A 52711-nucleotide genomic window follows, 5' to 3' on the forward strand; every position below is an offset into this window, starting at 1 on the left:
CAATCCCTCGAAACCTGATCGACTACCATGTCTCGGTCACAGAGAAGAGCATCGAAAGCTACAAAGTCGTTCGGGCCGGTGACTTTATTATCAGCCTCAGATCGTTCCAAGGTGGCATCGAGTATTCGCGGTATCACGGCATCTGTAGCCCGGCCTATGTCATTCTCAGGAGTCGCCATAAAGGTGCCGCTGAATACTTCAGGCACTACTTTAAGACAGAGAGGTTCATCCGTATCCTCACAAAGAATCTGGAAGGATTGCGCGACGGCAAGATGATCAGCTACGCGCAGTTTTCAGAGCTTCTCATTTCCGTTCCGTCGCTCCCCGAACAACAAAGAATCGCCGAGTGTCTGAGTTCGGCGGACGATCTGATCGCCGCGCAAAAACGGAAACTAGATGCGCTCAAGACCCATAAAAAAGGACTGATGCAGGAGCTTTTCCCCCGAGAAGGTGAAACCCAACCCCGCCGTCGTTTCCCAGAATTCCAAAACGCCGGGGAGTGGAATACACATCCATTTGAGGACTTTGTAGTCAAGTCTTTCTACGGGACATCGAGTTCAACCTCACCGACAGGTAAGTATCCAGTCCTACGCATGGGAAACATGTCCGACGGCGGGCTAGATTTCACAAACTTAGTCTATATCGACCTGGATCCAAATTCGTTCAAATCCTTCCGATTGGAGGACGGAGACATTCTGCTCAATAGAACCAATAGCCCTGCCTTAGTGGGAAAGATTTCGCTCTTCCGGCTCAAATCAGAGTGCATAACAGCCTCATATATCGTCACGTATCGTCTGAACAAAAAGCGAATCGATCCTTCGTTCTGTAACTTCATGCTGAACACTCCGCTGTATCAGGCACGAATTAAGAAACTCGCCAAGCCGAGCATCAGTCAGGCGAACATCAATCCGACCACATTTAAGAAAGAGATAATAGTTTCTGTTCCTGCAGTCCCTGAACAACAACGCATCGCCGACTGCCTCACCACCCTAGACGACCTTATCGCCGCACAAACCCAAAATCTCGAAACCCTCAAGACTCACAAGAAAGGACTAATGCAGCAGCTTTTCCCAGCCCCTGCGGAGGTGGAGGCATGAGCGGTATTCGCATTTACCAAAGTTTGCGCACGCTGGTGACACGGCTGCGCGACGACTTGAATAACCCGACGAAGCCCACAGAGCTTGTCCTTCTTTACGCCTACAACCGCACCGGCAAGACTCGGCTCTCCATGGAGTTCAAGGATGCGGGCAAACGCAAGAATAACGGCACGGCAGACACCCTTTATTTCAATGCCTACACTGAGGATCTGTTCACTTGGGAAAATGATCTCGTTGGCGATGCTGCCCGGCACCTTCGGCTCAACCCTGCCTCCACTTTCTTCAACGGCCTGAGAGACCTTGCACTCGACGAGACCATTGCGGGCTACCTCAGCCGCTATGCTGATTTTGACTTCGATATTGATTACGGGACATGGAAAGTCACTTTCCGCAAAGGCGAAGCGGAGGACATCAAGATATCCCGAGGCGAGCAGAATATCTTCATTTGGTGCCTCTTCATGGCCATTTGCGAGCGGATGCTTGATGGACACGTTTCCTATCAGTCGAAAAAATATCTATACATCGATGATCCCATCTCCTCGCTAGATGACAACAATGCCATCGCTGTGGCCTGTGATCTCGCAAAGCTCCTGCGCCGTGTTGCGAGCCGCACAGGCCCGAATGGCATTCCCGCTCCCATTAAGGTGGTTTTCTCCTCCCACCACGCACTCTTTTTCAATGTGATGTGCAATGAGATCGGCAGAGCTAAAGAAGGGGAGCCAAAAGTGTCCCACAAGCGTTACTTTCTACACCGCCCCAATGGTGCGGGGGCCTTTTCCCTCCGAGCTACCGAGGACACGCCGTTTTTCCATCATGTCGCGACCCTCGCCGAACTAAAAGCGGCCGCTGACCCCGTTTCCGGCAAACTCTACACATTTCACTTCAATGCGCTGCGCAGCATTATGGAAAAAACGGCTTCGTTCTTTGGACACGCGGACATTTCGTTCTGTCTTAAAGCACTTGCTAATGAAGAAGACACAGCACTCTACAACCGTGCACTCAACCTCTTGAGCCATGGTAAATACGCTATCCATGAGCCTACCGAAATGGGCGAGGACAACAAAGACCTGTTCCGCCGCATTCTCAGAGACTTCATCACCACATTTAAATTCGCCCTGCCTGACTTATTGGACGCGAAACCAGCCACAGCGGCTGCCGCACCGATCCCAGCGCCCACAACCGAAGCCACCACATGAACGACACCAATAGAAAACAACTTGGCCAAACCCTTTGGACCATAGCCGATCAACTTCGCGGGGCGATGAATGCGGACGACTTTCGCGACTACATGTTGTCCTTCCTCTTCCTGCGGTATCTGTCAGACAACTATGAGATAGCGGCAAAGAAAGAGCTTGGGAAAGACTATCCAGAGTTGCCCACTGACGTTTTGCAAAAAACAGGGGCGTCGACCCCTCTGCAAGTCTGGTATGAAGAGAACGAAGCTGACATCCCGGCATTCGAGAAACAGATGCGCCGTAAAGTGCATTACGTCATTGAGCCGGCACATCTCTGGAACAGCATCGCCAACATGGCCCGCACCCAGAACGGTGAGCTGCTCAGCACATTGCAGGCAGGCTTCAAATACATCGAAAACGAATCATTTGAGAGTACCTTTCAGGGGCTCTTCTCCGAGATCAATCTCGGCTCAGACAAACTGGGCAGAACTTATGCCGACCGCAACGCCAAGCTCTGCACCATCATTCAGAAAATCGCTGAGGGCCTAGCAGAGTTCTCCACAGATATTGATGCTTTGGGCGATGCCTATGAATACCTCATAGGCCAGTTTGCAGCTGGCTCAGGCAAAAAGGCAGGCGAGTTTTACACACCTCAGCAGATTTCCGACATTCTTTCCGCCATCGTCACCCTCGACAGCCAAGACCCGAAAACCGGCCCCAAAAAACGCCTGGAAAACGTACTGGACTTCGCCTGCGGCTCTGGTTCGCTGCTGCTGAATGTGCGCAAGCGCATGGGCCCACATGGTATTGGCAAGATTTATGGCCAGGAAAAAAACATCACCACCTACAACTTGGCCCGCATGAACATGCTACTGCATGGGGTGAAGGACACAGAGTTCGAGATTTATCACGGTGATACCTTGAGCAACGACTGGGACTTTCTGCGTGAGCTAAACCCCGCTAAAAAACCCGTGTTTGATGCCATTGTCGCCAACCCGCCCTTCAGCTACCGCTGGGACTCAACAGAAGCCATGGCTGACGACGTGCGCTTCAAAAACCATGGTCTGGCCCCGAAATCCGCTGCCGACTTTGCCTTTCTGCTGCACGGCTTTCATTTTTTGAAAGACGATGGTGTGATGGCCATCATCCTGCCCCATGGCGTGCTGTTCCGTGGAGGTGCCGAGGAGCGTATCCGCACCAAGCTGCTAAAAGACGGCCATATCGACACCGTAATCGGCTTGCCATCCAATCTGTTTTATTCAACAGGTATCCCTGTGTGCATTCTTGTGCTCAAGAAGTGCAAGCAACCGGACGACGTGTTGTTTATCAACGCAGCTGAGCATTTCATCAAGGGTAAGCGCCAGAACCAGCTAACGGACGATAACATCGCTAAGATCATCAAGACCTACCAGACCCGTGAGCCAGAGTCCCGCTATGCGCGCAGGGTGGAGATGAAGGAGATCGAAAAGAACGGCTACAACCTGAATATTTCCCGCTACATCAGCACGGCGAACGCAGAGGCAGATATTGACCTACAAGCCGTAAATACCCAACTGATCACACTGGAAAAAACCATCAAGGCAGCACAGGACAACCACAATATGTTCCTAAGAGAGCTGGGGCTGCCACTATTAGTGTGAGCCGCAAAGCGACTCAACGAGTTAGCATTAAAGGCACTGAACAGACAGCAATACTTTGTTATGAAAAATGAAAAGGGGCCCGTCTATTTATATGGCAAACCGGGCCGCTTTTGGCTAATCGCGCTCTGTAATAAGGCAGCATCCTTGCCCGTTCGGGTCATGCCATGACTCCGATCAATTCTCCGGACACATCATATCGGACGCAGCGCGCGAGCCATTAGATCCAATATACGATTGCTGGAGTTTTCCGCGTGTCGATGAACGCGTGCAAATGCCACAAATTTGCCACACTCACCCCGCTAACCCGGGCAAAAACCCGCTAACCTCCGCTAACACAACCCATTGATTCCCCAGCTAATCCCCGCTAACGTATTGATTCTAAACGTCGACTTTTAGGACTCCGAAGGCAGGGGTCGTGGGTTCGAATCCCGCCGGGTGCACCAGCTTCAACGAGAAAGCCCCAGGTCTGATGACCTGGGGCTTTTTTGTTTCCGAAAGCCGGCGTTGCCGGCAGCAGCCTCATTCACTCCCTGATCCAGGACGACGGCTCGCGACTGGAGGCTGTCCCGGTGGAGCGCGACTTGCTACATTCCCAGCCCCCCCGGACAGGAGGTCCCGATGCTGCGCCATCCCCTGCTCAACCATCCCTTCGAGCCAGACATTCGTGACTGGGTCAGCTGTTTCATGGGCTATGACATGCCCCCGGAGCGGGATGCCGAACTGAGCCGCTACAACCCCAATGATTCCCAGGACCGCGAATACCTGATCCGTCATTACGCGTTGCGGCGCGACTACCCCCAGCAGAACTTCCGTCATCGGCAACGGCTGGTGGAGGTTCTGCAAGCCGCACTGGACGATCCGGACTATGACTTCGACAACATCTGGGAGCCTGCTGAAGATGACGACGAATACGCGCAATGGCCCAGCACTTGGCCGGCGGTGCTCGACGACAGCCGGGACTTCTTCCAGCGCCTGCTGATCGCGGCCCGGGAGCGGTGGCACGAGGACCTGATCCGCGCCCGCTTGCCTTCTCTGCAGGCATGCAGGGCGATTGCGCAGCGGGATCGGGGCACCCGCGACTGGCTGTTCAACATCGACAACAGCGAAACCTGGAGAGCGGTCTTCAATGAGGCGGCCACGCCCTATGACTTCAATACCCCGGGCCCGGTGTTTCAAGGCGAGCAACTGAGCCTGCAGCTGTATGGCGATCTGGGACGGCTGTCCGTGCCTTGCACCTGGCCGGTAAGCCAGGCCCCAACCCACTGCCGCTTGCTGCTTCAGGTCCAGGGCATTAGCGAACTGGCGGTCAGCGGTACGCGCTTCGACGGGCGCCTGCGTACCCAGCTCACCCGCCTCAACCCCGGTTATCACCTGCACCTGGAAATCGGTTTTGACTGCGTGATCGAATGCGTGGCGCTGTCCGTGAACATCACCGACGTCGAAGGAATGCGCGATGAAAAGCAACTTTGAAGTGGCCCTGGAACGTCAGGAAATGCCCCAGTTCTTTCGCGGCCAGGGCCAGTACCTGACCCGGGATGGCGATTGGGACGAGCACCTGTACTGCATCAACTGGCCAGGGATCTTCGCTTATCTGCGGGACCACGCCGATGGCGCACAGCAACTGAGCAGCGCCTTCGAGCTTTACGTCTACAGCGTTGGGGAAACCATCGAGGATTGCTTCGGCCTGCGGGAAAACCTGTTCGGCTACTACTCGACCCGGACCCGCTGGGCGCCCGAGAGCGTCGATCTGCTGGCACAGCTGCCGGAGCCCTGCCGGCGGCGCATCGTGCAGCGTTTGAGCTGGTATCGCTGGCAGGTGGAAAATCACGCCCGGCTGCTGCCGGAACGGGCCCGGCGCATGAGCGCGGACGGTGCCTGCGCCGAGTTCATCGACCTGCCCGCCTTGCCCTACAGCTGAACCCGACGGCCGCCGGGATTATTCATCCTCGGCGGCTTCGGCGTCCTGCTGCGCTTGTTCGGCTTCGTCCTGCGCCTCGGGATCGGCGCCCTCTTCAGCCTCTTCCAGGCCAAAGTCCTTGCGACTCTCCTTGATGGCCTGACGGATATCCGCGCCCTTGATCGGGCAGTTCAACATTGCCGCTATACGGTCGATGCGGGGTGCCATGACCGGCCTCTCACTTTCTGGAAACTGCGCAGATAGTGCGCGCTTTCCCTGGCGACAGCCAACCCCCGCACCTTATTGACGACGCAAGGCTTGCAGGCGCGCGTCCAGATCCTCCTGTGGATACTGTTCATGCAGCTGCAGCAGCAGCTCGGCCGCCTCGCGACTCTGGCCGCCTTCCCACAGGCGCAAGACCGCCTGAAGCTGCTTATCCAACCGCTTGAGGGTCCGCGGCTCGGCCGGGGCCGACATGCGTTGGGCCAACTTGCTCGACTCAGCCCTGGGCTTGGCCATCGCTGGTGGCGCTGCGTCACTCAGCGCTTCGAGCTCTGGCGCCGCGGCAAAACTGCCCACAGGGGCTGCCGCAGTCATGGGCTCAGGGACACTCAAAGCCCCGGCCAGCTCGGCGGAGCGTGGCGCCGCCTGACGCGCCATGGGCGCCGCTGGGGTTGGAGCGGGCGCGGGCGCGGGAACAAAGGCCTGCTCTTGTGGATAGTGCTCCGGGGAAGGCCGCAGCAAGCCAATGACCAGGGCCACGCCAAACAGGCTGGCAAAGGCCAGTTGATAGCGCGGCCGCTGGCAGGCGCGCATCCAGCGCTGCCAAAGACTCGGCTTGGGCGCAGGGGCTTCGCGGCGCGCAGTGGCCAGGATCAGGGCATCCAGATGGGCCGGTGGCTCCTGGGCGCTGTGTTGGCGGATGTGCGCCAGCATCTGCTCTTCAGGGGACGGGGTCTGTCGGGCGTCAGTCATGTGAGTACCTCCTCGGCCAGGAGCCGACGCAATTTTTTCAGCGCATAACGGAAACGGCTTTTCACCGTTTCCAGGGGCGCCTGGGTCAGGCTGGCGATCTCTGGCAGTTCCAGGTCGCCGTGGGCCCGCAGCAGGAACACTTCGCGCTGGTCTTCGGGCAAGTCCTGCAAGGCGGCTTCGATACGCTGCTGGTCGCGGCACAGGCTCAGTTGCTGTTCGGGGCCGGGAGCCTGGTCGGTTTCGCCGTGCAGTTGTTCGTCGTAGCTGTCGTGCAGCGGGTTGCGCTGGCCGTGCTTGCGCCAGTGGTCGATCAGGCGGTTGCGCGCGATCTGATACAGCCAGGTACGAAAGCTGGCCCGACCCTGGGGTTGGCTGGCGCTGCGGATCAGGCTGAGCCAGGTGTCCTGGTAGACCTCTTCCGCCAGCTCGGCCTTGCCGCACAGGCCCAGCACAAAGCCATACAGGCCCTGGCGGTGGCGCTGGTACAGCACCTCGAAAGCCGTCGGATCTCCGGCGCGATAACGCGCCAGCAGCGCTTCATCGCTGCTGGCATCGGTGGACATTTGAGGAGCAGACATGGGGCGGATGAACTCCTGTTCACTGCTCGTGATGTGGCTATTCAAGGCGGCTCTGCACCTGGCTCATGTCCACGGGCTGCGCCTCGGCCTGGGGCGCATCTCCCGCCTGGGTTTTCGGCGCCTGAGTTTGCAGGCTTTGCGCCAGCTCTACCAGTTGTACGAACTCGCCGCGCAGTCCGTAAGGATCTTCGCCCTTGGCGCCCCGGGCCAGCTTGGCGGTGTCGGTCAGGCTGAAGTTGCCGGTGTAGCGGCCGTCCTTGAGCTGCTGGGAGAACGCCGCCACCGCAGCGGCGAAGCGCAGGTCGGGGCTGGCCTCAGTCAGTTTAGCCGGCTGCTGCGCGCTGATCGGCCGTTCGATCAAACGGCTACTGCCACCTTCCGGCGCCTTGTAGCGCACCCGCAGCATCGCCAGTTCACCATTCTTGCCACCCTGCTGCGGCGCCTTGGCCTGTGCATAACGCAGGGGCTCCAGCCAGCCCTTCTCGCCCGCCGGGACGATTTCATACAACGCGGTCACCGTATGCCCAGCGCCGATTTCCCCTGCGTCCACTTTGTCGTTGCTGAAGTCTTCACGCTTGAGGGCACGGTTCTCATAACCCAGCAGACGGTATTCGCTGACTTGGGCCGGGTTGAACTCCACTTGCAGCTTCACGTCCTTGGCCACCACCGCCAGGGTCGAACTGAGCTGGTCCACCAGTACCTTGCGCGCTTCGCGCAGGTTATCGATGTAGGCGTAGTTGCCGTCACCGGCATCGGCCAGTTGCTCCATCAGGTGCTCGTTGTAGTTATCCACACCGAAACCCAGGGTGGTCAGGGAGACACCGCTCTTGCGCTTCTCGGCGGCCATGGCCTTGAGGCTGTCGAAGTCGCTGATGCCGACGTTGAAGTCACCGTCGGTGGCCAACAGGATGCGGTTGATGCCCTTGTGGATAAAACCCTGCTGGGCCATCTGGTAGGCCAGCTGGATGCCCGAGGCGCCAGCCGTGGAACCGCCGGCGCTGAGCTGGTCGATGGCGCTGCGAATCTTCGCCTTGTCGCGTCCGGAGGTGGGCTCCAGCACCACTCGCGATTCGCCGGCGTAGACCACCAGCGACACCCGGTCCTGATCCCGCAGTTGATCCACCAGCAGCTTGAGGGTGCTTTGCACCAGGGGCAGGCCTTCGCGGCGGTCCATGGAACCGGAGACGTCCACCAAAAACACCAGATTGGCCGGGGCCAACTCCGCCACCGCGCGATCCGATGCCTTGATGCCGATGCGCAGCAAACGGGTGTGCGCGTTCCACGGCGAGGGCGCCAGCTCGGTGGTCACGCCGAAGGGCGAGCCATCGCTGGGCAGGGCGTAATCGTAGGGGAAATAGTTGACCAGCTCCTCCAGGCGCACCGCGCCTTCCGGCGGCAGGCTGCCCTGGTTGAGCAAGCGGCGGACATTGGCATAGGCGCCGGTGTCGACGTCGGCGCTGAAGGTCGAGACCGGTGCTTGGGCAACGCTGTGGATCGGGTTGTCCGGCAACTTCTGGTACTGCTCACGGGCCTCGTCGCGGTAACCGGCCATGATCGAATCACGGGCGGCGATGGGCGCCGGCATCGGTGCCGACAACCTCATGGGATGCGCCACGCGCTTGGTCATGGCGGCATCGGCGTGTTGCGCCTCGTACTGCGCTTCAGGCGCAGCCTGCAATGCTCCCTGGGTTGACGACCCGGCGGCGGATTCGGGCTTGGACGACACACCACAGCCGGCAACCGCCAGCAACAGACCGGCGGCGAAACCCTGGGCGACCGGACGAAGGAAATGCACGGGAAGGGACATGGGGGCTGACCTCGGGAAGAAATGATCCATTCCCCCCTTCAGACGAAGCCCCTGAGCCATTCGGGTTAAGCCACGGAAAAAAATTCACTCAGCGAGAGTAGCGGCGCACCACACTGCTATTGCGCAACACGTGGCCGTTGATCTTCTCCAGCAACTGAGCCCGGGTCAGCCCGGCAGGCAGGGCATCCGGCGCCAGATCCAGGGCGTAGATCTGGATGATGTAGTGGTGCGCGCTGTCACCCACCGGCGGGCATGGGCCCATGTAGGAAGTACCGTTGCGGCTGTTGAGGCCGCCCACACCTTCCAGAGTCGGCTTGGTGCCCGCTCCGGCGGGAATCTGCCGAGTGCTGGACTTGATGCCGTAATGCACCCAGTGATCCACACCCTGGCCCTTGGCGCCGTCCGGGTCGTGCATGACGATGGCGTAGCTCAAGGTGCCGGTGGGGCCTGCGGTCCAGTTCAGGGCCGGGGAGTTGTTGTGCCCGCCACAGCCCTTGGCATCACTGGCATTGCCGGTGGTAAACAGCCGGTCATCCGAGACCCCAGGGATGTTCAGGGTAAAACGCTCCTGGGCCTGCACGGGAAACTGCAGGCACAGCAGCACGGCACCAGCGGCCAGCCAAGTATTGCGTGAGGCAAAGCGAGACATACGAAAGCACCTTTTGCAGATGAGATCAGGAGGCCAGAGGACTATAGCCTGCACAAAAGAGCGCGCTCCTTCGTGCACGGCGCGGGGAGATTGAGCTTGAGGACAGGGGTAGTTGTAAATGGATATTTCAGAGTCCGACCGCGATCGCGAGCACAGTTCGCGGCCGGCCAGACACTGCGCCCGACATGACGCGGCAGGCCCTCAGCCTCGATGGGCCTGCATGTACTGACGCAGCAGTTGGTTGATCCGCGTCTGATAACCCGCGCCCTGGCCCTTGAACCACTCCAGCACATCGGCGTCCAGGCGAATGGTCACGGCCTTCTTGCCCGGCAGGTGCACCTCGGCGCGGCGAAAGAAATCGTCATCCAGCTCGGGAATATCTGACGTATCGATGCTCTGGTCATCGGCTTTCGCCAGGCGATCCCAATCCGTTTTCGATCCGTCAGTTTTCGATCCGTTGGACATAATATTTAGCCTCCCGTTTAGTGGCTTTTCGCGCCGAGATAATGCGCACCGCATGACCCCGCCGCTCGGTATGGACCACCACGCCCACCAGGGTCCTGATCCAACCGAGGCTGACCCAGCGCTCCTCGCCGTAGTCCAGGCGCTCATCGCGCAAGGACAGCACCGGACGCTGGAACATCAGCACGGCATCGTTGAAATCGATGCCGTGCTTGAGCAGGTTGGCGTGGTTCTTGGCCTCGTCCCATTCAAAGTACATGAGTAATTCAGTATTTACAAATGTACATACAGGCTAGCCGACCGTTCGCCAAAAGCGGTCTGGGTAAACACCTGGAAATACAGTCGACTCGGTGCTCATGCCAGTCGCAGTCAACGACACTGTTGTCAACAATCCGTACTCTATCCACCCCCGGGCGGCTTCCCGGCCGCCCGCTTTTCATAAGGAAATGCCATGCATAAACCCGCAACAGAACTCCCCCAGCGCCAGATCCGCGCGCTCTACGACTCCGACACCATCCGCGTCTACCAGGCCTACTCCGACAGCATCGCCGACGCCGCCCTGGCCCACGGCACCTTCGTCTCCCCGCCCTTCAAGATGGAGCGCATGACCTGGATAAAGCCGTCTTTCCTATGGATGATGTACCGCGCCGGCTGGGGCTACAAAGACGCCGGACAGGCCCGCATCCTGGCCATCGACATCAGCCGCGAAGGCTTCGAATGGGCCCTGGCCAACGGCTGCCTGAGTCATGCCGACGAGTCCATGAGCAAAGAAGAGTGGTTGAAGTTGAAAGACCAGTCACCGGTGCGCATTCAATGGGACCCGGAGCGTGACCTGTACCTGCGGCCCCAGGAACACCGCGCGATCCAGATCGGCCTGAGCAAGGAGGCTGTGCAGTTGTATGTGAACCAATGGATCAAGCGCATCACCGATGTCACCCCCCTGGCTCACGAGATTCATCGGCTTATTCAGCTAGGTGATTTGGACGGCGCCCACAGTCTGATTCCGCAAGAACAGGAATATCCCACTCCCCGCGAGTACAGATGAGTCGCTCTTGGCGCCAGCTCAACCATCAGCGACGCCTGCCCTACCTCCTCAGGACTGAGGCGCAAACACTGCATGACGACCACTCTCCGGACAGCAAAACGCCCGGGCTGTTGAACAGCGCCGGGCGTTGGGCTTCGCGGTCGGAGGGCGCCAGAGACGCCCCCACTTAGGGCTTACTGCAGGGTGCCAGCACCGCCCATTTTGCTCATGACAAAACCCACGAACTGCTCGACGGTCATCTTCTGGCCGTTGAAATTCACTTCGTTATTGGCGTAGTGCAGCGACGACACCACCGCATTGCCTTCCAGCTTGGCCAACTGGGTGGCCAGGGCCATGGCGCTGAGCATTTCCGCGGTGGCGGCGCTTTGCTCGGCGATTTGCTTGGCGTCGGTCTGGCCTTCGGCCTGGGCCTGCAAGGCGGCGACGTCGGCCAGCATCGGCTTGGACAGCGACAGCTTGGCGTCCAGCTGGCTGATCAGTTGCTTGCCCAGCTCAGCCGGCGGCAGTTCCAGGCTCTGCGGCTTGGCCAGGTCCAGGCTCAGGCTGAAGCGGCTTTCACCACCAGCGGTCTTGAATGCCAGGCTTTCCAGGGCGATCTGTGGTTTGGCTTCCAGGACCTTGTTCACCGCGGCACGTACCTTGACCTGCTCGGCGTCGCTCATTTGCAGTTCCGGTGCCGGTTCGCCCTCGGCAGTCGCCTCGTTGGTCGCCTGCTGATACGGCTGCAGCACGGTCTGATAGACCTGGACCAGATCGAGCATGCCCTGGCTGTCGAGGTTCTTCATGCTCCAGAGCATCTCGGCCGAACCCACGGTCTTGCCGTCGAAGGCGATTTCGCCCACTCGGTAATCCGCGCGGCCCGCTACCGTGCTGCCGGTTTCTTCGCTGGAGGTCTTCTGTTCGAAGTTCTTCAGGGTCAGCACCGACCGCTTGTCACCGAAGGTGGCCTTGGTGCTGGTGAGCTCCAGGGTGTTCTGCCCCAGGTAGTAGTCGAAGCTGCTCTTTTGCAGGTTGCTGGCCAGGGTCAGGCCGTTGATTTCCAGTTTGAGCGGTGCTTTATCCGGCGAGCTGAGGAACAGGCTCAGGCTGTCCATGTAGCCGTCGACCTTGGCTTTCTGGCGGTTTTCGCTGACGCTGAAGGTGGCGTTCAGACCGGAGAACTTGAGGTTGTTCAGCTCATCCCGGGCCAGCTCCATCGGGGCGAAATCCACAGTGCCCTCGGCGGACAGGTCATAACCAACATTGACCACGCCCTTGAACGGTGCAGCACCCTTGGTGGCGGCAAACCACTTGTCGGTCTGGGCATTATTTTCCAGTTGGAAATGACTGGACGCCATGACGGGCAGCCACTTGAGACGGATCAGGCGCGAGAAAGGCAGCGGGCCGTGTTCGATGTGGTCGGCGATCATCAGTTCCAGCCCACCGTTGAACACCTCGCCCTGGGTCTTGAGGCGGTAGCGGGCGTCGCTGCTGAACACGCCACGCTCCAGGGACACCAGTTCCAGGGTAGCGGTGGCGTCATAGCCGATCAGCGCCGCTTGCAGCTCCTTGTTGCTTTCAACCACCTGCTGCTGCAGAACCCCTTCCAGCTTGGTGCCGGTGTACCAGGCGCCGCCGGCACTGATGACACCTACCGCGACGACGATTCCTAACAGTACGCCTGCTGATTTATTCATGTCTGACCCGATCAATATCCGTTGTTTGAAGGTGTGCTCGTCTTCCCTGAACCCATGACGGGTTGCGGCTCGACTCCGCGCAAAACCGGCGCAGATTACCACTGGCGGCTAGCGCGAGCCCAACAAAAGCTAAAAAGCACCAAGCCTCAAGCGCCAAGCTGCAAGCTAAAGGCAGCAGGCGGCTTGAGGCTTGAGGCTTGAGGCTTGCAGCTCAGGAGTATTGGACTTCCAGGGCGTCGAGTTGATGGTCGAAGCTCTTGAGACGGGCGCTCCAGGTGTAGACCAGTACTTCGAAGTCACGATCGATCACCGGGCTGTTGCCACGGGATTCGCCGCGGGGATCACAGAAATCCAGCTGGTATCGCTCCCGCGCCATGGCGGTGGCGACATCCGACAGCTCCCGGGCATTGTTCAGCCAATGGCGTCCGTCATCGGCCTGTTTGTCCAGCAGGATGCACTGCTTTTTCAGAGCTTCCAGGCTCTTTTCCAGCGGGGTGCCGGTGAGTTCGCCCATGACTTCGGCGAAGGTCCGCCCCGGCTGCCAGTAGCTGCCCCAGAAGTAACGGTCGAATACGGTCTCAACCCGGCGCAGAGCCACCTTGGTGTCCCAGATCATCACCAGGGTCTTGCTCTGTTCGAGCTGTCTTTTCTTGATTTTCTGACTTTGCCACGAGGCCCAGGCCACCACACCGATGGCCAACACCGCGATCAGCGCGCTGGCGCTGTCGAGGAACACCATGGCCTTGTCGATCTGGTGGGCCAGCATGATGCCGTAGAAGTAGGTGGCAGACAGCAGCACCAGTGCACAGAGCGCACACCAGAAGCCCGGAGCATAAGGGTTTTTCATTATTGGAATCCCCATGACCATCACATGCTTTGATCGGCTGGAAAGTCCATTGCACGCGGGACTGTTCCAACTGATCAAAGCATAGCAACGGCCTCAGGGTTTCGCGGGTTGCGAGCCTTGCGTTCGTCCGCTTTCCCAACCGCCGCCCAGGGCCAGGAACAGATCGATCTGACTCATTGCCACCTGGGTGTTGGCCGCTGCCAATTGCGCGCGCATATCGGTGTAGGTGCGGGTGGCTTGCAGGTCGGCGAGGAAGGAAGCGCGCCCGGCCTGGAAGAAACGGTGAGTCTGGTCCGCCGCCAGTTGCGCCGACTGCTCGGCATCCGCCAGAGCATCGCGGCGTTGCAGCTGGGCGCTGTACTGGGCCAGGCCGGTCTGGGTTTCACGAATGGCGTTGAGCACGACTCCGTCGAAATGGGCCAGGGCGCCCTGGCTCGCCGCTTCGGCCTCATGAATGCGTTCACGGGCGCCGTTGGCCGGCACGCTCCAGCTGATCAGCGGGCCGAAGCCCCAGCGGTTGGTGGAGGGCTTGCCGAGGTTGTCGAGGATGCCCACGGTGCCGACCGTCGCGCCAATGCTGATGTCCGGGTACAGGGCCCCGGTGGCCACCCCGATGCGCGCGGTGGCGGCGGCCAGTTGACGCTCGGCCTGCCGTACATCGGGACGCCGCTTGAGCAGCGCCGCGCCATCGCCCACCGGCAACAGTTGGGCGATGTGCGGTAACTCGGCGCACGTGCCGGTGCCAGCGGGCAGTTGATCCAGCGGTTTGGCCAGCAGCATCGACAGGCGAAACAGCCCCGACTGGCGCGCGGCTTCATAGCGCGGCAACTCGGCGCGCAGGGATTTGAACTGGGTCTGGGAACGGGTGACCTGGGTTTCGTCGCCGCGCCCGGCATCGCGCAGGCGCTGGGTCAGTTCGGTGCTCTGGGCTTGCAGGCGCAGGGAGTGCTCGGCGATTTCCCGCTCCTCGTTGGCCGCGCAGACCTGGGTGTAGGCGCGCACCACATCCGCCACCAGGGTGATGCGGGCGGTGTCAGCCGCAGCCTGGGTCGCGTCGGCATTGGCCTGGGCCGCTTCGATGCCGCGTTGCAGGGTACCGAACAGGTCGAACTGGTAAGAGGTGCTGATGGACAGGTTGCCGACGTTGGCCACCGGCACTTTTTCCGGCAGCAGGAAGGCCTCGCCGGATTCCTGCAAACGTTCGACCCCGGCCTTGACCCCGCCGCTCCAGCCACCGGCTGCCTGGGCCTCATCCACCTGAGCCCGGGCCCGAGCCAGGTTGGCCGCGGCCACGCGCAAGTCGGTGTTGGAGGCCAGGGCCTGCTGCACCAACTGGTCCAGGCGCGGGTCCTGGTACAGGCGCCACCAGTCGGCGGGCACCGGCGCCGACACCACGTTGGCGCCCTGGGCGGCCAATTGGCCCTGCAGGTCCTGGCGTTGCAGCGCCGCGTCCTTGGGCAGACGGTAATCCGGCCCGACCATCTGACAGGCCGTGAGCAGCAGGCCGAGTCCGGCCAGGGCCAAACGTGCGCCGCTGTTCATTGGCCGGGCTCCCGCTTGGCCTGGTCGTCGAGGATCGACACCGTGGCGGTGCGCCCGGCGATCATGCGGAAGTCCGCCGGCACGTCATCAAAGGCGATCCGCACCGGAATCCGTTGCGCCAGGCGCACCCAGCTGAAGGCCGGGTTGACGTTGGGCAACAGGTTGGAACCGCTGCTGCGGTCACGGTCCTCGATCCCGGCGACGATACTTTCCACATGCCCGCGCAGCCGCGCGCGATCGCCGATCACACGGATGTCCACCGCCTGACCAACATGAATGCCATCGAGCTTGGTTTCTTCGAAGTAACCATCGATATGAAAGGAATTGCTGTCCACCACCGACAGCACCGGCCGGCCAGCGGTAACGAACTCCTGGGTCCGTGGCGCGCGGTCATTGACGTAGCCCTCCACCGGGCTGCGCACCACCGAGCGGTCGAGGTTGAGCTGGGCGCTGTCCACCGCCACCTGGGCCTCGGCCAGGGCCGACTGGGCACGGGCCTCGCGGGACTGGCTCTCTTCCAGTTGCTCGCGCGGCACCAGGTTGCCCAGGCCACGGTTGCGCCTGGCCTCGCGCTGGGCCTGGGCCAGGGTTTCCTGGCGGTCGGCCAGGGCCGCCTTGGCTTGGCGCAGGGCCAGCTTGAAGCGGTCCTGGTCGATGCTGAACAGCACCTGGCCGCGCTTGACCAGCTGGTTGTCGCGCACCTCCACCTGCTGGATCAACCCGGACACGTCCGGGGCGATCTGCACGATATCGGCGCGGATGTGCCCGTCCCGGGTCCAGGGCGCGAACATGTAGTACATCACCATGCGCCAGACCACCACGACCGCGAAGGTCACCACCAGTAACGTCAGGACCACACGGCCAACGGTCAATAAAGGTTTTTTCATGTCATCAGGTATCGACTCAGAGAGTCCACCGCGCCCAACAGCAGCGCGTAGAGACCCACGTTGAACAGCGCCCGGTGCCAGACCAGACGATAAAAGTGCAAGCGCGTCAGCACCCCGTGCACCAACAGGTACAAGCCATAGGTGATGCCCATCAGCACCAGCAGCGTGGGCAGGAACACCCCGCTGATATCCAGATCACCGATCACAAGGGCGCTCCATCAATGCCATGGGGAAGGGGTTGTTCAAGCTCGCCGGTGGCGACGAATTCCACCCCCGGCAGCAGCGCCAGGCGCAGGCCACTGAGGGCGTGCAGCAGGTGCAGGCGGGTTTCGTCGTCGCCTTGCAGGCCCTGGCTGTTGAGCGCTCGCCGAGTGCGATCCAGGGTCATCAGCAAGGCACTGGGTGCGGGCACGCGCTCACCGGCCTTGAGGCAGGCCTTGAAGTATTCGCCGACCTCCGCCACCACCCGGCGCAGCAGGGTCTGGGCCTGTCCTTGCACCCGTGGCGCGTAGGCCTGCAGGTCCAGGACATTGAGCGCCACGCGCAACTCCCGCAGGGCGGCGCCGGTGTCCTGGCCGGTCATGGCCAGGCGCGGCAGGTGCTGCATCAGCCGGTCGAGCATCTGCGCGCCCATGTGCCGGTGCTCGGCCAGGGTTGCCGGCTCGGAGAGGCTGACGATGTCGCGCCAGCTGAAGCGGGTCAGGCGCTTGGCCGCCAGCTCCGAGCCGAACGGCCGGGCGATGAGGGTCCAGACAAAGGCAAACAGCAGGCCCATGGGCCCGGCCAGGTTGGCGTTGGCAAAACTCAGGAAGTCCGCGTCGTAGGCGCCCTGGATGCTGATGAAGGACGAGGTGTTGACGATGGTCAGGAGCATGCCCAGGTAGAACCGCGGTTGTACCGTCAGGGTGCCGACGCAGATAAAGGGCGCGGCAAAGGCCAGCACCAGCATGGGGAAGTCATGCAGGTTGGGCAGGATCAGGAACAGGTAGAGGCTGGCGAACAGCACCGACATCGCGGTCCAGAAGAAGAACCGGTAGATCTGCGGCGCCGGGTCGTCCATGGAGGCGAAGAAGCTGCAGGCCACCGCCGCGAGGATCACCGCGCTGCCGCCGTCGGTCCAGCCCAGGAGTATCCACAGCACCGAGGCGACGATGATTGCGAGCACCGTAGAGCCCGCCGAATACAGCATCAGCCCGCGGTCGAGAAAGGGCGTCAGCCGGCCCAGGCGCCAATGCCGGTAGACCGCGCGCCAGGTGTCCTGGCTTTCGCACTGGATGGCGTGCTGCAGGCTGCGGCAGTCCTGCCACAAGTCGATCCACTCGCCGAGGCGGTACAGGGCATTGGAGAACAGCAATTGGCGTCGGTCATCCAAGGCTTCGGCGCTCGGCTGCAGGGCTTCGAGCTCACTGCGCAGGGCTTGCCAGTGTTGCACCGAGGCATCAAGGGCGGTGCCTTGCAGCCACGCTTGGGCCTTGGCCAGCAAGGGGGCAAATTGCGCCACCCGTTCCGGGGCGCGTCGTTCCAGGGCGTACAGGGCGTCATCCAAGGCATCCACCACCGGCAGCAGGTGGATCATCCGTCCGCGCAGTTCCTTGGTGTTGCGCACCGTCTGCGGCCGGGCGCCTTCGTGGGGCAACTGGCCGATCATCAACTCCAGGCTGTTGAAGGTGCCCACCATCGATGCACGCAGGGCGCTGATTTCTTCAGGCTGGACGTTGCGGGCCAGGAAGCGCTGGCTGTAGCGCGCGGCATCGGCGAACCACTGGCTGGTGGAATCGACGAACACCGGGGCCAGCCGCCGGGGCCAGAACAGGCTGCCGATGACCGCAGCGCAAATGATGCCGAGGAAGATTTCCTCGGTTCGTGCCTCGGCCACATCCCACACTGCCAGGGGGTTGTCCACCACCGGCAGGGCAATCAACGGCAAGGTGTAGCCGGCCAGCATCAGGGCGTAGTTGTTGGCAGTGCGCAAGTGCATGGACAGGAACAGCAAGATCCCGGTCCACAGGGCGATGATCAGCACCAGCACATAGGGACTCTGCACGAACATCGGCACCAGCAGCACCGCCGCCGCCGCACCAAGAAAGGTGCCGACCGCCCGATACAGCGCCTTGGAACTGGTGGGGCCGACAAAGGGGCTGGAGACGATGTACACCGTGGCCATGGCCCAATAGGGACGCGGCATCTGCATCAGCATGGCGATGTACAGGGCGATCATCGAGGCGGCGAAGGTGCGTACACCGTAGAACCAGTCCCGCGCGGGGGGCATTCCGGTGAAAAAGCCTTTCAAGATGGCAGCGCCGGTACATGGCTGGCGGACTCGAAGGCGCGAATCACCCGCAGTGCCGCTTCCAGGTCGCTGCTACTGATGCCTTCGAGGACTTCATGGCGCAGGCGCACCAACTCGCTCTCCACGGCGTGCACCAGCTCGCGGCCGCTGTCGGTCAGGCTCAGGCATTTGGCCCGGCGATCGTTGGGGTCTTCACTGCGGCACACGTAGCCGGCGCTGCACAGTTGATCCAGCAAACGCACCAGGGATGGGCTTTCCATCCCCGCGGCCTGGGCCACCGTGACCTGACGCACGCCCTCGCCCAGGCGCCCGATCATCAACAGGGGCACCGCACAGGCTTCGGAGATGCCAAAGTTGACCAGGGTGGTCTGGCAGATACGCCGCCAATGCCGGGACGCGACCACCATGCCACTGCTGATGTTCATGTGGAGTGATTCAAGGGAATGAGGCACAAGACTGTTCGCACACTGTTAGTTTGCTAACTATCAATATGGCATCGCCGAATAAATTCAGTCAAGTTTTGTAACAATTACCTGATGATGGAGAAACACCGCTTGCCAGCAAACCTCAGCGTTTCCTGGCCTGCTCGTACACAGCGCCACGCTCGCGCTTGCCTACCGCAACCACGCAAACCACGACGCGTTCTTCGATCACTTGATATACCAACCGGTAGCCCGAAGCCTTGAGTTTGATTTTGTAGCAATCGGCAAGCCCGTGCAGGGCATCAGCGGAGATTCGCGGCACCTCAAGCCGTTCGGCGAGCTTTTTCTTGAATTGCTCTCGAAGCGTATGCCCCAACTTGCTCCATTCCTTGTGTGCCGAAGGCAGAAACTCAAGCCTATAAGTCATCCAGACTGACCGGAACGGGCGTCTCATGGCTGCGCGCGCGAACGATTTCGGCCAACTCCAGATCATCCAGGCGTTCCATCAACGCTTCGAAAACCTCGGCCGGAACCATGTAGCCCATGACACGGTTGTGATTCAACACCGCCACTGGCCCGCCCTGGGCACCACTCAAGACGGCAGAAGGGTTTTTCTTCAACTCAGATACGCTGACGGCTTTGTCAGCCAGAATACTTTGCATAATCATGACCTCAATTCAGGTCGTGATTCTGGTCTAAATAGTCCACATCAACAACTGCAGCTCATCAGCCCCCTCGCCCCTTCCTCAACAACACATCCAACTGATCCACCACCTCCGCCCAATCGGCATCGTCGAGCAGCTCCGTGCGCAGGAAATCCGCCTGGCTCTTGCTCCAGAAGAACGCGTCCGCCAGGTGCAACTCCGGTTTCAGCGGGGAATGGGTAGCGATGAATCGATCAATGCTCACCGGGTCATCGGCCAGCCCCAGTTGCTTGAACAGCGCCGGCAGATTGTGGGTCGGTGATTCCATGGTCTGACTCCTGATCAGTGAGACACTTCGCAAACCTGGGCGTGGGGCACCATTTTCAGGTACTGGGCCATGCTCATGTGCACCAGGTTGTGGTGATTGCCGGCCTCCAGATAGATGTCTTTCTGCCGGGTCAGGCAGGGGTCGATGACGACATCCAGGCCGTAGGATTCGCCAAGAGCCGGCACCGCACCGCGCTCGCAGTCGTTGAACAGATGGGCCAGGGTGCTTTCCCGGGTGATCTGCCATTCACCGCTGCCGCGGACCTTGCTCAAATCCAGATGCCGGCTGGCGGGCAATACCGCCATCAGGTAGTGACCGTGGTGATCGTCGAGAATCACCGACTTGGCCAGCCGCTGCGCGGGAACCCCCGCCACGCGTGCGGTCTCCAGGCTGCTGGCCGAGTGAGGGTGAGTTATCAGGTCAAATTCGCAATGCGCCAGCTCCAGGCTGCGTTGCACGGTTCTTGCCATACGCATGATGCACCTCGGTGCCCCGAAACTGGTTCGAGGCGGCAGGTTGACGTTCCCTCAAATGAGTCTAGGTCGGGCCAGGGTTGCCGCACCGCGCAACTTCCGAACGGCATTCAACGCACTCAGCGCGAGCTGCAACGCGCTGCCACAGAGGCGCACATGACAAACAGTCGGGCCCGGGTGCTGCCTGCAGCGAACTCGCTGACTGTGTGCCAGCCGGCCGGCAAGGGCGTGAACTCCTCGGACGGATCGTCGGTACCCACCAGCCAGACCCGGCCGCTGCCCACTGGCAACGAGCCCAGTTGATCCAGGTAGACCTCATCCGGCTGGTCGATCAGGGTGCCGAAACCATAGGCGTTCGGCCTGCCGGAGGCGCCCCCCGACAACGGCGGCGTATACAGCAACGGCTGAGCATCGGTGCGGTTGTAGTAGACGTAGCTCAAGTACCAGAGCATGTCGCTGATGACGATGCGGTCGCCCGGGGCGTAGTGGGTGTTGACGTAATCCACCATCACGCTGATCTGGTCGTTGACGTCGACATCGGTGTTGTTTCGCAGCCCCTGGGCTTCGATCCCCACGAAGACCAGCAACAGGGCCAGGGCCAGCAGTCGCGCGGTGCGCAGCCAGCGGTCGATGACCATTGCCACGATCAACGGCAGGCCCAGGGCATAGGCCGTCAGGTAGCGTTCGATGAACACCGGGGAAATGAACGACACCGCAAACACCAGCAACAGCGGCACCAGGGTAAAACTCGTCAGCAGCCCGCCCAGCCGGGTCCGCGAGTCGTCACGCCACACGGGCACCAGACAGACCAGCAACACCAGTAGCGGCAACCCCACGAACAGCGGCCAGGGCAGGCTATCGCCTTCGTCCTGGAGCAACAGCTGCCAGACCATGGCCGGCAGGGACGACCAGGTCACCGCAGGTTCCCAGCCCACATCGCCGCCGGCCTTCAACTCGTCCAGGTGCCGCAGCAGCTCCAGCAGCTCGGGAACCCAGGGCAGGTACAACAGCACCACCAGGGTATTGGCCAGCCACCAGACCGGCCGCCCAAGCAACCGCCGACCGTCCTCGCCCCGGGCGCCCGATAGCCCCAGGTACAGCCAATGGGCCAGAACACAGAGCACCGTGAAGTAATGGGTGTAGAACGCCAGCGCCAACAACAGGCTGTAGACCAGCAGGTAGCGCCGGCGCCGAGGCTGGCGTACCCAGTACGCCAGGGCCAGGGTCGCCCCCAGCAGCAACATGCCCAACAGGGCATACATGCGCACTTCCTGGCTGTAGCGCACGGCGGTGGGCAGCAACGCCAGGAGCACCCCGGCGAGAATCGCCGCTCGTCGGCCTGCCAGCAGCGCCACCAGCCAGACACCCAACCCCACCGTGACAATCCCCGGCACGGCGCTGAACATTCGCACCGACAAAATGCCGTCGCCAAACAGTGCGATCCAGCCATGCAGCAGCATGAAGTACAGCGGCGGGTGGACATCGCGAGCGGCATGCCGCCAGATCTCCATCAGGGAATACTGGCTGAGCAACAGACTGGAACCCTCGTCGCCCCAGATGGCGGCCGCCGTCAGGTCATAGAAGCGGATGCCGGCGGCCAGCAGAAAGATCGGCAGCAACCCGTATTCCAGCACCCGCCGGGCCAGCCGCTGCAGCCCAGCGCCCTGCTGCATCATCGCCTGCGGCGACAAACGCCCGACCAGATCCGGCGCTTTGCGAAATTCCATTCCCAGCTCCCCTCACCCGCATGACGTGGCTGCAATGACCGGCACAGCATCTTCTTTTGCCTGGAAAACCGCAAAGCCCAGACAGGCCCGACAGCCGTTGCAAAACATCGGAATCTTCGCTGGCTGCATAGGTGTGCCTCCAGGCCTTCTGTATGATTCGCCCATCTTCAAGGTGCTCCCTCGCGGCTTTGCGAATTAAGGACAATTCATGCGTATCGGTCTTCTTCCATCATTGACCCTGGCCCTGGGCACCTTGTTTGCCGCCCTGGCCCAGGCCAGCTCGGACGACATCTGCTCACCGAGCTGGAAGCTCTACTCCAACCAGCTGGACGCCTGCAGCAACCTGCCCTTTCTCAGCCCGGGCAACGACAGCCGGGTCAACCTGCGGCTGCTGCTGGCCGACCAGGGCAGTCTGCCTCTGACTCCCAGGGCCTTGACCCAGGATGACCTGGGCATGGGCTACGGTCCCGTGCCCTTCATGCACTATCGCCTGCACCCGGCGCAGCCCGAACTCGACCCCGACACGGGCAACCCACCCAAGCCCGGCCCCGCGCCCGCCACCAAGCAGCTCGACAGCCTGCTGGAGACCGTGGGCCTGCGTCGCGACAGCAAGGAAACCGCCGGTGACGGCTTTCTCTCCGGAGAAGGCAGCCGCTGCCGCAGCAACTCGGACGCCAGCGCCCTGGCCTTTGTCGAGCAGCTCAACCAGGCGCCACTGAGCCCGGAAGAACGCCAGGCCCTGGCCGAAGCCCGGGTGCAACTGCTGGCCAGCTGCAGCTGGAACGCCAGCGAAATGAGCAAGCTGCTGCCAGGCAACCTGAACTCGGCGGCGGCCAAGGCGTTCGCCAGCTACCTGCAGGCCGCCGCCGACTTCTACAGCGGCCGCTTCAGCGAAGCCGGCAACGGTTTTGCCGCGCTCAAGGACAATCCCCAGCCCTGGCTGGCCGAAACCGCGGCCTACATGAGCCCGCGCACCACCCTCAACCTGGCCCAGCAGAACGCCTTCGATGAATGGAGCATGGTCAATCTGGAGCATGTGGACAAAGCCGTCCTGCAACAGGCCGGCGCCGGTTTCGAGGCCTACCTGAAGGCTTATCCACAGGGCCGTTACGCCGTGTCCGCCAAAGGCCTGATCCGGCGTGTGCACTGGCTGACGGGCGACACCCCGGCCCTGGCCGACGACTACGCCCGGCAACTGACCCAGGCGCCGGGCACCCCGCGCAACATGCGTCTGGACGACCTGGTGGAAGAAGTCGACTACAAACTGCTGAGCCTGCCCGAAGACAACTTCAAGGCCCCGCTGCTGCTGGCGGTCAAGGACCTGATGCACATGCGCGGCGCCACGCCGGCGGCATTGACCCGCGACACCCTGCAACAGCAAAAAGCCCTGTTCGAAGGGCAACCGGCACTGTTCGATTATCTGCAGGCCGCCTTCAGCCTGTATGTCGAGCAGCAACCGGCCACGGCGCTCAAGCAACTGCCCAACCAGTTGCCAGCGCACCTGGACTACCTGAGCTTCAGCCAGCAGACCCTGCGTGGCCTGGCAATGCAGGCCCAACAGGACTGGAAAGGCGCCGAGGCGCTGTGGCTGCAATTGCTGCCCCTGGCCCAGCAACCGCTGCAACGCGAACAGCTGGAACTGGCCCTGGCCTACACCTACGAGCGCAGCGGCCAACTGGACAAGGTGTTCGCCGCCGACTCGCCGATCAAGACCGCCCAGGTGCGCGCCATTCTCCTGCGCCAGGTGGCCTCGCCCAAATTGCTGCGCCAACAGGCGCAGAAGGCCGACTCGGCAGAAGAGCGCAACGCCGCGCGCTTTATCCTGCTGTACAAGGACCTGACCCGCGGCCAGTACGCGGCCTTCGGCCAGGACTACGAGCAACTGCCGCCCACCCTGCCCGACGCCAGTCTTCCCGCCAGCCTGGGCTACATCTACCTCAGTACCACGCCATTGCAGGATTTCCACTGGAATGGCGCACAGCCCGAAGCGCAAACCCCCGACTACCGGTGCCCGAGCCTGGTGGAGACTGCCGCGCTCCTTGAGCGTGACCCGAAAGCGCCGGCCGGGCTGCTCTGCCTCGGGGAGTTCATGCGCCTGAACAACTTCGACCAGATGCCCCTGGACACGCCACCCAACGCCCAGTCCCTGGGCGGCACCCAGGGCACCTTCCCCGGCAAGCCGTTCTCGCGACTCGACGGCTATCAAGTGGTGATCAACAACCCCAAGGCCAGCCGTGACGAACGCGCCTACGCCCTGTACCGGGCCATCTACTGCTACGCCTCCTCCGGCAACAACCGTTGTGGCGGCGCCGGCGTCGAGCCGGCCGTGCGCAAGGCCTGGTTCCGCCAGCTCAAGGGCAAGTTGGGGGACACCCAATGGGGCCAGTCGCTGCGTTACTACTGGTGAATCCAAAACGCCTGGCCGGCTGCCTGCTGTCACTGTGCCTGTACTGGGCAGCACCGGCAGGCGCCACCGTAGACGCGGCGCAATACGACGCCTTCTGGCTGTGGAGTGGAGTCAAGACCCAGCCCGTGCTGGCCCAGGCCAAGAGCCTATACATCCTCCAGGGGCAGATCAGTCGCTCGCGGCGCCATCCCGGACGCGGTGTCGAGCTCATCGCCCAGGGCCTGCCGGTGTCGCAGTTGCCCCAGGAACAGGTCTGGGTGGTCTATCGCGCCCATACCCTGGCCTGGCCGGAGTCGCTGTATCGCCAGTTGCTTGGCCAGGTGCAGCGCTGGCAAGCCACGGGCACGCCGGTGATGGGCATCCAGATCGATTTCGACAGCAGCACCCGCGACCTCGAAGGCTACGCGAGTTTCCTGCGCGACCTGCGCCAGCGCCTGCCGGCGCACTACCGCCTGAGCATCACCGGCCTGATGGACTGGGGCAGCAACGCCGATCCGCAAGCCATCGGCCAGCTCAAGGGCGTCGTGGATGAAGTGGTGGTGCAGACCTACCAGGGCCGCCGCAGCATCCCCAACTACGCCAGCTACCTGCCGCGCCTGGACCGCATGGGCCTGCCCTACAAGGTCGGCCTGATCCAGGGCGGTGACTGGCAGGAGCCCCAGGCGCTGCGCGATAGCCCCTGGTTCAGGGGCTATGTGGTGTTTTTGCAGAATCCTTGAGAGCAAGGCGGTCTGGCGGACACCTTTGCTGGCAAGCCTGCGCCGGCAAAAACCAAAAGCGCACAACGCTCCAGCGCATCAGCCTGATGGACCCTTACCAGTCATAGGTCAAACTCGAGACCATGGTCCGCCCCTCACCGTAGTAGCAGTCCCAGATGCTGGTGCAGTTGGCGACGTAGGTCTTGTCGGTGAGGTTCTTCACGTTCAGCGCCAGCTTCACGCCCTTCCATTGCAGCGGTGATTTTTCCAGGTCGTAGCTCAGGCTGGCGTCGTACACGGTGTAGGACGGGATCTGGAAGGCGCCGTCGTAATCGGTGCCATAGCTGCCCTTGACGTAGCGGGTGCCGACGCCTGCGCCCAGGCCCGCCAGCGGCGTGTCGCCAAGGATCGTGTAGTTGAGCCACAGCGAGGCGGTCAGCGGCGGCATGCCGGCCGGGTGACGCCCTTCGCGCCCGTCGTTGTCCTTGGTGTACTTGATGTCGTTGCGTGACGCCGAGGCAATCACGTCCAGCGATTCGCTGAGGCTGGCCTTGGCTTCCAGCTCGATGCCACGGGAACGCACCGCGCCACTCTGGATGCTGAACCCGGGGTTGGCCAGGTCGGAGGTCAGGATGTTCTCCTGATCCAGCTGGTAGGCCGACACCTGGACGAAACTCTCCTGGCCCGGCGGCTGGTATTTCATCCCCACTTCGTACTGCTTGCCGCTGGACGGCTTGAAAGCGCTGCCCCCGACGCTGGTGCCACTCAAGGGCAGGAAGGATTCCGAATAACTGACAAAGGGCGACAGGCCATTGTCGAACAGGTACACCAGCCCGCCGCGACCGGTGAAGGACTGGCTCTTGGCGTTGGTATGACCACCGTTGAGCGGCGTCTTGTTATCGGTTTCCGCCCAGTCGTTGCGACCGCCCAGCACCAGCACCCACTGCTCGTACTTGATCTGGTCCTGCACATACAGGCCGGTCTGGATGATGGTGTTGTCCCACTGGTAAGGATTGCCGAAATTCAGCGACTGGCCGTAAGTGGGGGTGAACATGTCGAGGATCGGCGGGTTGAAGTCGTACTTGCCGTCGAATTTTGAATTGAAGTGGTAGTAGTCCAGCCCCACCAGCAGGGTATGGCTGAAGGGCCCGGTGTCGAACTCGGCCTGGGCGATGCTATCCACGCCATAGACCTTGTTGTGCTGCTTCCAGTCCACCCCGTAGCGGGTCATGTAGCGCTGGTCGTTGAGGCCGGTCTTGGGATTGCTGACGAACTTGTAGCCGTGCAGCGGCGCGCGGTAGCGGTCATCGACGTCGGCGTAGCGGGCGTTCTGCTTCAGGGTCCAGACATCGTTCAGGCGATGGGAGAACTCGTAGCCGAGGACGAACTGGTCGCGGTCGTAGGCATTGACCCCGGGCTCGCCGAGGAACAGGTCGCGGTCGATCTTGCCATTGGGGTTGGCGAACACCGTGCCCACGCTGGGCAGGCCCTGGGCCTCGGGTACGTCATTGTCTTTCTGATACTGGGCGAACAGCGTCAGCTGGGTGTCGTCATCGGGCCGCCAAGTCAGGCTCGGGGCGATGAACTGGCGCTGACGCTGAACGTAATCGACGGCGTCCTGGCTGTCGCTGGCCAGCCCGGTCAGACGATAGAGGAACTGCCCCTGCTCATCCAGCGGGCCGCCCAGGTCCAGGGCGACGCTCTTGTGGTCATAGCTGCCGGCTTCCAGTACCAACTGATGCAAGGGGGTTTCGGTGGGCCGCTTGCTGACCATGTTGACGATGCCGCCCGGCTGGTTTTGCCCGTAGAGCACCGAAGCCGGGCCCTTGAGCACTTCGATGCGCTCCAGGGCATAGGGCTCGATCTGCAGGGCACCGCCGGTACTGCCGCCGCCGTAGGGCAAGTGCAGGCCATCGAGGTACATCGGCGTCGGGGAAAAACCGCGGGAGGTGGGTTCGTCGAAAATCTTCACCCGGTCGGAAAAACCACCGCCGGTCATGCCCGGGGTGTAGAGCAGCGCTTCGGTCACGCTTTGGGCGCCGCGGGCCTTGATTTCCTTGGCGCCGATCACGTTGATGGTCTGCGGAATCTCCACCAGCGCCGAGTCGGTCTTGCTCCCGGTGGCGCTGCGTTTGGCGACGATCCCCGGCACCGCGCCCCAGGCGTACTCGGTCATCTGCGTGGCGCCGATCCGAGTCGGCGCCAGTTGCAGCGCGCCGTTCTCGGCCAAAGGTTGCAGGCCCCAACTAGCCCCGGTCTGCACCGCCTGCAAACCACTGCCAGCGAGCAACGTCTGCAGGCCCTGTGCGACCTCGTAGCGCCCATGCAGGCCGGCACTGTGCTTGCCGGCCGTCATGCTCGCATCCACCGACAGGAGAATCCCCGCGGCACTGGCAAAACGATTCAGGACCTGATCGAGATTGCCGGCGGCAATCTGGTAGTCCCGCGCCTGGCTCTGGCTGCCGCTGTCGGCCTGGGCCAGGCCCGGCAACACCGGGGCCATGGCCAGCAGCGCGACAAAGGCGCGGCGGCGGGCAGCGGTGCCCAGGGTCAAAATGGATGCTGTGGTCTGGTAAGGCATTCCTGAACTCCCCATGAGAATGCGTCTTGATCGGCTTTCATGGGGTATCCCGGACAGCTCGGCAGAATCGACAATCGCGCAGAAGAATTATTTGCAATCAGTCCCGCGGCTTGAGGGTCACCCAGTAGCGGGTCACCGCGTGCGCCCGCACCGGCAGCGAACGTTCCAGGGCCGCGAGTACCGCATCGCTGTCCGCCAGGGGGAAGACCCCGGTGAGCAACAGGCCGGCCACCTGCTCGTCACAACGCAACAGCCCCGGGCGATAACGCGCCAGCTCGGTGACGAACTGCCCCAGGGGCTGGCGTTCGGCAATCAGCCGGCCCTGGCTCCAGCTGCTGGCATTGACCTCGGCCACTTGCCGCGCCGAAACCCGCCCGGCGCTGAACCACAGGCGCTCGCCGGCATTGAGTTGCAGGGCCGGGGCATGCCGGGGACTGACCCGCAGCGCACCTTCGTAGAGATCGACCCGGGTGCCGCCCTCCAGCTCGCGCACGGCAAAGCGCGTGCCCAGGGCCTGGATGTCTCCGGCGGCGGTTTCGACGATCAGCGGCCGCGAAGCATCATGCCCGCTGGTGAGCAGGAGCTCGCCCTGGATCAGACGGATGCGCCGCTCACTGGCACTGAACAGCAGGTCGACGGCGCTGGCGCTGTTGAGGTCCAGGCGACTGCCGTCGCTCAGGGTCAGGTGGCGAATTTCTCCGGTGGCCGTACGCTGCCCGGCAAAGGCCGCCCGCCAAGGCTGGCTGTCCTGGACCAGGTAACCGCTGCCCCCGGCCACCAACAGCAAGCCCAACAGTTTCAGCGCCGCACGTCGTTGCGGGTCCGGGGCCTGCGCCAGCAGCACATGGGCACTGTGCTCCGGCACTCCGCCCAGGGTTTGTTGCAGTTGCTGCAAGCGCTGCCAGGCCCGCTGGTGTTCGGAGTCAGCCTGTTGCCAGGCCACGAACGCCTCGCGTTGCTGCGCATCGAGCTCCCCGCCCCAATGCAGCATCAGCCACTCACTGGCCTGCTCGACGATGGCGGGAGCAATGGGTGCCTGATGCGCCTTCATTCTTCGTAAAGCACCTGATAGCAAGCCTGGATCGCACGGATCATGTACTTCTGCACCGAACTGACAGAAACCTCCAGGCGCTCGGCAATCTGGGCATAACCCAGCCCTTCGAACTGCGACATGACAAAGGCCTGGCGCACCTTGTCCGGCATGCGATCGAGCATGGCGTCGATCTGCATCAGGGTTTCGAGGATCAGTGCGCGGCTTTCCAGGGAGGGCGTCTGGGGTTCCGGCAGGTGGGCGATGCTTTCCAGGTAGGCGCGCTCGATGCGCAACCGGCGCCACTGGTCGATCACCAGATTGCGCGCGATCTGCGCCAGGTAACTGCGGCTTTCCTGCTGCCCGGGAAAGCGCCCCGACAGCAACAGGCGCAGGAAAGTGTCCTGCGCCACGTCCGCCGCATGCTCGCGATCGCCCAGGCGCTTGCGCAACCAGCTCTGCAGCCAACCGTGATGATCTCGATACAGACGATGGAGCTGGGCGTTACCGTCAGTGGTTGCTTCCATGAATGAAACTGCACACATGATTGAGAGCAATTATCATTACACTTTTTTCTCAATCCAGGCAAAAAGGCTTTCAGTGACCCTGACTGGCGGCGTGCAGCGGATACACCGACTCCCAGCCTCCCCCCAGCGCCTTGTACAAACCGACCATGGACAGGGACACCCCCGCCGAGCTTTCCACCAGTTGCTCCTGGGTGGCCAGCAAGGCGCCCTGCACGGTCAGGACGTTGACGAAATCCACCACTCCTTCGACGTATTGCTGCTGCGCGGTACGCAAGGCGATCTGATTTTGCCGCACCGCTTCGGCCAGGCTGTCGCGGCGTAGTTGGCTGGCGTTGTAGCGGGTCAACTGGTCGTCGATTTCGTGCCAGGCCCGCAGCACGGTCTGCTGATAGGCCAGGGCCGCTTCCTGCTGCTGGGCCTCGCGCAACTGGAGCATGCCGCGCAAACGACCACCGTCGAACAGCGGCAGGCTGAACTGCGGGCCGATGCCGAACTGGCGGGAGCTCCAGGAACCAAAATCTGCCAGTTGCAGGGCCTGGGAACCGAAGTTGCCGGACAAGGTAATGCGCGGATAGAAATCCCCCTTGGCCACGCCGATGCTGGCCGTCGCGGCATGCAGCCGTGCCTCGGCCTGGCGGATATCGGGGCGGCGTTCGGCCAGCTGCGACGGCAGGCCGATGGCCACTTGGCTCGGGGGTTGGGGCACCGGCGCGTCACTGGCCAACACCTGATGCAGGGCCTGGGGCCGCTCGCCCAGCAGCAGGCTCAGGGCGTTGATCAACTGCGCCTGACGCTGCTGCAACTCCGGCAGCCGGGCCTCGATGGTCGCGACCTGGGCCGCCGCTTCGGCCACATCCAGGTCAGTGGCCACGCCATCGGCCAGGCGCAGTTGCGAGAGTTTCAGACTGTGCCGGGCAACCTCGAGGTTCTGCTCGGTAACGGCTCGGGTGCTCTGCACGCCACGCAGTTGGATGTAGTCCTGGGCGACCTCCGCCAGCACCGACAGCAGCACCCCGCGCCGGTCGTTCTCCGCCACTTCCAGGGTCGCGTCGGCGGCCTCGGTCTCGCGCCGGACCCGGCCCCACAGATCCAGCTCCCAGGCGGCGGAAAAACCCGCTTCCCAGAGATTGAAGGCTGACTTGCCGTTGTTCCCCGAGGGGTCGCTCAAACCTTCGCCAGTGTTGCGCTTGCGCCCGTAGCCGCCATTGGCCGCCGTGCTCGGGTAGCGCTCGGCGGTGATCACCTGGCGCGCCGCCCGGCTCTGCTGCAAGCGACTGCTGGCCAGTTGCAGGTCGAGGTTGTCGCTCAGGGCGCGGCGACTCAGGGCCGACAGTTGTGGATCGTTGAACACCTCCCACCAGCGCTCCTGCATGGCACTGTCCACCGCCTGGCTGGTGGCAGCCTGTGCAGGGGCCGACCAGGCCTGGACCTGAGTCGCCTGGGGCCGCTGGAAATCCGCGCCGACGCTGCAGGCGCCCAGCGCCAGCAGGCTCAGCACCAGCAATGCAGGGCGCCACGAAAGGCGCCTTGGCAACGAACTCTCTTGGATCTGCCGCTCGATACTCATCGCTGGGTCACCTCGCGGGCACGGGTGGTGGAGCTGTGGGTGTCCACGCTGGCTTCCACCGACATGCCGACCCGCAGGCGCTCGGCCATGGGCTGGTTGGGGTCCAGGAGAATCTTCACCGGGATGCGCTGCACCACCTTGGTGAAGTTGCCGGTGGCGTTGTCCGGCTTGACTGCGGCGAAGGTCACGCCGGTGGCCGGGGCCAGACTCTCGACGCGGCCATGCAGGGTTTCGCCGCCCAGACTGTCGACCCGGACTTCGACCGCCTGCCCGGCGTGCATCGCGGTGAGCTGGGTTTCCTGGAAGTTGGCCAGCACATAGGCTTGCTGCAAGGGCACCACGGCGAGGATCTTGCTGCCGGGAGTGACATAGGCGCCAACCCGTACCGCGCGCTCGCCGACCATGCCGTCCACCGGGGCGACGATGCGCGTGTAGGACAGCTCGTAGCTGGCCATTTCCAGGGCTGCCTGGGCCCGCTTCAGGCCGCCTTCGGCCGCATCACGCTGGGCAGTGAGGATCTCCACCTGCTTGCGCTCCGCCGCCAGGGCCGCAGTGGCCGTGGCCAGCCGGGCACTGGCCTGGTCGATGCGGGTCTTGGCCTGCTGGGCGTTCTGCACGGTGCCGGCGCCGACCCCTGCCAGGTGGTTGTAGCGATTGAGTTCGTGCTCGGCAAAGGCCATTTCGGCCCGGGCCGCTCCCAGGGCCGCCTGGGCCTGGGCAATCACCGAACCCTGCCGGTCCAGGGTGGCCCGGGCGTTCTGCAACTGGGCCTGGGCCACCAGGGTTTCGGCATCCGCCGCCTGGGCCGCGGCCCGCAGGTCACGGTCATCGATCAGCGCCAGCAGTTGACCGGCCTTGACCTGCTGGTTGTCCTCCACCAGCACTTCCTTGATGAACCCGGCCACCCGCGGCGCCACCAGGGTGTAGTCGGCGGCGATGAAGGCGTCGTTGGTGCTCTGCTCACTGGAGCGGCCGAACAGGCCCGGCATCACCAGATAGGCCAGCACGCCAAGGGCCGCTACCGTCGCCACGGCGACGGCGATTTTGTCTTTGCTCTGGATCGTCATAAAAACCTTCTCGTTCAAGTGGGCGCCCGCGGTGGATAGATCCGCGTCGGCAGCCAGAAAATCAGCAGGATCAGCGCAGCGGCCACCCCTGCCATGCAGAAATACAGATCGGCGGAAGTCAGCACCACGGCTTGCTGGTGCAGGCGCTGAGCCAGCCCGGGCACCCGGTCGTCCACCAGGGGCGAATTGCCCAGGCTGTCCACCAGCATCGTCGAGTGGAAATGCAAACGGTGGGTGGTGAGCACATCCAGCACCCCGGTGGCGATCACCGCCGCCAGGCCTTTCACGGTGTTGAACCAGGCCGAAGCAAAGGGCCCCTCCACCGGCGTGATGCTGCCGGTGGACAGCATCAGCAACGGCAGCACCGCCATCGGCTGGCCGAAGACCTGCAGCAATTGCAGCCCATAGAAATCGTCACGAATCCAGGCCGAGGTCAGGTGCGTGCCCCCCAGGCAAGACAGCACCAGCATGCCCAGGCCGATCCCCAGCACCCAGCGGCAGTCGACCCAGCGCAGGTTGCACAGGGCCGCCACCAGGGGCAGGGCCAGCAGTTGCGGCAAGGCCATCACCAGCATCACCGGCGCGGTCTGCAACGGTCGATAGCCCTGGACCTGAGCCAGGTAGGCCGACGGGATGATGATCACTGCGGTCAATACCACCAGCACCCCGGCCAGGGTCAGCAGGGCGAAGGACAGGTTGCGGATGCCGAGCATCTGCAGCTTGAAGAAGGGAATCGGCTGCGACCATTCGTTGATCATGAACAGCACCAGCAACACCAGCCCGCCGACCAGCAGCACACTGATCAGCGGCGACTCGAACCAGTCCAGGCGATTGCCCTGAAGAATGCCGATCACCAGCATGCAGATCGCCGGGAAGCCCAACAGCAGCCCACGCCAGTTGAACTGCTTGCAACGCTCCAGACGCAACGGGTCCTGAGGCAGGCCGTAAGCCACCGCCGCCATGGCCAGCAGACAGGGCGCCACCACCTGCCAGAAGGCCCAGCGCCAGCCCACGTACTCGGTCCACAGTGCCGCCAGGGGCGTGCCCAGGCTCGGGCCGAAGGTGGCAGTCAGGGCATAGCCGGCCAAGCCGTAGAGCTTGACGTTGGCCGGCAGGAAGCGCAGGGCCACGGTCATCAGCATCGGCGGCAGCGCGCCCCCGGCCAGGCCTTGCAGAGTGCGCAGCAGCAACAGGCTCTGGTAGTTGGGGGCGAAGGGGCACAGCACCGCCAGCAGGGTGAACAGCGCAATGGCGCAGAGGGTGAAACGCCGCAGGGAAAAGGTCACCGAGCACCAGGGCGCGAAAGCCATGGCCGCCACCGAGGTGGCGGAGTAGCAAGCCACCAGCCAGGTGCCTTCGTCGAAGCCGATGAACAACGCGCCGCTGATATCCGCCAGGGCGATCTTGGTCACCATGTCGTTGAGACCGGAGACCAGCACCGCCAGCAGCACACCCACCAGGCCGATGATGATTCGCGGTCCGAAGACCGGTGGGGCAATGGCTGCCGGCTTGCTGGCGGCTTCAACCGAAGCGGGCGCAGCGACAGCGAGAGAACTCATGGAAATACTGCTCCAGACAAGAAAACCAGAGCAGTTTATGAACAGCCAGCACTGACGAAAACTGACTTATTGGCACTTTATAAGTGCAACAGACGCAACAATTAAACCTATTGACCGTAGAAGCTGGTTTGCCAGCGATGAGGCCATCAAGACCGCTTCCGCCGGCAAGCCGGCGCCTACGAGGAGGTCGGCTGGGCTTCTTGCCAGGTGGCCTGGCAGGAGCTGCGCAGGGTTTCGCGGAACCATTTGTGCGCCGGGTCCTTGTCGTAGCGCGGGTGCCAGGCCTGGGTCAGGACCAGGGTCGGCAGGGAAATCGGCAGGACAAAGGAGCGCAGACGCAGGCCCAGGCGCGAGACGCTGAGCAATGTTTCCTGGGGCACCGGCAGGATCAGGTCCGAATCCGGCAGCATGAACATGGCGGCGTGAAAGCCCGGGGCAATCAGCGGCACTCGACGCTCCAGGCCCAGCTCCGCCAGCGCCGTATCGATCGGCCCACGGGCAATGCCTCGACGCGACATGCTGATATGGGGAAACGCGGCAAAACGCTCGGCGGTGATGTCTTCGTCCAACAATGGGTGGCCTTCACGCACCAGGCCGACAAAGGCCGTGGTGAACAGGTTCTGCACCTTCACTTCCGGGGTCAGGGGCCGGGTGTTGCTGATCCGCAGGTCGATCCGCCCCTCCCGCAGGGCCTCGTCATCGCCATCGCCTTCCGGCACGAAGCGCAGCTCGCACAAAGGCGCCTGACGCTCCAGGGTGTCGATGAGGCGACCGCCATAGACGCCGACGAAAAAGTCGTTGGCGCGCACATTGAAGCGCCGCCGCAACGACAACAGGTCGACCTGGTCCGCCGAGCGAAACAGCAGCGCCGCCTGCTCCACCAGATCACGCACCTGGCTGCGCAGCTCCAGGGCCTTGGGGGTGGGCACCAGGCCACGCCCGGCACGCACCAGCACCGGGTCGCCCAGGGCTTCGCGAATCCGCGTCAGGGTCCGGCTCATCGCCGCTGGGCTGAGGTTCATGCGTCGTGCGGCGCCGACTACGCTGCCCTCATCCAGCAGGGCATCGAGGGCGACCAGAAGGTTCATATCCGGGAGTTGCATACCGAGCACTCATGACTGATCAGGGATGATCCAGACGCAATGCTAGCAGGCTTGGCGCCGAGGAAAATGAGAGAGATCAATCCTTACCCGTGAACCCACTACCCGCGTAGGGGCCGGCTTGCCGGCGAATGGGCCTTCAAACCTTGCCTCGCCCTTGAGGACGCCTTCGCTGGCAAGCCATCTCCTACAGTCGGGGGGGGGGGGCTGGCGGACGAGGTAGCTCAGCGTTGCATGCCCCAACGTTTCACCGTGATGCGCTCCAGGGTGTCGAAGATCAGGTTCTCCACCAACAGGCCGATAAGGGTCACCACCGCCAGCCCGGCAAAGACCTTGTCGGTGTACAGCTCGTTGCGGTTCTGGAAGATGTACCAGCCCAGGCCGCCCTTGCCGCTGGTGGCGCCAAACACCAACTCAGCAGCGATCAAGGTGCGCCAGGCGAAGGCCCAGCCAATCTTCAGCCCGGCCAGGATCGACGGCAGCGCCGCCGGGATCAGGATGAACAGCACCAGGCGCAGGCCCTTGAGGCCGTAGTTGCGCCCGGCCATGCGCAGGGTTTCCGAGACGCCGAGAAACCCGGCGTAAGTGTTCAGGGCCAGGGCCCAGAGCACCGAATGCACCAGCACGAAAATCAGGCTGTTCTGCCCCAGGCCGAACCACAGCAGCGCCAGGGGCAACAGGGCAATGGCCGGCAACGGGTTGAACATCGAGGTCAGGGTACTCAGCAGGTCGCGGCCGAACTGGGTCGACACCGCCAGGGTGGTCAGGGCAAACGCCAGGACGATACCGATCAGGTAGCCCTTGAGCAGCACCACCAGGGAAATGCCCACCTTGCCCAGCAATTCGCCGCTGAGCAGGCCCTGATACAGGGCGCTGGCGGTTTGCACAAAGCTGGGCAGCAGCAGGTCGTTATTCTGGTAGCGGGCCACGGCCTCCCACAGCAGCGCCAAAAGGATCAGGATCAGGCCCTTGCGCAGCCAGCCCTGTTGCCAGAGACGCTGGCCCAGGGGCAGCTCTCGTTCCAGCGGGACTTGCAGCAAGGGTTGCAGGACAACTTCGTATTCTTCGCGCACGGGGGATGACTGGCTCATCGGGCGTTCCTCGTTCAACGGTGGCCTGACGGCTCAATAGGCGATACGGATATCGGCGAAATCCAGCTCGGTTTCGGTGTCAGGCCCCTGGCCTTCATCGAACAGCAAGCGATGAATACGCTGTGCCGTCTGCTGGAAAGCCACGCCGCCAAGGCTTTGCAGGTCGTACTGGTGGCTGTGGACTTCCGCCCGCACCCGCCCCGGATGCGGCGACAGCAAAAGGATGCGATTGCCCACCACCAGCGCCTCCTCGATGGAGTGGGTGACGAACAGCAAGGTGAAGCGCACCTCCTCCCAGAGCAGCAGCAACTCCTCCTGCATCTTGCGCCGGGTCAGGGCGTCGAGGGCCGCGAAGGGCTCGTCCATCAGCAGGATCTTCGGCTGCATGGCCAAGGCCCGGGCAATCGCCACCCGAGCCTTCATGCCACCGGACAAGGTGTGTGGATAGGCATCGGCGAAAGCCGCCAGGCCGACCTTGGCCAGATAGTGCAGGGCACGTTCTTCGGCCTCGCGGCGGCCGAGGGTTTTCGACGCCAGCAGGGGAAACATCACGTTCTGCTTCACGGTTTTCCAGGGCGGCAGCTGGTCGAACTCCTGGAACACCACGATGCGATCCGGCCCGGGCTGACTGACTGGCCGCCCCTGCAGGCGAATCTCGCCCTCGCAAGGCTGGATGAACCCGGCCACCGCCTTGAGCAGGGTCGACTTGCCGCAGCCCGAAGGCCCCAGCAGGACAAAACGATCGGCCGGATCAACCTCGAAACTCACCTGGTGGGTGGCCCGCACCACGCGCTGCGGGGTTCGGTATTCCAGGCTGACTTGATCCACCGCCAACAGCGCTTCGACGGCGGCGGTGGGGTTGCTGGCCGTGTGGCCTGGCAAGGGGGCGTTCATGGCAATCAGCTCCCCTGCAGCGGTTTGGCGTCCTGGAAGAAGTAGTCCTTCCACGACTGCGGCTTGTTCTTGATGGCGCCGACGCGGTGCAGGAACTCCGCCAGCGGGTAGGTGTTTTTCGGCGTCACGCTGAATTCGAACTGCGGGTTGTCGATGATCTTCAGCAGCGCGGCGCGGTCGATCTTGGCCTTGGTCACACGGATGTAAGTGTCGGCGGCCGCGCCTTTGTCGTTCTGGGCGAACTCGGCCGCTTCAGCCAGGGCTTCGACGAAGGCCTTGTAGGTCTTGGGGTTGTCGTTGCGGAATTTTTCGGTGGCAAACAGCACCGTTGGCGAGTTCGGGCCCAGCAGGTCGTAGGTGTTGAGCACCACGTGCACATTGGGGTTCTCCAAGGCCTGATCCTGGAACGGCGGGTTGGAGAAGTGCCCGGTCAGCTCGGTGCCGCCGGCAATCAGCGCGGCGGTGGCGTCCGGGTGCGGCACGGCGATGGTGTACTTATCCAGGCGATTGAATTCCTGGTCGCCCCATTGCTTGGCCGCGGCGTATTGCAGGAAGCGCGACTGCACCGAGACGCCCACCGCCGGCACCGCGATGCGGTCCTTCTCGGTGAAGTCGGCGATGGTCTTGACCTGGGGATTGTTGCTCACCAGGTAGTAGGGAAAGTTACCGAGGGAGGCCACGGCCTTGACGTTCTGCCGGCCATGGGTGCGGTCCCAGATGGTCAACAGCGGGCCGACGCCGGCTCCGGCAATGTCGATGGAGCCCGACAGCAACGCGTCGTTGACCGCTGCGCCGCCGGACAGCTGGGTCCAGTCGACATTGATGTCGATGCCCTCTTGCTTGCCGTGCTTTTCAATCAGGTTCTGATCGCGCACTACGTTGAGCAGCAAATAGACGATGCCGAACTGTTCGGCGATGCGGATCTCGCCTTCGGCATGGGCCGCCGAGGGAGCCACCAGGCTGCCGGCCAGCAGACTGAAACCCAGGCCGATGGCCGTGGCCAGTTTGCCGAGGCGGGGAATGAAGGGAATGGATAAGGACATGATGATTCTCCTGCCGTGCCTGGCGATCAGTAAGGGGCGTCGCCCTGAATGGTGGTGCGATACAGCTTGCGGCGCAGATGGCTCGGGCAACCGGCGGCCAGGTGGATCAGCGAGCGGTTGTCCCAGAACACCAGATCGTGGGGCTGCCATTGATGGCGGTAGATGTTTTCCGGCAGCACGCTGTGGGCGTACAGCTCGGCCAGCAATTGGGCGCTTTCGTCTTCCGGCAGGCCGACGATGCGGGTGGTGAACCCCTCGCTGACGAACAGTGCCTTGCGGCCGTTTTCCGGGTGGGTGCGGACGATGGGGTGCACCACCTCGGCGACCTGGGCCAGTTGCTCCGGGGTCAGGGTCGGGCGCCAGTTGCCCTCGAACTTGGTCTCGCTGTAGCGCGCCGTGTAGGAATGCGCGGCACTGCGGCCCTGCACCGCCTTGCGCAGTGCCTCGGGCAGGGTGTCCCAGGCTGTGTGCATGTCGGCGAACAGGGTGTCGCCACCTTCGGCCGGCAATTCCTGGGCGTGCAGCATCGAGCCCAGGCTCGGCAGTTCCTTGTAGGACAGGTCCGAGTGCCAGAACTTGCCGGCATCCCCCAGGCCAATGGACTGGCCGTTCTCGATGATGTTGGAAACGATGAGGATTTCCGGGTGACCGGCCAGCAGGAACTGCTTGAGCACATGGATCTGCAGCACGCCGAAGCGGCGGCTGAAGGCGATTTGTTGTTGGGGGCTGATGCGCTGGTCGCGGAACACCACCACGTGGTGATCCAGATGGGCGCGGTGGATGCGGGCGAAGTCCTGGTCGTTGACCGGCCGGGACAGGTCCAGGCCGATAATCTCGGCGCCCACGGCGCCGCTGAAGGGACGGATTTCGAAGGCTTGTGCAGCGATGGGCGCGGCACTGGCTGATGCAGACATGACTTAAAACTCCCGCGCAGGCGCGCCCAGGGCGCGCGCGTCGATCAGAAACTCACGGAGATCCCGTGTGGGTTCATTTCGTGCGGCGCGCCGATTGGTCGGCAGGTACGCAGGGAGTCGACTTTATAGATATAAGAAAGCGATTTTAAATACCGTTAGCGAATAACGATATGTTGATTCGAGCGGCGCGATACCTGGGGACGCTGCGCTGTCGACGGCTCGATGAGACGAACTGTAGGAGCCGGCTTGCCGGCGAAGGCGCTCTCACGGGCCCCTTGGCTGGCAAGCCAGCTCCTACAAGGCTGGCAAGGTCGCTTCTTACATGGATCAGCGCTCGTGCAGGGCTTCAGCGCGGGCGCGGATGATCGGCTTGAGCAGGTAGCTGAGGATGCTCTTCTTGCCGGTGATGATGTCCACCGATGCGACCATCCCGGGGATGATCAGCAGCGGTTTTTCATCGGTGCCCAGATGGCTGCGGTCGGTGCGCAGCTTGATCATGTAATAGGTGGTTTTCTTGTCTTCGTCGGTGATGGTGTCGGCGCCGATCTGCTCCAGGCGGGCCTTGAGGCCGCCGTAGATGGTGTAGTCATAGGCGCTGAACTTGACGATCGCTTCCTGCCCCGGGTGCAGGAACGCGATGTCCTGGGGACGGATCTTGGCTTCCACCAACAGGGTGTCGTCCAGGGGCACGATCTCCACCATGTCGCTGCCCGGCTGGATCACGCCACCGATGGTGTTGACCATCAGTTGCTTGACGATACCGCGCACCGGCGAGGTGACCAGGGTCCGGCTGACCCGGTCTTCCAGGGCCTTGCCGGTGGCGCTGGCCTTGTTCAGTTCGGTGCGCGCCTCGTTGAGCTGGGTCAGGGCCTCGCTGCGGAACTTGCCGCGGGTTTCATCGATCTTGCGCTGCACTTCCTTGATCGCCGATTCGGCACGAGGAATCGCCAGGGTGGTGGCGTCCAGCTGGCCGCGGGTTTCCACTTCGGCACGCTTGAGCCGCAGCACTTCCACCGGTGATACCGCGCCCTGGGCCACCAAAGGCTCGGACATGGCAATTTCCTGGCGTTGCAAGCCCAACTGCTGACGGTACTGAGCCTGCTTGGAGGTGAACTCGCGCAGCTCCTGTTGCTTCTGGATCAGCTGTTCCTGAAGGCCGCCGATTTCGTCATGCAGTTGCTGGCGACGACTTTCATAGAGGGACTTTTCGCTGGCGGCCTGGCCCGGGACTTCCTTGAGCACGTCCTCGGGGAAATTCAGCGCCCGGTCATCGACCTCGGCGCTCAGGCGCTCGACCCGCAGCAACATGGACAGGCGCACAGTCTCGGTCTCACCGACGTTGGACTGGAAGCGCGTGTCATCCAGACGGATCAGCGGCGCTCCGGCCTCCACCACCTGGCCTTCCTTGACGTACAGCTCGGAGACAATGCCGCCTTCCAGGTTCTGGATCTTCTGCACCTTGGACGACGGAATGGCCTTGCCCTCGCCCTTGGTCACTTCGTCGATGACCGCGAAGTTGGCCCACAGCACCAGGAACAGGAAGAACGCGATGATGCCCCAGATGGTCAGGCGAATGACCCGAGGCGCATCTTCGATCAGGGCCTTGTTGACCTCAGGCAGCGGCTGCCCCTGAAGAGAATCGGTGCCTTTGAAATAGCGGCGGATCGAGTCCTTGAATCCCGACTTAAGCAACACTGATCTGCCCCTTCTTCAACGCTTCCATCACCACCGCTTTCGGGCCATCGGCCAGGATCTGTCCACGGTCCACCACCAACAACCGATCCACCAGCGACAACAGCGACGCCCGGTGAGTAACCAGGACCACGGTCTTGTTCTGCACCACTGACTCCAGGCGCTGCTTCAGGCGTTCTTCACCGGTGTTGTCCATGGCGCTGGTGGGCTCGTCGAGCAACAGGATCTGCGGGTTGAGCAACAGGGCACGGGCCAGGGCGACGTTCTGACGCTGGCCACCGGACAGGTTCTGTCCACGTTCACCCACCTGCAATTCATAGCCTTGCGGGTGCAGCCGGGCGAATTCGTGAACCCCCGCCAGTTCGGCGGCTTGCAGCACCAGCTCGTCTTCAACGTAGCGGGCACCGGAGGTCAGGTTGTCCCGCAGGGTGCCGGCCAGCAGCTGGATGTCCTGGGGCACATAGCCAATGTTATGGCGCAACTCGCTGACATCGATCTGGCGGATGTCCACGCCGTCCACCAGCAAGGCACCGGAATCGGGCTGGTAAAGCCCTACCAGCAGCTTGGCCAGGGAGCTTTTGCCCGAGCCGCTGCGGCCGATGATGCCGACCTTCTCGCCTGGCTTGATCACCAGATTGATGTTCTTGAGCGCCGGGTTCTGCTGCCCCGGGTAGGTGAAATTCAACAGCCGGCATTCGATGGCGCCCTGCAGCACGTTGCGGCTCAGGGGACGCTCGTCGAAATTGCGCTCCTGGGGCAGCTCCATCATCTGGTCCACCGAGGTCATGGTGACGCGGGCCTGCTGGTAGCGGGTCAGCAAGCCGGACAGCGAAGCCAGCGGGCTCAGGGCCCGGCCGCTGAGCATGTAGCAAGCGATCAGCCCGCCCATGCTGAGGTTGCCGTCAATGATCTGGTACACGCCGAAGATGATCATGATCACCCCGGCCAGTTGCTGGATCAGCAAGGTGATGTTCATCGCCAGGCTGGAGAGCATCTTCACCCGCAGTTCCAGGCGGCTGAGGGTGCCAATGGTCTGCTCCCATTGATACTGACGCTCGCTTTCAGCGTTGTTGACCTTGACCGCGTCCAGCCCGGCCAGGGTTTCGATCAGGCTCGATTGACGCTCGGCACCCAGGGCCATGGTTTTCTCCATGGTCGCCACCAGGGGCTTCTGCAAGGCGTAGCCGATACCCAGGGCGATGGGGAACGCCAGCACCGGAATCCACACCAGGTGCCCGCCCAAGATGGCGATCACCAGGAAGATCAGCAGGGTGAACGGCAGGTCGATGAGGCTGGTGAGGGTCAGGGACGCGAGAAAATCCCGCAGGCTCTGAAACTCATGGATGTTCTGGGCGAAGCTGCCGACCCGAGCCGGGCGGTACTTCATGGCCATGCCGACGATGCGCTCGAACAGCGTGGCGGAAATGATCAGGTCGGTCTTTTTCCCCGCCAGGTCCAGGCACAGGCTGCGCAGACTCTTGAGGATCAGGTCGAAAATGTAGGCGCCCATGATGCCAATGGACAGCACCCACAGGGTCGAGGTGGCCTGGTTGGGGACTACCCGGTCGTAGACATTCATCACGAACAGCGGCGCGGCCATGGCGATGATATTGATCAGCAGGCTCGCGGCGATGGCGTCGGCATACAACCAGCGCGAACGCTTGAGGGTGTCGCGGAACCAGGAGCGGGCCCGGGGAATCAGCGACCCGTGATTGACGTCGAACTTGTGCTGGGGCTGGGCAAAGAACACCTGGCCGCTGTAGTCGTCGGCCAGTAGCTGGCGATTGACGCAGACTTCACCGCCGTCGCTTTCGCTGAGCAGCAGCCGTGCCTGGTCCTCACCCTGCCAGCCCAGAAGCACGGCGCTGCGGCCGTCCTTGAGCAATAGCAGGGCGGGCATCGCGATGGTCGGAATCTGCTCGAGCTTGCGACGTAAAACGCGCCCCTGCAGCCCGGCCCGGGCCGCAGCACGGGGCAGCAGCTCGGCGCTCAAGCGCTGTGACGGCAATGGCAGACCCGTGGTCAGCATGGCCGCACTGGCGGGCTTCTGATGCAGGAAGCAAAGGGTCAGCAGCCCATCCAGCAAGGGGTCGTCATGCATGCCGCGCGGATCATGACTGAATTGCACACGACTGACTTCTGATTCCACGCTGGACACTCTTGGCTGGCAATAGGATGAAAGTAGCTCAATTCATCCCAGGCAGCTGGACCTTGGGCTTCGCATCGTTCTGCACGACCGAAGCCATAGGTGCGACCACTCCCTGGCTCTTGAGCAACTCGCCCATGGTCGCCTTGATTCGATACTGAGTAAATAACTGAATGTTCTGGATCTCGGCCAAACGCCGGGAGGCGGTGAACAGTTCGTTTTCACTGTCGAGCAGGTCCAGCAGGGTGCGCTCGCCCAGACTGAACTGCTTCTGGTAGGCCGTGCGCACCGCGGTGCTGCGATCGACATATTGCTGGGCGATCGGCACCTGAGCGTTGGCATTGCTCAAGGCGTTCCAGGCCAGGCCCAACTCTTCGTTCAGCACCCGCAGAGCGTTGTTGCGGATATCCAGCGCCTGGTTGGACTGGTAGGCCTTGGACTCCAGATCGGCCTTGTTACTGCCGCCGGCGAACAGGTTGAAGCGCATGCGCAACATGGCCTGCCATTCATTGTTGTGGCCGTTCTGACCGTCGAGGTCGTTGTCGGCGGTGCGTCCCAGCTCAGCATCGAAGCGTGGGTAGAACGCCGATTTGGCGGCGTCGTACTGCTTCTCGGCAGCGACAATGTCGGACTCGGCGGAGCGCAGGATCGGGCTGTTTTCCAGCATCTGACGGCGGGCCTCATCGAGGTTGGCCGGCAGCATCGCCATAAAACTGGCAGGGCGTTCCAGTTGATCCGGCATCTGCCCTACCGCACTCAGGTAGTTGGTCTGGGCGTCGGCCAGGTTGGTCTGCTCGGTGATCAGGTTGTTGCGGGCCTGGGCCATGCGCGCTTCGGCCTGGTCAAGGTCGGCGCCACTGCCCACGCCACGCTGGGTGCGCAGTTTGATCTGGTCGTAGATGCGTTCGTGATTACGCAGATTGTCTTCTGCCAGTTGCACGAATTGACGACGGGTCAACACATCCAGGTACACCTGGGCCACGGTCAGCGCGGTGCGCTCGGAAGTACCCAGCAGGGAATAAGCCCGAGAGTTGACGGTGGCTTGTTGACGCCCCACTTCGCTGGACGTGGCAAAACCGTCAAAAACCATCTGCTGGAGACGTAAACTTGACTCGCTACGGTTCAGGGTTTCCCAGTGATTGCTGCCAGTACCCGCACGAGTACTAGGGTTATCGGTCCCTTCGCGACCGTAGCCAGCGAGCATATCGACACGCGGCAAATAGCCACCCTTGGCGGCTTTAAGTTGATAGTCGGCGGCTAGACGGCTGTTTACCCCGGCTTGAATTTCCGGGTGCACATCCAGTGCTTTCTGCATGGCTTCGGGGAGTGTTTGTGCCTGCACGAAACTGGCAGCTAAGGCGAACGGCAGGGCCTTGAACAGGTGAAAACGCATGGTAAGAATTTCCCTCGGACAGCATGTCCAGAAACACGTCATAACGTGGTGCCACATCGAGTGATTGCAACCACAACGACCGTCCGTCGGAAAGTTCAAACTAAGAACTGGTTCACATACTTCAAGTCAGGTTACTGCACGAATATCAATGTGACATTAATTCGGCGATTGTTTAGGATGGCACCCATAAGGTCAATAGTTTGGCATAAAGTTAATCTCGAAAAAATCTAGCCAAAATATTGACGACTATACTGTCAAATACCCGTTCCCAATTACACAGCAATGTACCTCCAGACTGAGTTGCGGCCCGCGCCCAAGCCGGTACATGGATGTCAACTGAGCGGTACACCGGAGAGTCCCCAATGAGCAGTGTTGTTGCCATCGTCAAAAGCATTGTCGGTCAGGTTTTCGTAGTTTCCCCGGAAGGAATCCGGCGCGTACTCATCGAAGGCGACCGCCTGTTCGTGGGTGACCAGGTGGATACCGGCCCGGCGGGGGCCGTGACCCTGGAGTTGACCGACGGACGGACCCTCGACCTTGGCCGCGACACTCAATGGAGCGGTGCCGCACCAGACTCCAGCACCGACCTGGCCCAGGCCAGTGCGCAAGCCGCGCCATCGGTGGCTGAACTGCAGCAGGCCATTGCCGCGGGTGTCGACCCGACCACCGACCTGGAAGCCACCGCTGCCGGCCCGTCCGCAGCAGGTACGGGCGGTGCCGCCGGGGGCGGCCATAGCTTCGTCCAGCTTGAGGAAACCGCTGGCCGGGTGGACCCGACCATCGGCTTCCCGACGGCCGGCCTGGGGCTGGCCACTTCGGCCCAGGACAACACCATTGGCGGGCTGACCAACAATAATGGCCTGGCCAATGGCAACGGCAGTGGCAGTGATTCGCTGCGTCCGGCGACCCTGACCCTGGGCGCCACCCCGACCATCACCGAAGCCGGTGGTGTGCTGGTGTATACCGCCACTCTGACCCAGGCACCGCTGACCGACCTGACCGTCACCCTGTCCAATGGTGCGGTCATCGTGATCAGTGCGGGCCAAACCACTGGCAGCGTGCAGGTCCCTCTGGCGCCCCAAGACAACGTCTACATCGACCCCGGCCAGATCAGCGTGAGCGTGACCGGCACCGCTGGCGGCGGTGGCCTGCTGGTGACCGTCAATCCAACCCCGGCGGTGACCCAGATCACCGACACTATCGACACCACCACCGTCACCCTGACAGCCGATGCCAACGTCACCGAAGGCGGACAGATCACCTACACCGCCACCCTGACCAACCCGGCGCAGACGCCGGTGACCATTACCCTGTCCAACGGTTCGGTCATCACCATTGAAGCGGGCAAGTCCAGCGGTTCGATCGACGTCGCGGCCCCGGCCAACGATGTCTACAAGAACGGCAGCACCATCGAGGTCGGCATCACCAAGGCCGAGGGCGGCAACTTCGAGAGCCTGGTGCCCAGCACCGACAAGGCCGTGACCACAGTCACTGACACCATTGACGATACCGGCCTGAGCCTGTCGGCCACCGGCACCGTGGCCGAAGGCGGCTCCATCGTCTACACCGCGACACTGACCAATCCTGCTGGGACTCCGGTCACCGTGACCCTGAGCAACGGTGCCGTGATCACCATCGCCGCTGGCGCCACAACTGGCACCGCCACCGTGGCGGCCCCGGCCGATGACGTCTACAAGGATGCCGGCAAGGTCGAAGTCACCATCACCAAGACCGATGGCGGTAACTTCGAAAACCTGGTCACCAACCCAGCGCCTGCCGTGACTGATGTCACTGACACCATCGACACTTCCACCGTCAGCCTGACTGCCACTCCGAGCGTCGCCGAAGGCGGCACCGTGGTTTACACCGCTTCGGTTACGGCTCCGGTTACCGACTCGCCGGTTGTGGTGACTCTGTCCAACGGACAGACCATCACTATTCCAGTCGGTGAATCCTCCGGCACCGTGAACTTCACCGCGCCGAATGACGCCCTGGCTGGCGGCAGCTCACTGAGCACCACCATCACCAAGGCTGACGGTGGTAACTACGAGAAGCTGGAGATCAACGACAAGCCAGCTGAAACCTCGGTTACCGATACCCCGGACACCACCACCCTCAGCGTGACTGCCACCGATACCGTGGCAGAAGGCGGATCGATTGTTTACACCGCGACCCTGACCAACGCTGCCGGAACTCCCGTCACCGTGACCCTGAGCAACGGCGCGGTGATCACCATTGCCGCAGGCGCCACAACTGGCACCGCCACCGTGGCGGCACCGGCCGATGACGTCTACAAGGATGCCGGCAAAGTCGAAGTCACCATCACCAAAGCCGATGGCGGCAACTTCGAAAACCTGGTCACCAACCCAGCGCCAGCCGTGACTGATGTCACTGACACGATCGATACGTCGACTGTCAGCCTGACTGCCACTCCAAGCGTCGCCGAAGGTGGAACCGTGGTTTACACCGCGTCGGTTACCGCTCCGGTGACCGGTTCGCCGGTCGTGGTGACCCTGTCCAACGGTCAGACCATCACTATTCCAGTGGGCGAGTCCTCCGGCAGCGTGAACTTCACCGCGCCGAATGACGCCCTGGCTGGCGGTAGCTCTCTGAGCACCACCATCACCAAGGCCGATGGCGGTAACTACGAAAAACTAGAAATCAGCGATAAACCTGCTGAGACCAGCGTTACCGATACGCCAGATACCACCACCCTGAGCCTGTCGGCCACCGACTCCGTGGCCGAAGGTGGGTCCATCGTTTACACCGCGACCCTGACCAACGCCGCTGGCACACCGGTCACGGTCACGCTCTCCAACGGTGCCGTCATCACCATCGCGGCAGGCGCCACTTCGGGGACTGCAACCGTTGCCGCTCCTGCGGATGATGTTTACAAAGATGCCGGCAAGGTCGAAGTCACCATCAGCAAGGCCGAGGGCGGCAACTTCGAGAACCTGGAAACCAACCCGGCTCCAGCAGTGACCGATGTCACTGACACCATCGACACTTCGACTGTTAGCCTGACCGCAACCCCGAGCGTCGCTGAAGGCGGCATCGTGGTATACACCGCATCGGTCACCGCGCCAGTGACGGGCTCGCCAGTGGTAGTGACCCTGTCCAACGGCCAGACCATCACTATTCCAGTGGGCGAGTCCTCCGGCAGCGTGAACTTCACTGCACCGAATGACGCCCTGGCTGGCGGTAGCTCTCTGAGCACTACCATTACCAAGGCCGATGGCGGCAACTACGAGAAACTGGAAATCAGCGATAAACCCGCTGAAACCAGCGTTACCGATACTCCGGATACAACGACTCTGAGCCTGACGGCCACTGAGTCTGTGGCCGAGGGCGGCTCTATCGTCTACACCGCCACTCTGACCAACGCTGCCGGAACTCCGGTGACCGTGACCCTGAGCAACGGTGCTGTGATCACCATCGCCGCTGGCGCCACGACTGGCACCGCCACTGTTGCGGCGCCAGCCGACGACGTCTACAAAGACGCCGGCAAAGTCGAAGCCACCATCACCAAAACGGACGGTGGCAACTTCGAAAACCTGGTCACCAACCCAGCTCCAGCGGTGACTGATGTCACCGATACCATCGACACCAGTACCGTTTCACTGACTGCTACGCCAAGCGTCGCTGAAGGCGGCACCGTGGTGTATACCGCATCGGTCACCGCTCCGGTGACCGGTTCGCCGGTCGTGGTGACCCTGTCCAACGGACAGACCATCACTATTCCAGTGGGCGAGTCCTCCGGCAGCGTGAACTTCACCGCGCCGAATGACGCCCTGGCTGGCGGTAGCTCTCTGAGTACCACCATCACCAAAGCGGACGGTGGCAACTACGAAAAGCTGGACATCAACGACAAACCCGCTGAGACCAGTGTTACCGATACGCCGGATACCACGACGCTGAGCCTGTCGGCCACCGACTCCGTGGCCGAGGGCGGCTCCATTGTCTACACCGCTACCCTGACCAATGCTGCAGGCACTCCGGTCACCGTGACCCTGTCCAACGGTGCAGTCATCACCATCGCCGCTGGCGCTACCTCGGGTACAGCCACCGTCGCCGCACCGGCTGACGACGTGTACAAGGATGCGGGCAAGGTCGAAGTCACCATCACCAAAGCTGACGGCGGCAACTTCGAGAACCTGGAAACCAACCCAGCGCCAGCCGTCACCGATGTCACCGACACCATCGATACCTCGACGGTGAACCTGACGGCGACTTCAAGCGTGGCCGAAGGCGGTACCGTGGTGTACACCGCGTCGGTGTCGGCGCCGGTGACCGGCTCGCCAGTTGTGGTGACCCTGTCCAACGGACAGACCATTACCATTCCGGTGGGCGAGTCTTCCGCCACCGTGAACTTCACCGCACCCAACGATGCCCTGGCTGGCGGCAGCTCCCTGAGCACCACCATCACCAAGGCTGACGGCGGCAACTACGAGAAGCTGGAGATCAGCGACAAGTCCGCTGAAACCACAGTCACCGACACCCCGGACACCACCACCCTGAGCCTCTCGGCCACCGACTCCGTGGCCGAAGGCGGTTCCATCGTTTACACCGCCACACTGACCAATGCCGCTGGCACCCCGGTGACCGTAACCCTGAGCAACGGCGCGGTGATCACCATCGCCGCTGGCGCCACGACTGGCACCGCCACTGTCGCGGCGCCTGCCGACGACGTCTATAAGGACGCCGGCAAGGTCGAAGTCACCATCAGCAAGGCTGACGGCGGCAACTTCGAGAACCTGGAGACCAACCCGGCTCCAGCGGTGACCGATGTCACTGACACCATCGACACCTCGACCATCAGCCTGACCGCTACCCCAAGCGTCGCCGAAGGCGGCACCGTGGTGTACACCGCGTCGGTTTCGGCGCCGGTGACCGGCTCTCCGGTTGTGGTGACCCTGTCCAACGGACAGACCATTACCATCCCGGTGGGCGAATCGTCCGCCACCGTGAACTTCACGGCGCCCAATGATGCCCTGGCTGGCGGCAGCTCCCTGAGCACCACCATCACCAAGACCGAGGGTGGCAACTACGAAAAACTGGAGATCAATGACAAGCCGGCCGAGACCGCTGTCACCGACACTCCGGACACCACCACCCTGAGCCTGAGTGCCACCGACTCGGTGGCCGAAGGCGGCTCCATCGTCTACACCGCGACCCTGAGCAATGCGGCAGGTACTCCGGTGACCGTGACCCTGAGCAATGGCGCGGTGATCACCATCGCCGCTGGCGCCACTTCCGGCACCGCGACCGTCGCCGCCCCGGCCGACGACGTGTACAAGGACGCTGGCAAGGTTGAAGCCACCATCACCAAAGCTGACGGCGGCAACTTCGAGAACCTGGAGACCAACCCTGCTCCGGCAGTAACCGACGTCACTGACACCATCGACACCAGTACCGTGTCCCTCACTGCAACGCCAAGCGTCGCTGAAGGCGGCACCGTGGTGTACACCGCGTCGGTTACGGCTCCGGTGACCGGCTCGCCGGTTGTGGTGACTCTGTCCAACGGTCAGACCATCACTATTCCAGTGGGCGAGTCTTCCGCCACGGTGAACTTCACCGCGCCGAACGATGCCCTGGCTGGCGGTAGCTCTCTGAGCACCACCATTACCAAGGCGGACGGTGGTAACTACGAGAAGTTGGAGATCAGCGACAAGCCAGCTGAAACCTCGGTTACCGATACCCCGGACACAACGACGCTGAGCCTGTCGGCCACCGACTCCGTGGCAGAAGGTGGCTCCATCGTTTACACGGCTACGCTGACCAACGCTGCTGGTACTCCGGTCACTGTGACCCTGAGCAATGGCGCGGTAATCACCATCGCAGCCGGTGCCACTACTGGCACCGCCACTGTTGCGGCGCCAGCCGACGACGTCTACAAGGATGCCGGTAAAGTCGAAGCCACCATCACCAAAGCCGACGGCGGTAACTTCGAAAACCTGGTCACCAACCCAGCACCTGCCGTGACTGATGTGACCGATACCATCGACACCAGCACCGTTTCGCTGACTGCTACGCCAAGCGTCGCTGAAGGCGGCATCGTGGTTTACACCGCGTCGGTTACGGCCCCGGTTACCGGTTCGCCGGTCGTGGTGACCTTGTCCAACGGTCAGACCATCACCATCCCAGTTGGCGAAAGCCAAGGTTCGGTGAACTTCACTGCACCGAACGATGCCCTGGCTGGCGGTAGCTCCTTGAGCACCACCATCACCAAGGCTGACGGCGGTAACTACGAGAAGCTGGAGATCAACGACAAGCCAGCTGAAACCTCGGTTACCGATACACCAGACACCACGACACTGAGCCTCTCGGCCACCGACTCCGTGGCTGAAGGCGGCTCCATTGTCTATACCGCGACACTGAGTAATGCGGCTGGTACGCCGGTCACCGTAACCTTGAGCAATGGCGCGGTGATCACCATTGCTGCCGGTGCCACTTCCGGCACCGCCACCGTCGCAGCACCAGCCGACGACGTTTACAAAGACGCCGGCAAAGTCGAAGCCACCATCACCAAAGCCGACGGCGGTAACTTCGAAAACCTGGTCACCAATCCAGCGCCTGCCGTGACTGATGTCACTGACACTATCGATACGTCGACTGTCAGCCTGACCGCTACACCAAGCGTCGCCGAAGGCGGCACTGTGGTGTACACCGCTTCGGTGACTGCTCCGGTGACTGGCTCCCCGGTTGTGGTGACCTTGTCCAACGGTCAGACCATCACTATTCCGGTTGGCGAATCGTCCGGCACCGTGAACTTCACGGCACCCAACGACGCACTGGCAGGCGGCAGTTCCCTGAGCACCACCATTACCAAGGCTGACGGCGGCAACTACGAGAAGCTGGAGATCAGCGACAAACCTGCTGAAACCTCGGTTACCGATACGCCAGATACCACTACCCTGAGCCTGACGGCCACCGATTCTGTGGCCGAAGGTGGCTCGATCGTTTACACCGCAACACTGACCAACGCCGCTGGCACTCCGGTCACGGTCACACTCTCCAACGGTGCCGTCATCACCATCGCCGCTGGCGCTACTTCGGGGACTGCAACCGTTGCCGCTCCTGCGGATGATGTTTACAAGGATGCCGGTAAGGTCGAAGTCACTATCACCAAAGCAGACGGTGGCAACTTCGAAAACCTGGAGACCAACCCAGCGCCAGCCGTCACCGATGTCACCGACACCATCGACACCAGCACCGTTTCGCTGACCGCTACGCCAAGCGTCGCTGAAGGCGGCATCGTGGTGTACACCGCTTCGGTCTCCGCTCCAGTGACCGGCTCGCCGGTAGTGGTGACCTTGTCCAACGGACAGACCATCACTATTCCAGTCGGTGAATCCTCCGGCACCGTGAACTTCACCGCGCCTAACGATGCACTGGCAGGCGGCAGTTCCCTGAGCACCACCATTACCAAGGCTGACGGTGGTAACTACGAGAAGCTGGAGATCAATGACAAGCCAGCCGAAACCTCGGTTACTGATACGCCAGACACCACCACTCTGAGCCTGAGTGCTACTGACTCGGTAGCAGAAGGCGGCTCCATCGTTTACACCGCGACCCTGACCAACGCGGCTGGTACTCCGGTCACTGTGACCCTGAGCAACGGCGCGGTGATCACCATTGCTGCCGGTGCCACTTCCGGCACCACCACCGTCGCAGCGCCGGCCGATGACGTCTACAAAGACGCCGGCAAAGTCGAAGCCACCATCACCAAAGCGGACGGCGGTAACTTCGAGAACCTGGTCACCAATCCAGCGCCTGCGGTCACCGATGTAACTGACACTATCGATACCAGCACCGTTTCCCTGACGGCGACTCCGAGCGTCGCCGAGGGCGGCATCGTCGTTTACACCGCGTCTGTGTCTGCGCCAGTGACCGGTTCGCCAGTTGTGGTGACCTTGTCCAACGGTCAAACCATCACTATTCCAGTGGGCGAGTCTTCCGCAACGGTGAACTTCACCGCACCCAACGACGCTCTGGCGGGCGGCAGCTCCTTGAGCACCACCATCACCAAGGCTGACGGCGGCAACTACGAGAAGTTGGAGATCAACGACAAGCCAGCTGAAACCGCGGTTACTGATACGCCAGACACCACTACTCTGAGCCTGAGTGCTACTGACTCGGTAGCAGAAGGCGGGTCCATCGTTTACACCGCAACCCTGACCAACGCGGCTGGTACCCCGGTTACTGTGACTCTGAGCAACGGCGCGGTGATCACTATCGCTGCCGGCGCTACCTCGGGTACGGCCACCGTCGCAGCCCCGGCTGATGACGTCTACAAGGACGCTGGCAAAGTCGAAGCCACCATCACCAAAGCGGACGGTGGCAACTTCGAGAACCTGGTCACCAACCCAGCACCTGCCGTGACTGATGTCACTGATACCATCGACACCAGCACCGTTTCGCTGACTGCTACGCCAAGCGTCGCTGAAGGCGGCATCGTGGTTTACACCGCGTCGGTCACCGCGCCAGTGACTGGCTCACCAGTAGTAGTGACCCTGTCCAACGGTCAGACCATCACCATCCCGGTCGGTGAAAGCCAAGGTTCGGTGAACTTCACTGCACCGAATGATGCCCTGGCTGGCGGTAGCTCCTTGAGCACCACCATCACCAAGGCTGACGGCGGTAACTACGAGAAGCTGGAGATCAACGACAAGCCAGCTGAAACCTCGGTTACCGATACGCCAGATACCACGACGCTGAGCCTCTCGGCCACCGACTCCGTGGCTGAAGGCGGCTCCATTGTCTATACCGCGACACTGAGTAATGCGGCTGGTACGCCGGTCACCGTAACCTTGAGCAATGGCGCGGTGATCACCATTGCTG

The 52711-nt window shown here is 62.4% G+C and carries 42 protein-coding genes (1 of these 42 running past the window's edge); 9 read left to right on the forward strand and 33 right to left on the reverse strand.

All coding sequences use genetic code 11. The features are described from left to right. From J5M73_RS11410 to J5M73_RS11430, 5 genes are all read left to right on the forward strand, one after another. On the forward strand, positions 1-1097 hold the 3' portion of the coding sequence (locus J5M73_RS11410) for a restriction endonuclease subunit S (RefSeq protein WP_207815685.1). It extends 193 nt beyond the left edge of the window; 1097 of the gene's 1290 nt are visible here — the last part of the coding sequence; the start codon falls outside the window, past its left edge; the stop codon is at positions 1095-1097. Continuing rightward, positions 1094-2293: an anticodon nuclease gene (locus J5M73_RS11415; protein WP_207815686.1), complete on the forward strand. Its 1200-nt coding sequence runs from the start codon at positions 1094-1096 to the stop codon at positions 2291-2293. The genes J5M73_RS11410 and J5M73_RS11415 overlap by 4 nt, the downstream gene beginning before the upstream one ends. Beyond that, positions 2290-3912, forward strand: coding sequence for a type I restriction-modification system subunit M (locus J5M73_RS11420; RefSeq protein ID WP_207815687.1), 1623 nt, complete (start codon positions 2290-2292; stop codon positions 3910-3912). Before J5M73_RS11415 ends, J5M73_RS11420 begins: the two co-directional genes overlap by 4 nt. A 618-nt stretch (positions 3913-4530) precedes the next feature. Then, positions 4531-5382 (forward strand): hypothetical protein, encoded by an 852-nt coding sequence (locus J5M73_RS11425; RefSeq protein WP_207815688.1) that lies wholly within the window; start codon positions 4531-4533, stop codon positions 5380-5382. Next, positions 5366-5830 (forward strand): hypothetical protein, encoded by a 465-nt coding sequence (locus tag J5M73_RS11430; protein ID WP_102862573.1) that lies wholly within the window; start codon positions 5366-5368, stop codon positions 5828-5830. The genes J5M73_RS11425 and J5M73_RS11430 overlap by 17 nt, the downstream gene beginning before the upstream one ends. Positions 5831-5848: 18 nt before the next feature. Here the strand turns inward: J5M73_RS11430 and J5M73_RS11435 are convergent, their stop codons facing one another. The 7 genes from J5M73_RS11435 to J5M73_RS11465 all read right to left on the reverse strand — a co-directional run bounded on the left by J5M73_RS11435 (position 5849) and on the right by J5M73_RS11465 (position 10539). Beyond that, a complete protein-coding gene (locus J5M73_RS11435; RefSeq protein WP_102862572.1) occupies positions 5849-6037 on the reverse strand; it encodes a hypothetical protein in 189 nt (62 codons plus the stop codon). 72 nt (positions 6038-6109) lie between these two features. Next, positions 6110-6784 (reverse strand): hypothetical protein, encoded by a 675-nt coding sequence (locus J5M73_RS11440; protein ID WP_102862571.1) that lies wholly within the window; start codon positions 6782-6784, stop codon positions 6110-6112. Continuing rightward, a complete protein-coding gene (locus tag J5M73_RS11445; protein ID WP_060836949.1) occupies positions 6781-7362 on the reverse strand; it encodes an RNA polymerase sigma factor in 582 nt (193 codons plus the stop codon). Before J5M73_RS11445 ends, J5M73_RS11440 begins: the two co-directional genes overlap by 4 nt. A 37-nt stretch (positions 7363-7399) precedes the next feature. Further along, positions 7400-9169: a VWA domain-containing protein gene (locus tag J5M73_RS11450; protein ID WP_102862570.1), complete on the reverse strand. Its 1770-nt coding sequence runs from the start codon at positions 9167-9169 to the stop codon at positions 7400-7402. 88 nt (positions 9170-9257) lie between these two features. Next, positions 9258-9818, reverse strand: a complete 561-nt coding sequence (locus J5M73_RS11455) for a YbhB/YbcL family Raf kinase inhibitor-like protein (RefSeq protein ID WP_102862569.1) — start codon at positions 9816-9818, stop codon at positions 9258-9260. 201 nt (positions 9819-10019) lie between these two features. Next, positions 10020-10283, reverse strand: a complete 264-nt coding sequence (locus J5M73_RS11460; RefSeq protein ID WP_102862568.1) for a BrnA antitoxin family protein — start codon at positions 10281-10283, stop codon at positions 10020-10022. Continuing rightward, entirely contained in the window at positions 10261-10539 is a 279-nt protein-coding gene (locus J5M73_RS11465) for a BrnT family toxin (RefSeq protein ID WP_102882683.1), read from the reverse strand. Before J5M73_RS11465 ends, J5M73_RS11460 begins: the two co-directional genes overlap by 23 nt. A 192-nt stretch (positions 10540-10731) precedes the next feature. Here J5M73_RS11465 and J5M73_RS11470 point away from each other — a divergent pair, with 192 nt between their 5' ends. Continuing rightward, positions 10732-11325 (forward strand): DUF4291 domain-containing protein, encoded by a 594-nt coding sequence (locus tag J5M73_RS11470; protein ID WP_207815690.1) that lies wholly within the window; start codon positions 10732-10734, stop codon positions 11323-11325. Between the two features lie 173 nt (positions 11326-11498). Here the strand turns inward: J5M73_RS11470 and J5M73_RS11475 are convergent, their stop codons facing one another. The 12 genes from J5M73_RS11475 to J5M73_RS11530 form a co-directional block, all read right to left on the reverse strand. Next, the gene (locus tag J5M73_RS11475; protein ID WP_102862565.1) at positions 11499-13001 is read right to left on the reverse strand and encodes a YdgA family protein; all 1503 of its coding nucleotides are present in this window, start codon (positions 12999-13001) and stop codon (positions 11499-11501) included. A 211-nt stretch (positions 13002-13212) separates the two neighbouring features. Then, positions 13213-13848: an NADH:ubiquinone oxidoreductase subunit N gene (locus J5M73_RS11480; protein WP_102862564.1), complete on the reverse strand. Its 636-nt coding sequence runs from the start codon at positions 13846-13848 to the stop codon at positions 13213-13215. Between the two features lie 93 nt (positions 13849-13941). Continuing rightward, the gene (locus J5M73_RS11485; protein WP_207815692.1) at positions 13942-15390 is read right to left on the reverse strand and encodes an efflux transporter outer membrane subunit; all 1449 of its coding nucleotides are present in this window, start codon (positions 15388-15390) and stop codon (positions 13942-13944) included. After that, the gene (locus tag J5M73_RS11490) at positions 15387-16277 is read right to left on the reverse strand and encodes an HlyD family secretion protein (protein ID WP_207815694.1); all 891 of its coding nucleotides are present in this window, start codon (positions 16275-16277) and stop codon (positions 15387-15389) included. Before J5M73_RS11490 ends, J5M73_RS11485 begins: the two co-directional genes overlap by 4 nt. Beyond that, the gene (locus tag J5M73_RS11495; RefSeq protein ID WP_011058538.1) at positions 16274-16483 is read right to left on the reverse strand and encodes a DUF1656 domain-containing protein; all 210 of its coding nucleotides are present in this window, start codon (positions 16481-16483) and stop codon (positions 16274-16276) included. The genes J5M73_RS11490 and J5M73_RS11495 overlap by 4 nt, the downstream gene beginning before the upstream one ends. Then, positions 16480-18567 carry an FUSC family protein gene (locus J5M73_RS11500; RefSeq protein ID WP_207815695.1) on the reverse strand — a complete coding sequence of 696 codons (2088 nt, stop codon included), beginning with the start codon at positions 18565-18567 and terminating at the stop codon, positions 16480-16482. The genes J5M73_RS11495 and J5M73_RS11500 overlap by 4 nt, the downstream gene beginning before the upstream one ends. After that, positions 18564-18992 (reverse strand): MarR family transcriptional regulator, encoded by a 429-nt coding sequence (locus tag J5M73_RS11505; protein ID WP_102862560.1) that lies wholly within the window; start codon positions 18990-18992, stop codon positions 18564-18566. Before J5M73_RS11505 ends, J5M73_RS11500 begins: the two co-directional genes overlap by 4 nt. Positions 18993-19134: 142 nt before the next feature. Continuing rightward, the gene (locus J5M73_RS11510) at positions 19135-19416 is read right to left on the reverse strand and encodes a type II toxin-antitoxin system RelE/ParE family toxin (protein ID WP_207815696.1); all 282 of its coding nucleotides are present in this window, start codon (positions 19414-19416) and stop codon (positions 19135-19137) included. Next, positions 19406-19651, reverse strand: coding sequence for a type II toxin-antitoxin system Phd/YefM family antitoxin (locus tag J5M73_RS11515; protein WP_060841856.1), 246 nt, complete (start codon positions 19649-19651; stop codon positions 19406-19408). Before J5M73_RS11515 ends, J5M73_RS11510 begins: the two co-directional genes overlap by 11 nt. A 64-nt stretch (positions 19652-19715) precedes the next feature. After that, entirely contained in the window at positions 19716-19961 is a 246-nt protein-coding gene (locus tag J5M73_RS11520) for a DUF2789 domain-containing protein (protein ID WP_102862558.1), read from the reverse strand. A gap of 14 nt (positions 19962-19975) precedes the next feature. After that, positions 19976-20437 (reverse strand): YbaK/EbsC family protein, encoded by a 462-nt coding sequence (locus J5M73_RS11525; protein WP_102862557.1) that lies wholly within the window; start codon positions 20435-20437, stop codon positions 19976-19978. Between the two features lie 116 nt (positions 20438-20553). Next, positions 20554-22110 (reverse strand): glycosyltransferase family 39 protein, encoded by a 1557-nt coding sequence (locus J5M73_RS11530; protein ID WP_242553935.1) that lies wholly within the window; start codon positions 22108-22110, stop codon positions 20554-20556. A gap of 259 nt (positions 22111-22369) precedes the next feature. Between J5M73_RS11530 and J5M73_RS11535 the strand changes: the two genes are divergently transcribed. Together J5M73_RS11535 and J5M73_RS11540 are read left to right on the forward strand one after the other, a co-directional pair. After that, positions 22370-24568, forward strand: coding sequence for an outer membrane assembly lipoprotein YfiO (locus J5M73_RS11535; RefSeq protein WP_207815697.1), 2199 nt, complete (start codon positions 22370-22372; stop codon positions 24566-24568). Beyond that, entirely contained in the window at positions 24538-25287 is a 750-nt protein-coding gene (locus J5M73_RS11540) for a DUF3142 domain-containing protein (RefSeq protein WP_115581329.1), read from the forward strand. The genes J5M73_RS11535 and J5M73_RS11540 overlap by 31 nt, the downstream gene beginning before the upstream one ends. Positions 25288-25381: 94 nt before the next feature. Here the strand turns inward: J5M73_RS11540 and J5M73_RS11545 are convergent, their stop codons facing one another. The 14 genes from J5M73_RS11545 to J5M73_RS11610 all read right to left on the reverse strand — a co-directional run bounded on the left by J5M73_RS11545 (position 25382) and on the right by J5M73_RS11610 (position 43870). Beyond that, positions 25382-27847 carry a TonB-dependent siderophore receptor gene (locus tag J5M73_RS11545; protein WP_102862553.1) on the reverse strand — a complete coding sequence of 822 codons (2466 nt, stop codon included), beginning with the start codon at positions 27845-27847 and terminating at the stop codon, positions 25382-25384. Between the two features lie 97 nt (positions 27848-27944). Continuing rightward, positions 27945-28898 carry a FecR family protein gene (locus tag J5M73_RS11550; RefSeq protein ID WP_102862552.1) on the reverse strand — a complete coding sequence of 318 codons (954 nt, stop codon included), beginning with the start codon at positions 28896-28898 and terminating at the stop codon, positions 27945-27947. Next, positions 28895-29404: a sigma-70 family RNA polymerase sigma factor gene (locus tag J5M73_RS11555; RefSeq protein WP_102862551.1), complete on the reverse strand. Its 510-nt coding sequence runs from the start codon at positions 29402-29404 to the stop codon at positions 28895-28897. Before J5M73_RS11555 ends, J5M73_RS11550 begins: the two co-directional genes overlap by 4 nt. Before the next feature lie 70 nt (positions 29405-29474). Next, complete coding sequence (locus J5M73_RS11560; protein WP_243433762.1) at positions 29475-30971, reverse strand: efflux transporter outer membrane subunit; 1497 nt, start codon at positions 30969-30971, stop codon at positions 29475-29477. After that, entirely contained in the window at positions 30968-32038 is a 1071-nt protein-coding gene (locus tag J5M73_RS11565; RefSeq protein ID WP_102862550.1) for an HlyD family secretion protein, read from the reverse strand. Before J5M73_RS11565 ends, J5M73_RS11560 begins: the two co-directional genes overlap by 4 nt. 14 nt (positions 32039-32052) lie before the next feature. Continuing rightward, entirely contained in the window at positions 32053-33597 is a 1545-nt protein-coding gene (locus J5M73_RS11570; protein WP_207815698.1) for an MFS transporter, read from the reverse strand. A 176-nt stretch (positions 33598-33773) separates the two neighbouring features. Then, positions 33774-34700, reverse strand: a complete 927-nt coding sequence (locus J5M73_RS11575; RefSeq protein ID WP_102862548.1) for a LysR family transcriptional regulator — start codon at positions 34698-34700, stop codon at positions 33774-33776. A gap of 221 nt (positions 34701-34921) precedes the next feature. Beyond that, a complete protein-coding gene (locus J5M73_RS11580; RefSeq protein ID WP_207815699.1) occupies positions 34922-35788 on the reverse strand; it encodes an ABC transporter permease in 867 nt (288 codons plus the stop codon). Positions 35789-35821: 33 nt separating this feature from the next. Continuing rightward, complete coding sequence (locus J5M73_RS11585; RefSeq protein WP_102862547.1) at positions 35822-36682, reverse strand: ABC transporter ATP-binding protein; 861 nt, start codon at positions 36680-36682, stop codon at positions 35822-35824. 5 nt (positions 36683-36687) lie between these two features. Further along, positions 36688-37713, reverse strand: coding sequence for an ABC transporter substrate-binding protein (locus tag J5M73_RS11590; protein ID WP_207815711.1), 1026 nt, complete (start codon positions 37711-37713; stop codon positions 36688-36690). Positions 37714-37751: 38 nt separating this feature from the next. Beyond that, positions 37752-38639 carry a TauD/TfdA family dioxygenase gene (locus J5M73_RS11595; RefSeq protein WP_102862545.1) on the reverse strand — a complete coding sequence of 296 codons (888 nt, stop codon included), beginning with the start codon at positions 38637-38639 and terminating at the stop codon, positions 37752-37754. Positions 38640-38966: 327 nt separating this feature from the next. After that, positions 38967-40334, reverse strand: a complete 1368-nt coding sequence (locus tag J5M73_RS11600) for an HlyD family type I secretion periplasmic adaptor subunit (protein ID WP_102862544.1) — start codon at positions 40332-40334, stop codon at positions 38967-38969. After that, entirely contained in the window at positions 40324-42480 is a 2157-nt protein-coding gene (locus J5M73_RS11605) for a type I secretion system permease/ATPase (RefSeq protein WP_102862543.1), read from the reverse strand. The genes J5M73_RS11600 and J5M73_RS11605 overlap by 11 nt, the downstream gene beginning before the upstream one ends. Before the next feature lie 37 nt (positions 42481-42517). Further along, positions 42518-43870: a TolC family outer membrane protein gene (locus tag J5M73_RS11610; protein ID WP_102862542.1), complete on the reverse strand. Its 1353-nt coding sequence runs from the start codon at positions 43868-43870 to the stop codon at positions 42518-42520. Positions 43871-44232: 362 nt separating this feature from the next. Here J5M73_RS11610 and J5M73_RS11615 point away from each other — a divergent pair. Next, positions 44233-52711, forward strand: an 8479-nt coding sequence (locus J5M73_RS11615) for a retention module-containing protein (RefSeq protein WP_207815704.1), incomplete at its 3' end; no start/stop codon positions are given.

It is taken from the genome of Pseudomonas sp. 50_B, from assembly GCF_017491625.1.
Lineage (GTDB): Bacteria > Pseudomonadota > Gammaproteobacteria > Pseudomonadales > Pseudomonadaceae > Aquipseudomonas > Aquipseudomonas danubii.

What these genes read in the sequence shown, in the direction of transcription:
- J5M73_RS11415 (WP_207815686.1), top strand. Translation starts at nt 1,094, where the DNA reads ATGAGCGGTATTCGCATTTACCAAAGTTTGCGCACGCTGGTGACACGG.
- J5M73_RS11420 (WP_207815687.1), top strand. Translation starts at nt 2,290, where the DNA reads ATGAACGACACCAATAGAAAACAACTTGGCCAAACCCTTTGGACCATA.
- J5M73_RS11425 (WP_207815688.1), top strand. Translation starts at nt 4,531, where the DNA reads ATGCTGCGCCATCCCCTGCTCAACCATCCCTTCGAGCCAGACATTCGT.
- J5M73_RS11430 (WP_102862573.1), top strand. Translation starts at nt 5,366, where the DNA reads ATGAAAAGCAACTTTGAAGTGGCCCTGGAACGTCAGGAAATGCCCCAG.
- J5M73_RS11435 (WP_102862572.1), bottom strand. Translation starts at nt 6,037, where the DNA reads ATGGCACCCCGCATCGACCGTATAGCGGCAATGTTGAACTGCCCGATC.
- J5M73_RS11440 (WP_102862571.1), bottom strand. Translation starts at nt 6,784, where the DNA reads ATGACTGACGCCCGACAGACCCCGTCCCCTGAAGAGCAGATGCTGGCG.
- J5M73_RS11445 (WP_060836949.1), bottom strand. Translation starts at nt 7,362, where the DNA reads ATGTCTGCTCCTCAAATGTCCACCGATGCCAGCAGCGATGAAGCGCTG.
- J5M73_RS11450 (WP_102862570.1), bottom strand. Translation starts at nt 9,169, where the DNA reads ATGTCCCTTCCCGTGCATTTCCTTCGTCCGGTCGCCCAGGGTTTCGCC.
- J5M73_RS11455 (WP_102862569.1), bottom strand. Translation starts at nt 9,818, where the DNA reads ATGTCTCGCTTTGCCTCACGCAATACTTGGCTGGCCGCTGGTGCCGTG.
- J5M73_RS11460 (WP_102862568.1), bottom strand. Translation starts at nt 10,283, where the DNA reads ATGTCCAACGGATCGAAAACTGACGGATCGAAAACGGATTGGGATCGC.
- J5M73_RS11465 (WP_102882683.1), bottom strand. Translation starts at nt 10,539, where the DNA reads ATGTACTTTGAATGGGACGAGGCCAAGAACCACGCCAACCTGCTCAAG.
- J5M73_RS11470 (WP_207815690.1), top strand. Translation starts at nt 10,732, where the DNA reads ATGCATAAACCCGCAACAGAACTCCCCCAGCGCCAGATCCGCGCGCTC.
- J5M73_RS11475 (WP_102862565.1), bottom strand. Translation starts at nt 13,001, where the DNA reads ATGAATAAATCAGCAGGCGTACTGTTAGGAATCGTCGTCGCGGTAGGT.
- J5M73_RS11480 (WP_102862564.1), bottom strand. Translation starts at nt 13,848, where the DNA reads ATGAAAAACCCTTATGCTCCGGGCTTCTGGTGTGCGCTCTGTGCACTG.
- J5M73_RS11485 (WP_207815692.1), bottom strand. Translation starts at nt 15,390, where the DNA reads ATGAACAGCGGCGCACGTTTGGCCCTGGCCGGACTCGGCCTGCTGCTC.
- J5M73_RS11490 (WP_207815694.1), bottom strand. Translation starts at nt 16,277, where the DNA reads ATGAAAAAACCTTTATTGACCGTTGGCCGTGTGGTCCTGACGTTACTG.
- J5M73_RS11505 (WP_102862560.1), bottom strand. Translation starts at nt 18,992, where the DNA reads ATGAACATCAGCAGTGGCATGGTGGTCGCGTCCCGGCATTGGCGGCGT.
- J5M73_RS11510 (WP_207815696.1), bottom strand. Translation starts at nt 19,416, where the DNA reads ATGACTTATAGGCTTGAGTTTCTGCCTTCGGCACACAAGGAATGGAGC.
- J5M73_RS11515 (WP_060841856.1), bottom strand. Translation starts at nt 19,651, where the DNA reads ATGCAAAGTATTCTGGCTGACAAAGCCGTCAGCGTATCTGAGTTGAAG.
- J5M73_RS11520 (WP_102862558.1), bottom strand. Translation starts at nt 19,961, where the DNA reads ATGGAATCACCGACCCACAATCTGCCGGCGCTGTTCAAGCAACTGGGG.
- J5M73_RS11525 (WP_102862557.1), bottom strand. Translation starts at nt 20,437, where the DNA reads ATGCGTATGGCAAGAACCGTGCAACGCAGCCTGGAGCTGGCGCATTGC.
- J5M73_RS11530 (WP_242553935.1), bottom strand. Translation starts at nt 22,110, where the DNA reads ATGATGCAGCAGGGCGCTGGGCTGCAGCGGCTGGCCCGGCGGGTGCTG.
- J5M73_RS11535 (WP_207815697.1), top strand. Translation starts at nt 22,370, where the DNA reads ATGCGTATCGGTCTTCTTCCATCATTGACCCTGGCCCTGGGCACCTTG.
- J5M73_RS11540 (WP_115581329.1), top strand. Translation starts at nt 24,538, where the DNA reads ATGGGGCCAGTCGCTGCGTTACTACTGGTGAATCCAAAACGCCTGGCC.
- J5M73_RS11545 (WP_102862553.1), bottom strand. Translation starts at nt 27,847, where the DNA reads ATGCCTTACCAGACCACAGCATCCATTTTGACCCTGGGCACCGCTGCC.
- J5M73_RS11550 (WP_102862552.1), bottom strand. Translation starts at nt 28,898, where the DNA reads ATGAAGGCGCATCAGGCACCCATTGCTCCCGCCATCGTCGAGCAGGCC.
- J5M73_RS11555 (WP_102862551.1), bottom strand. Translation starts at nt 29,404, where the DNA reads ATGGAAGCAACCACTGACGGTAACGCCCAGCTCCATCGTCTGTATCGA.
- J5M73_RS11560 (WP_243433762.1), bottom strand. Translation starts at nt 30,971, where the DNA reads ATGAGTATCGAGCGGCAGATCCAAGAGAGTTCGTTGCCAAGGCGCCTT.
- J5M73_RS11565 (WP_102862550.1), bottom strand. Translation starts at nt 32,038, where the DNA reads ATGACGATCCAGAGCAAAGACAAAATCGCCGTCGCCGTGGCGACGGTA.
- J5M73_RS11570 (WP_207815698.1), bottom strand. Translation starts at nt 33,597, where the DNA reads ATGAGTTCTCTCGCTGTCGCTGCGCCCGCTTCGGTTGAAGCCGCCAGC.
- J5M73_RS11575 (WP_102862548.1), bottom strand. Translation starts at nt 34,700, where the DNA reads ATGCAACTCCCGGATATGAACCTTCTGGTCGCCCTCGATGCCCTGCTG.
- J5M73_RS11580 (WP_207815699.1), bottom strand. Translation starts at nt 35,788, where the DNA reads ATGAGCCAGTCATCCCCCGTGCGCGAAGAATACGAAGTTGTCCTGCAA.
- J5M73_RS11585 (WP_102862547.1), bottom strand. Translation starts at nt 36,682, where the DNA reads ATGAACGCCCCCTTGCCAGGCCACACGGCCAGCAACCCCACCGCCGCC.
- J5M73_RS11595 (WP_102862545.1), bottom strand. Translation starts at nt 38,639, where the DNA reads ATGTCTGCATCAGCCAGTGCCGCGCCCATCGCTGCACAAGCCTTCGAA.
- J5M73_RS11610 (WP_102862542.1), bottom strand. Translation starts at nt 43,870, where the DNA reads ATGCGTTTTCACCTGTTCAAGGCCCTGCCGTTCGCCTTAGCTGCCAGT.